Here is a 57,671-nt window from a genome sequence, read left to right as displayed (position 1 = left end):
CGCGAACGCCTCCTCGCTTCCGGAGGTGGCTCTGACCTCGGTGAACACGATGCCCTGCGCGGGGCCGCGCACGGTGAACGTCTCCTGCCACGCGCCGCCGGGTTCGACGGATCTGCTGAGCGTGCCGGTGCCGAGGACGGCGCCGCCGAAGTCGCGGGCCCACCAGGTGAGGGTGACCGGCTTGGCGGCCGGGCCGCCGTTGACCACCTGGGCGTTGACCGCCAGGGTCGCGAAGGGCTCGTAGAGGCCGAAGGGCTGCTCGCTCCACACGTCCACGCCGAGCGGGGCCGCGGTCGCCACGGCGTTGGCGGCGCCGGGCCGCATGTCGCCGAGCACCAGCTCCACCCGGGTCGTCCCGTCGGCGTCGGCCGGCGCGTGGATCCAGGTGGCGTTGGTGAACGACGGCCGGGAGGCCGCCAGCCGGAAGTGGGCGCTGGTGCCGTCCCACGTCTCCTGGTAGAGCGAGCCCGCGTTGATCTCGTACGGGACGCCGCCGCGCGGGTCCTTCGTCCAGACCGTGGCGGGCACGTACCGCTCCGGGGCGGTGTTGCCGATGAGGGCGCGGGAGAACATGTAGCCGCCGGGGGTCAGGGTGGTGCTGCCGGTCACCTCCCAGCGCAGGCTCGCCCGGCGGGCGGCGACGGTGAACGTGCCGCGCACGGTCACCGCCGAGGCGCCGGCCGACATCCTGTAGGCGACCTGGAGCGCGGGGCGGCCGTCCACGGTGGTCAGGCTGGGCGTGCCGCCGAACGTGCGTTGCTGGCCGAGCACGCTGTCCTTGATCATGAAGTGGCCGATCCTGAGACGATCGGTCCCGGAGCCGTCGCGGACCAGGATCGAGCCGTCGGCCTCGGCGACGAGCGTGATGCCGTCGGCGGTGATCGAGAGGCTGCCAGCATCGGCATCGGCGTGGGCGGGGGTGATGGTGAGCGCGGAGGCCGCGCCGGTGATCGCGGCGGCCTGGATGAGGGTGCGGCGGGAGACTTCAGGCATGGGGGGACTGCCTTTCGTGATCGGCGTTGCGGGTCAGCCTTTGACGCCGGTGAAGCCGAGTCCGGCGACGACGTACTTCTGGAAGACGAGGAAGAGCAGGACCGGCGGGGCCAGGGCCATCGCCATGCTGGCGATGAGGATGTCCTGCGGCGCCTGGTCGGCCAGCGTGGCCAGGGCGACGCTGATGGGCTGCTTGGCCGGGTCGGTGATGGCCACCAGCGGCCAGATGAAGTCCTTCCAGCTGTGCATGATCGCGATCAGGCTGATGACGGCCAGGATCGGCCGGCTCATCGGCAGCACGATCCTGGTCAGGAGCTGCCAGGAGTTGGCGCCGTCGACCCTGGCCGCGGCGAACAGCTCGGGCGGCAGCGCGTCGAAGAAGCGCTTGGCCAGCAGGACGTTGAAGGCGCTGGCTCCGGCGGGCAGCCAGATCGCCCAGTAGGAGTCGACCAGGCCCAGGTCGATGATGGTCAGGAAGAGGCTGGTCATGGAGACCGTGTAGGGGACGAACATGGTGGCGAGGATCGCGCCGTAGATCACGGTGCCGAGCCGGGGTCTCAGCACCGACAGGGCGTAGCCGGCGGTGACCGCGACGACGAGCTGCACGGCCCAGGAGCCGCCGACGACCTGGAGGGTGTTGAGCAGGTAGTGGCCGATGCCCAGGTCGTTCCACGCGGTGCCGAAGTTCTCCGGCCGGGGGTCGCCGGGCCACAGCTGGAGCGGTTCGGCGATCAGGTCGGTGGCCGGCGAGACCGCGCCCTTGACGGTCATGTAGAGCGGGCCGATGCCGATCACCGCCAGGACGGCCAGGGTGAGCCACTGGACCGTGCGCACCGCGGCCCTGACGGCCGGGCGGCGCTCCTCGACGTGGGAGATCAGGCTCATGCGGAACTCCAGCTGCGGGTGGCCCGCAGGTAGATCGTGGACAGCAGGCCGAGGAAGATCGCCAGGAGGAAGGCGAGCGCGGCGGCCTGGCCGTAGTCGCCGTCGCGGAAGGCGTACCTGAAGATCAGCAGGAGGACCGTGAGCGTGCTGTTCTCCGGGCCGCCGTCGGTGAACACGTACGGTTCGGTGAACACCTGGGTGGTGCTGACCAGCTGCAGGAGCAGCAGCAGGCCGATGGTGGGGCGGAGCTGGGGCAGGGTGATGTGCCACAGCCTGCGCGCGATCGACGCGCCGTCCATCTGCGCCGCCTCGTAGAGCTCGGCGGGGATGGTGACCAGCGCGGCCAGGTAGATGAGGACCGTGCTGCCCATCCAGGCCCAGGTGGACTGGATGACCAAACTGAGCATGGCGGTCCTGGGCGACTCCAGCCAGGGGAAGGGGCCCAGGCCGGCCAGGCCCAGCAGCTCGTTGAACAGCCCGTGGCCGGGGTCGTAGAACCACTTCCACAGCAGGATCGCCACCACCGGCGGGATCACCACCGGGAGGTAGACGAGGAAGCGGTAGATCCCCGCGCCCTTGCGCACCGTCGACATGACGGTGGCCAGGATCAGCGGCGCGGGGAACCCGATCAGCAGGCCGAGCCCGACGAACAGCAGGGTGTTGGCGATCGCCGTGGACAGCAGCGGGTCCCGCAGGAGCGCGGTGAAGTTGTCCAGTCCCACCCAGGTGGCGGGGTCGACCAGGTTCGTCTCCTGGAAGGAGATCAGCAGTCCCCTGATCATCGGCCAGTAGGAGAACGCCCCGAAGGCGACGAAGGCCGGGATGAGGAAGAGGAACGCCATGACGGGGTTCCCCCGCCTCCTGGCGTGTGGCGCCACGGTCACTGCCGGCTCGCGGCGAGCTTGGTGTTGACGTCGGTCTCCGCCTGGGCCAGGAGGGCGCTGACGTCGGCGTCCTTGTCGGTCAGGACGGCCTGCACCACGCTGTCGAGCACGGCGTAGACGGCCTGGGCCTGCACCGGGGGCTCGGCGCGGAGTTCGAGCTCGGGCGTGCCCTCGACCCACGGCCGGAAGTGCTCGAGCTTGACGTTCACGTACGGCTTGACGGCCTCGTCGATCTTGGCCTGCTGGGCCTCGTCGAACATCGGCAGCGTCGGCACGCCCACGGCGGCGTTCGGGTCGGCCGCCAGCGCCTTGGCCCGCTCGGCGGCGGCGCCGGTGTCGTACTGCGGCTGGGCGTAGGCGAACAGCAGCCACTTCACGGCAGCGGCCGTCTTCTCCGCGGAGGCCGATCTGGGCACCATGTAGACGTCGCCGCCGGTCATCGTGGCGTTCCCGCCCGCCTGGGGCATCGGGCCGACGCCGAACGCGTCGGTGTCCTTCATGCCGTAGGTCATCTTGGCCAGTCGGTAGGTGCCGGGCGTGCCCAGGTACATGCCGATCTCGCCGGCGGCGAACCGTTTGATCACGTCGTTCTGGTCGATGAGCTGGTTGTCGCCCATGGAGTCGTCGCTCCAGCGCATCTCCTTGAGCAGGGTCAGGGCCTGGCGTGCCGGCTCGGCGTTGAAGGCCGCCACCCACGAGCCGCCGTCCTGCTTCTCCATGTCGCCGCCGAAGGCGTAGGTGAGCTTCGTGAGCTGCCAGCCGCCCTGGTTGTTCTTGGACTCGTGCACGAACCCGGCCTTGCCGGTCTTCTCGGCGATCCGCCTGGCGTGGTCGCGGACCTCGTCCCAGGTCGCCGGCGGCCGGTCGGGGTCGAGGCCGGCCTTCTCGAACAGGTCGCGGTTGTAGACGAGTCCCATCGCGAACGGCGACTGGGGCACGCCGTACACCTGGCCGGCGCTGTCGCTCAGCGGCCGCAGCACCTGCGGGTTGAACTCCTTGTAGTGCGGCCACCTGGCCAGCTCCGCGGTGAGCGGCTTGACCTGCTTGCGGGCGATGAGCCCCTGCGGCTCGGTGAGCGGCACCTTGATCACGTCCTCGACCTTGCCGCCGGCCAGCTTGGCGGAGAACGTCAGCGGGTCGTAGTCGGCCGAGGAGCCTTCGACGGCGATGCCGGGGTTCTGCTTCTCGAAGTCGGCGGCCATCTTCTCGAACGCGGCCAGGCCCGGCTTGTCGGTCGCCGGCGGCATGCCCTGGACCCTGAGGGTGATGGTGCCGGACTCCTGACCGGAACCGGAGGACGAGCCGCACGCGGCGAGGGCCGTGGCCAGGGCGGCGACGCCGAGGGCAGCGGTGGTCTTCTTCATCTGAACTCCCGCATTCAGGTCATAGCAGGATGAATGGTGTTAAAGATGGCATGACGGGATGGCGGTACGGCACGCCGCACCGCGCGAGACCCTTCGGTCAGTGACGCACGGGCCCGGTCGAGGATCTGGGGATGAGCCGGGAGCCGATCTCCACCACGCGCCCGCCGCCCCGCTCGGCGATGGTGTCGAGCAGCAGGTCGGTGGCCTGGGTGGCGAGCTCCTCGGCCGAGATGCGGATGGTGGTCAGCGACGGGGTGGAGGTCTCGGCCAGCAGCGTGTCGTCTATGCCGATCACGCTGACGTCGCCCGGCACGCTGACGCCGAGCTTGGCGAGCTGGTGCAGCACGCCGAGCGCGACCAGGTCGTTGTGGGCGAGCACCGCGGTGGCCCCCGAGGAGGTGACCAGGGTGGCGGCGTGCACGCCGGTCTCGAAGCGCGGCTCGTACGGGCCGAACTCGACGAGGGACAGGCCGTGCGCCTCGAACGCCTCCTTTATCGACTTGCCCCGGCTGAGCTCGGGCCGCGAGCCGTTGACGAAGACGCAGCGGGAGTGGCCGTAGGCCTTCAGGTGCTCGGCCGCCTGGGAGATGCCGGCGGTCAGCGAGATGTGGACCTCCGGGATGCCGGGCACGTGCCGGTTCACCAGCACCACCGGCATGGTCGCGGCCAGCTCGGCGAGCCGGTCCTCGGCCAGGGTGGAGGCCCACAGGATCATGCCGTCCACCCGCTTGGAGACCGCGGCGATGGTCTCCAGCTCGTCGGACTCCCGCTCGTCGGTGTCGGCGGCGAGCACGGTGTAGCCGAGCCTCCTGGCGCGGGCCTGCATCGCCTTCATGATCGGCGGGAAGAACGGGTTGGCGATGTCGGGGATGATCAGCCCGAGCGACTCGGTCTTCCCGCCGCGCAGCGAGCGGGCCGCCGGGTTGGGCGTGTAGCCCAGTTGCGCGGCGGCGTCCCTGATGCGCCGCAGGGTCTGCGGCTGCACCTGGTCGGGGGCGGTGAACGCGCGGGAGACGGTCGAGACCGACACCCCCGCCGCCTGCGCCACCTGCCGGATCGTCACTGCCACGCCGCCCTCCTCGTCATCGGTACGGAGGATGCTCGCAAACGTTCCCGGGAACCGTCAAGAGTGTTCTTCACCTTTCTGACCGGCCCGAATCCGCCCCTGGTCAATCCAGTCGGGATGTTGCATGATTTGTTGCGAAAATCCCGGTAACGTTCTCATTGGAGTTCGCCTGTGAAGATCACTGGTTGGGAAGTGCTCACCCTCCCCGAGCACGGCGACAGCATGATGCTCGTCGTCATCGACACCGACGAGGGCGTGCACGGCATCGGCGAGGTGGGCATCCGATCACGGCAGAAGGCGGTCGCCGGGGCGATCGACCACCTGGGCGACCTGCTGCTCGGCGAGGACCCCGCCAGGATCGAGCACCTGTGGCAGGTGATGTTCCGCCGCGGCTTCTTCCCCGCCGACCGGATCCTGTCCTCCGCCATCGCCGCGATCGACGTCGCGCTGTGGGACATCCGGGGCAAGACGCTGGGCGTGCCGGTCTACGAGCTGTTCGGCGGGCGGGTGCGCGACCACGTCCCCGCCTACGCGCACCTGGGGGACGACTACCACGACCTCGACGCGTTCCTGGACCGGGCCAGGGTGCTCATCGCGGACGGCTGGCGGCACCTGCGCTTCGCCGTGCCCCACGACCGCGACGGCACGCTCGACCAGCGCGCCTCGATGCGCTGGGGCATCGAGCTGTTCCACGCCGTACGCCAGGCCGTCGGCGACGACGTGGAGCTGATCCTCGACGTGCACACGCGGCTCGACCTGCCCGAGGCCGTGACGCTGTGCCGCGAGATCGAGTCGGCCAAGCCGTACTTCGTGGAGGACCCGCTGCGCTGCGAGAGCCTCGAGGTGTACCGGTCGCTGCGATCGCGCACGGCGGTGCCGCTCGCGGCGGGCGAGCAGCTCGGGTCCAAATGGGAGTTCCAGCGCCTCGTCGAGCAGGACCTGGTCGACTACGCCCGGGTGGACGTCGCCGTGGCGGCCGGGCTCACCGAGGCCAGGAAGATCGCCGCGATGTGCGAGACGCACTACGTCAAGCTGGCCACCCACAACCCGCTCGGCCCGGTCACCGCCGCCTCCTCGCTGCACCTGAACCTGGCCTCGCCGTACGTCGGCGTGCAGGAGCACCAGGCGCTGCCCGAGCTGGCCGACGTCTTCACCGCCCGGCCCGTGGTGCGCGGCGGCCGTTTCGCCATCCCCGACCTGCCCGGTCTGGGCGTCGACCTCGATCGCGCCCGGGCCCGCGCCTACCAGGCCACGGCCGCCGAACGCCCCCACCTGCGCACCCCCGACGGCGCCTTCACCAACTGGTGATCGCGCCTCTACCCGGCCCTGCGGGCGCGGACGAGCACGAAGGTCCCGAGCCGGGCAGCCAGGAGGACCAGCGCCAGAACGGCGAGACCCTGCCGGCCGAGCACGCAGGCGGCCGGGGTGACGGGCTTCTGCGTGTCATGCCCCCATCATCCCCGGGCGGGGGCGGGGGCGGGACGGCAAAGAGACGGGAAGGAACGGGGCCGGGTGGGCTACGGCCCGAGCGGGGCGGGGTAGGCCCTCACAGGCCGGGCCGCCACCGAGGAGCGGGGGCGCGTGCCCGCTCAACGGGGAGTGCCTGTGAGAGTCGTCGTCGACCTGACGCGCTGCCAGGGATACGGGCAGTGCGCCTTTCTCGCGCCGGACGTCTTCAGCATGCGCGAAGAGGCGCTCCTGTACGACCTCGACCCCGGCGACGAGCAGCGCGGGCACGTGCTGCGGGCAGGCCGCGGCCTGCCCGGTCCAGGCCATCCATCTCGACTGGACCGAGACGTACGCCACCCAGGGACAGCCCCGGCCGTCCGGCCGGAAGATGACCGACGGCCGCATCGTCATCGTCGGCGCGTCGCTGGCGGGGGCCAGGGCCGCGGGGGTGCTCCGGCGGGAGGGGTTCGCCGGTTCGCTCACGGTGATCGGCGACGAGCGGCAGGAGCCGTACGACCGGCCGCCCCTGTCCAAGCAGGTGCTCACCGGCCAGGTCGCGCCCGGCCACACGATGCTGCCCCACCTGCGCGAGGTCGACGCCGAATGGCTGTGGGGCACCCCGGCGGCCGGGCTCGACATGGCCGGCAAGCAGGTGCGGCTGGCCGACGGCCGCGAGATCGGCTTCGACCGGGTGCTGCTCGCCACGGGCACCCGGGCCCGGCCGTGGCCGGACGAGGCGGAGGCCGCGCTGGAGGGCGTCCACACGCTGCGCACCACGGCCGACGCCGAGCGGCTGCGCGCCGCGCTGGCCGCCCGGCCCGGCCGGGTGCTCGTGCTCGGCGCCGGGTTCACCGGCAGCGAGATCGCCTCCGTCTGCCGCGAGCTGGACCTGCCGGTGACGGTCGTCGAACGCGGTCCCGCCCCGCTGGTCAACGCGCTCGGCGGCGTGATCGGCGACGTGGCGGCCGCGTTGCAGCGCGAGCACGGCGTGGACCTGCGGTGCGGCACGACGGTGACGGCGCTGGAAGGCGACGGGCAGGGCCGGTTGCGCGGGGCCCGCCTGTCCGACGGCAGCACCGTCGAGGCGGACGTGGCCGTCGTCGCGCTCGGCTCGATCCGCAACGTCGAGTGGCTGCGCGACTCCGGGCTGGCCGCCGGGGTGTGGGGCGTGGCCTGCGACGCGGGCTGCCGTGCCGTGGACACCAACGGCCTGGTCACCGACGACGTGTTCGTCGCCGGGGACATCGCCCGCTTCCCGCACCCGCTCTACGACTACCAGTTCATGACGCTGGAGCACTGGGGCAACGCGGTCGCCCAGGCGGAGATCGCCGCCCACAACATGGTCAGCGACCAGGCGCACCGGTGGCCGCACCTGTCGGTGCCTGTGTTCTGGTCCACCCAGTTCGGCGTCAACATCAAGTCGGTCGGCGTGCCGACGTTCGCCGACGAGGTCGTCATCACGCAGGGCTCTGTCGCCGAGCGCCGCTTCGCCGCCGTCTACGGCTACCGGGGCCGCATCACCGCGGCGGTGACGTTCGACCAGGGGCTGTGGCTGGAGTTCTACCAGCGGCTGATCGAGTCGGCGGCGCCGTTCCCGCCGGAGTTCCGCCACGTCGATCAGGACGGCGACGGCGGGCCGGTGCCCGCGCGGGTGCCCGAACGGCTGGTCGCCACGGCGGGGGCCACCGTCGTGGTGACCGGCCACGACCCGGCCGAGCGCCGCGCCTCGCTGCTGCACGCGCCGCAGAGCTGATCGCCCCGGCAGGAGAAGACATGACCACGACCTCGTCCAGCGCCTTCGAGCGGATCCTCGACCCCTCGGGCCGCGCCGACCCCTACCCGCTGTTCGGCGAGCTGCGCCGCACTCCGGTCGCGCGCCAGCCCGACGGCACGTACGTCGTCAGCACCTACCGCGAGATCGTCGCGCTGCTGCACGACCCGAGGGTCAGCTCCGACCGCCGCAACCTCGGCGGCCCGGACACGGACCCGGGCGCGAGCGGGAAGGAGGACGGCGCGATCTCGTTCATCGGGCTGGACCCGCCCGCGCACGACCGGCTGCGGCGGCTGGCCATGCGCCACTTCGGGCCGCCGCACTCCCCCGGCGTCGTGGACGGGCTGCGGCCGGCGATGCTGGCCATCACCACGGAGCTGATCGACGGCATCGCCGGCAAGCGGCGGGCCGACCTGGTGGACGAGGTCGCCTACCCGCTGCCCGTGGCGGTGATCTGCCGGCTGCTGGGCGTCCCGCAGGAGGACGAGCCGCAGTTCCACGCCTGGGCCGACCAGATCGTGGAAACGCTCGGACCGGGCGAGGAGGACCGCGCCGAGCGCGAGCGCGAACGCCTGGCCGTGGCGCGGGACCTGGAGCGCTATCTCGGCGGGCTGGCCGAGGAGCGCCGCCGGCAGCCGGGCGACGACATGCTGTCCGGGTTCGTCACGTACCGGGGGCCCGAGGGCGGCATGTCGCCCGAGGAGGTCGTCTCCACCGCCGTGCTGCTGCTCATCGCGGGCCACGAGACCACGATCAACCTCATCGCCAACGGCATGCTCACCTTCCTGCGCGATCCCGGCCTGCTCGACCGCCTGCGCGCCGATCCCGGCCTCATCGTCCCCGCCGTGGAGGAGCTCCTGCGGTACGAGCCGCCGGTGCAGCTGGTGTCCTCGCGGATCGCCCTGGACGACATCGTGATCGCCGGCACGACGATTCCCGCCGGATCGCCGATCGTGCTCGCCCTGGCGGCGGGCAGCCGCGACCCCGGCCACGTGGCCGACCCGGACCGCTTCGACCCGTGCCGTGCCCGCAACGAGCACCTGGGCTTCGGCGGCGGCGTCCACTACTGCTTCGGCGCGCCGCTGGCCAGGCTGGAGGCGCAGATCGTGCTGGCCGAGCTCGTCCGCAGGCTGCGCGGGCCGCGCCTGGTCGCCGACCCGCCGCCGTACCGCCCGAGCGCCGTGCTGCGCGGGCCGCGCCACCTGCTGGTCGACTACGAGGGCGTCGCCCCTGCCTGAACCGTTTTGGATTTCAGAGTCCATTACGTGTTAGGGTGTCCGTCATGGGCAGGCCACGGATGTTCGACGAGGTCAAGGTGCTCGACGCCGCGGCGGGCGAGTTCCGGGTGCGCGGGTTCGCCGGCACGTCGACCGAGCAGGTGTGCGAGGCGGCGGGCGTGCGGCGCAGCAGCCTCTACAACACCTTCGTCTCCAAGGACGAGCTCTACGTCCGCGCGCTGGAGCGCTACGTCGAGGTGACGGGCGCGCGGCAGGCGGCGATCCTCACCGACCAGGGCGTGCGCGGCGCCGAGCGGCTGCGCAGGCTCGTCGACGTGGTGGTCGCCGAGGAGCACGACGCCGCCGCCAGGGGCCACGCGGCCGGGTGCATGGTCGTGCACGGCTTCATGGACCCCGGCCTGCGCGAGCGGGACGAGCGCGTCGCCCGCCTCCTCGACCGCGACCTGCGCGAGCGGCGCGCCCTGGTGGGCGAGGCGATTCGCGCCGGGCAGCTCGACGGCAGCATCTCCCCCGGCGTCGACCCCGACGACGGCGCGCTGCTGGTCAGCACCGTCATCTCCGGCCTGCGGATCACCGCGCAGGCCGGCACGGACCCCGAGACCCTGCGGCGGATCGCGCTGGCGGGGCTGCACGCCCTCCTGGGCTGACCCGCCGCCCCGGCCCTCGAAGGGCTTCCGCATGCCCTCATTTTGGATTCTCAATCACAGAAAGCCGATGACATGACCCGAACGGTTCCCCTGGTCGTCTACGTCCTGGCCGCCGGCATCTTCGCGATGGTGACCAGCGAATTCGCCGTCGCCGGCCTCATGCCCCAGCTCGCCGAGGGACTCGGCACCGGCATCGAGCGGATCGGCTACCTGGTGACGATCTTCGCCGTGGCGATGGCGGTCGGCGGTCCGATCCTGACGATGGCGCTGCTGCGCGTACCGCCGAAGACCGCGCTGCTGGTCGTCATCGCCGTCTTCCTCGCCGGCAACGTCCTGGCCGCGCTCGCGGCCTCGTACCCGGTCATGGTGGTCGCGCGGGTCGTCAGCGGGGTGGCCTCGCAGGCGTTCTTCGGCATCGCCGTGTCGATGTGCGCCCGCGTGGTCGACGAGCGGATGCGCGGCCGGGCGGTCGGCGTGGCGATGAGCGGGCTCATGCTCGGCACGCTGCTCGGGCTGCCGCTGGCGACGTTCGTCGGCGGGCGGCTCGGCTGGCAGGCGGCCTTCTGGACCATCTCGGCGCTCACCGTGATCGCCGCGATCCTCACCGTCGCCTACGTCCGCGATCCCGCGCGGCCCGACGCCGCGGCGGCTCCGCCGGCGTCGCTGCGCGACGAGCTCGCCGTGCTGCGCCGGCCGCAGTTCCTGCTGGCGATCGTCTCCAGCACGCTGATCATCGGCGCGACGTTCTCCGCGTTCAGCTTCTTCACCCCCGTCCTGACCCGGGTCACCGGCTTCGGCGAGGGCACCGTCCCGCTGCTCCTGCTCGCCTACGGCGCCGCCACGCTGATCGGCAACGCGGTCGTCGGCCGGCTGGCCGACCGGCGCACCGTCGCCACGCTGCTGACCGGCACCGCGCTCAACGCGGTCTCCCTGGCGGGGCTGGCGCTCTTCACCGACGTCCCCGCCGCGGCGGTGGCGTTCATGCTCGGCATCGGCCTGACCGGCGTGACGATGAACCCCGCGATGGCCGTGCGCGTGCAGCGAGCCGGCAGCACCGCGCCGCTGGTCAACAGCGTGCACGCCTCGTTCATCACGCTCGGGGTCGTCCTCGGCTCCGCGATCGGCTCGGCGCTCATCCCCGGCTACGGGCTCCGCGCCCCGATCGTGCTGGGCGTCGTGCTGGCCGTCCTGGCGATCCTCACGATCCTGCCCGCGCTCGCCAGCCGCTACCTGCGCACCGGCGACCGCGACGAGGCCGCCGAACCGGCCCTCTCCCCCGTGTGACGGCCGGGCCGGGGGCGAGGAGGCCGGTACGTCATGGGCGGCCGTCCGGGCTGACGGGCTGGCGGGCTACGGCGTGCGGGAGGGCAGGGCGACGGCGGCGAAGAGGCCGAGCGCGGTGCCGGCGGCGGCGGCGTACACCGCGGCCGGCATCCCCCACGCGGCGGAGACCGCGACCAGGACCGCCAGGCCGGTGGCGATGCCCACCTGGAAGGCGGTCGACGCCATCCCGCTCGCCGTGCCCTGCTCGTGATCGGCCACCCCCGTGCCGGTGGCGGCGAACATGGCGGGGAAGACGATGCCCATCCCCAGCCCGTAGACGACCACGCCGGGAAGCAGCGCGACGAAGCCGGCCTGGGCGCCCATCGAGGCGGCGAGCAGGACGTTCCCGGCCACCCCGGCGAGCAGTCCGACGATCAGCGTCGTACGGGTGCCGAAGCGGTGCATGAGCCGCTCGGAGCAGAAGTCCCCGGCGGCGATGACCAGCGACATCACCAGGAACGCCAGCCCGGCCTGGAGCGCGGTGTAGGCGAGCACGTCCTGGAAGTACAGCGTGAGGAAGAACATGACGGTGTTCATGGCCGCCCCGAACGGGACGATCACCAGGATGCCCGCGCTGAGGTTGCGGTTGGCCAGCAGGCGCAGCGGCATCAGCGGCGAGCGGCTGCGCGCCTCGATCGCCACGAACCCGGCCAGCGACAGCACCGCGAGCACCCCCGCCACGGCCACCGTCGTGGTGAGCCCGGCCTCACCGGCCTGGGCGATGGTGAACACCAGCAGCGTGGCCCCGGCCGTCCCGGTGATCGCCCCGGGGATGTCGAACGCGCCGCGCGCCTGCGGACGGTCGGCGTCGAGCAGCGTGAACGCGCCGATCAGCGCCGCGCCCACCAGCGGGAGGTTCACCCAGAACACGGCCTGCCAGCCGAAGGCGTGGGTGAGCAGCCCGCCCAGCAGCGCGCCCAGGCTGAGCCCGCCCGCCCCGGCCAGCGCCCACCACATCAGCGCCCGGTTGCGCTGCCTGCCCTCGGCGAACACCGTGTTCACCAGCGACAGCGTGGCGGGGAACACGAGCGCCGCGCCGATCCCCTGCAACACCCGGGCGACGATCAGCGGCGCCGGGGAGGAGGCCAGGCCACCGAGGACCGAGGCCGCGCCGAACAGGATCAATCCGGCGTTCAGCGTCCTGCGCCGCCCCAGCAGGTCGGCCAGCCGGCCGCCCAGCAGCAGGAACCCGCCGTAGAAGACGGCATAGGCGCTGACCACCCACTGCAGGCCGTGCGCGGTGAAGCCCGCGTCCTGCCCGATGTGCGGGAGCGCGACATAGATGATGGTGAAGTCCAGCGACGTGATCAGATTGGCGAACGCCAGGAGGGCGAGGGTCAGCCCGGCCAACCGGCCCGGCCTGCTTTGCGTGACAGTCATGATCCCGACCGTAGGAACCACACCCCATCCCCCGAATCGGTAAAAATTACGGAATTGCGGTTGGCCGGGCAGGGTTACGTATGGGTACTGACACACCTACGGACGGAGGACCGGTGCTGTACGGGCGGGCAGCCGAGCAGGAAGCCGTCGAGGCGCTCCTGACCGCCGCCGCGAGCAGGCGCAGCGGCGCCGTGGTGATCCGCGGCGAGGCCGGCATCGGCAAGTCGGCGCTCGCCGACTGGACCGCCTCCACCGCCGCCGCGCGCGGCTTCCGCATCCTGCGCGTGACCGGCGTGGAGAGCGAGGCCGACCTGGCGTACGCGGGCCTGGTCCAGCTGCTCTGGCCCGTCCAGGAGCACATCGCCGCCCTCCCCCGGCCCCAGGCCGACGCCCTGCGGGCGGTGCTGGGCACCGGTGGCGCCACCGGCGTGGACCGCTTCCTCAACGCCCTGGCCGTGCTCACCCTCCTCACCGAGCTCGCCGACCGGCAGCCCGTGCTCTGCCTCGTCGACGACGCCCACTGGGTCGACCGCGCCACGACGGAGGCGCTGCTGTTCACCGCCCGGCGCCTGGCCGCGGAGGGCGTCGTCATGGTGTTCTCGGCCCGCACCGGCTCCTTCGACGCCGCCGGCCTCGCCGAACTCCACCTGTCACGCCTGAGCGACGCCGACGCGGCGCGGGTCCTCGCCGCGCGCAAGCTCCCGGCGGCCCTGGCGGAACGGATCATCGCCGAATCGGGCGGCAACCCCCTCGCGCTCGTCGAGTTCGCCGCCTCGCCCGCCCCCCAGCCGGACCCCGCGGCCCCGCTGCCGGTCCCCGACCGGCTCACCGGCCTGTTCCACGCGCAGATCGCCGGCCTCCCCCAGCGCACCCGCACCATGCTGTCCCTGGCCGCCGCCGAGGGCCGCGGCCACCTGCCCACCCTCGCCACGGCCGGGCGAGCGCTCGGCGCGACCCTGAGCGACCTCGACAAGGCCGACCGCGCCGGGCTGATCTGCATCACGACGGACCGGGTCGTCTTCCGCCACCCGATGATCCGCAACGCCGCCTACCACGCCCTCGCGCCCAGCCGCCGGCTCGCCGTCCACGCCGCCCTGGCCGCCGCGATCGACGACCCCGACCTGCGCGTACGCCACCTGTCCGCCGCCACCACCGAGCCGCACGAGCCGACCGCCGCCGACCTCGCCGCAGCCGCGAGCCGGGCGCACGCCCGGGGCGCGTACGCCTCGGCCGCCCACCTGTACGAGCGGGCCGCCCGGCTCACCCCCGACCCGCGCCGCCGGGCCGAACGCCGGGCGCGAGCCGCCGAGCAGGCCCTCGCCGCGGGGGACACCGACCACGCCGAGACCCTCGCGGCCGACGCCGCCACCACGACGGCCGACGGCCCCCACCGGGCCCGCGTCGCCCGGGTCCGCGCCGCGGTCGCCTTCGAACGCGAGAACCCCGGCCACGCGGCCCTCCTGCTCATCGACGGCGCCACCGGGGCCGAACCGGACGACGCGGCCGAGATGCTCCGGCTCGCCGCGGGCTACGGCTGGTTCTCCGGCGACCCCGCCACCGTCCACACCGCCGCCGCGCGCCTCGACGCCCTCGGCCTGCCCGACGACACGGCGACCGGCATGGCGCTGCTCATCGAGCAGGACTACCCGGCCGGCGTGCGCCGGCTCGAACGCCACGTACGGCGCACCCTCTCGGCAGGCGGCGACCCCGAGCGCATCCACGCCATCTACGCCGCCGCCCTGCTCGGCGACGACGACGCCGTCCTGGAGCTCACCGCCGCCGAGATCGAGAAGTACCGCAGGCAGGGGCTCATCGGCCGCCTGCCGAAGGTCCTGCAGAACCGGTGCACCGCCCTCTTCCGGGCCGGCCGCCCCCAGGACGCCGCCGCGGCCGCCGCCGAGGCCGTCACGATCGCCCGCGACACCGGCCTGCTCCGACGCATCGACGAGATCGAGGTGGCGCTCGCCTGGATCGCCGCCGCCGAAGGCGACGAAGCCCGCTGCCGCGAGCTCGTCGCCGACGCCACCGACACCAGCCGCGTGGCCGCGGCCTGCGCCCTCAGTCTCCTCGACCTCGGGCTCGGCCGCGACGAGGAGGCCCTGCGGCGGCTAGAAGCCGCCCACGCCGGGCCGGGCCACCACGTCACCGTGCTCACCACGTCCATGCCGGACCTCGTCGAAGCCGCCGTGCGGATCGGCGCTGCCGAACGGGCCGAGGAGCCGCTGCGCCGCTTCGAGGCATGGGCCCACGCGAGCCGCCGGCCCTGGGCCGAAGCCGTCGCGCTGCGCTGCCGCGCCCTGCTCACCGGCTCCCCCGACCTGTACGCCGACGCGCTGGCCCTGCACGCCAAGGGCGGCAGGCCGTTCGAGCGGGCCAGGACCGCCCTGCTGTACGGCGAGCGGCTCCGCCGCGACCGCCGCGCCGCCGAAGCGCGCGAGCACCTCACCACGGCGCTGCGGATCTTCGAGGAGCTGCGCGCCCGTCCCTGGGCCGAACGCAGCCGTGGCGAGCTGCGCGCCATCGGCGCCCCGGCCGGCCCCGCCCGGCCGGCCGCGCCCAACCCCCTGGACCGGCTGACCCCGCAGGAGCTGCAGGTCACCCGGCTGGCCGCGGAGGGCCACACCAGCAGGGAGATCGCCGCCCGGCTGTTCCTCAGCCGCCGGACCGTCGAACACCACCTCTACCGGGCCTACCCGAAGCTCGGCGTCACCTCCCGCCGCGAGCTGGCCCGGCTCAGCATCTTCGGCTGAACCCGCCGGCCTGGAAACCACCGGTCTGGAAACCACCGGCCTAGAAACCACCGCCGCCGAACGAGCCGAAGAACTCGGAGAAGACGGCGAAGAACGCCAGACCCGCGACGGCCGCCACGAGCCCGAGGACGATGCCCCCGTAGCCGCCGCCGACGGCGCCGGCGGGCGCGGCGTGCGTCGGGTCCTGCGGGTCGTACAGGACCTCGACCTCCCGGCCGACCCCCAGGTCCGACACCGCCCACGACTCGGTGGTCACCTCCCGCCCCTCCACGGTCGTGAACGTCAGCACCGGCCGCCGGCTCGCCCGCAGATGCTCACCCCGCCCGGCGAACGTCGTCCGCACGTCGGCGACCACGCCCGGCACCCGCCGCGCCCCGCGCACGAACCGCCTGCCGTTCACGATCCCCCTGACCGACCCCCACGCGATCACCGCGCCGAACGCCACGAACAGCAACGGAAAATACGCGAAGACCTGCTCCACCAAGGTTCCCCCTGAGCTCGACACACCCTGACAACGATCAACGGCCCCGCGAAGTTCGCACGGCGCGGCTCAGCCGGTCGCGCCGAGGGCGGGGCGCAGCTCGGCCCACGCCCACGCCCCGAGCGTCGTGTCGGTCGTCGTCACCGCGGTCCGCGGCTGCTCGGGCACGAAGCCGTCACGCAACCCGGTCGACATGCCCATCACCGCCTCCACCCGCGCCGGCGACAGCCCCGCGCCCGTCAGCGCCGCCCGCATGTCCTCGTCGGCCACCCGGCGGACCGTGACCGTACGCCCCACGACCTCCCCGACCACGGCCACCGCCTCCTCCCACGACAGGTCCCCCGGCCCGTGCACCGCCTGCACCCGCCGCCCCGACCAGTCACGGCTCAGCACCAGCGACGCGCCCACCGCCGCGATGTCCGCCGGAGCCACCCACGCGAACGGCATCCCGGTCGGCAGCAGCACGGACACCTCACCCGCCCGGATGCCGTCGAGCTCGTACAGCAGGTTGCTGTAGAAGAAGCCGCACCGCAGGTGGGTGACGGCCAGACCCGCCTCCCCGACGACGACGCGGTCCAGCGTCTGCTCCACCCGCGCCAGCCCGTCGATCTCCCCGGCGCCCTCCCGCAGCTCCGCCCCCACGCTGCTCTGCAGCACCGTTCGCGGCACGCCGTTGCGGGCCACCGCGGCGGCCACGACCTCCCCCACTTCGGCGTACGCGGCCACCGGATCGTCGCCGTCACCCGGCGGCACGACCAGGAACAGCGCGTCCACGCCCCGCGTAGCCTGCGACACGGCCCCGGCGTCCCGCAGATCGACCTCCCGCGCGTCGACGAGGTCACCCCAGGCCGCGCGCAGCCGCTCAGGATGACGGCTCAGCAGCCGGGGGCGGACCCCGGCACGGACCAGATGCCCGACCAGAAAACGACCGACGTTGCCGGCCGGTGCAGTGACAGCGATCTCCATACCGCCACCGTACGAACAGATGCGGCCGGATCCCGGCCGCAACTCACCCTCCGGCCCGGCCCGAGGGACGGCTTGACCCTGACGCTGGGTCAAGCTTTCAGCATGGTGGCATGACCGATGAAGAGCGGGCGGAGAGAGACGACACGACCATGCGGCACTTCACCATCCGGAACGACGGCGTCACGATCCCGGTGTCCCAAGGGGGCCGGGGACGGCCGCTGGTCCTGTGCCCCGGGCTGAACTCCACCCAGGCCGACCTGCGCGAGCTGGCCGAGCTGCTGCGACGCGACCACGAGGTGGTGACCTTCGACCTGCGCGGCCACGGCCTCGCCTCGGCCGCCGGCCGCTACTCCTTCGAGGCGTTCCTCGGCGATCTCGGCGCGGTGATGGCGGAGCTGGGGCGGCGCGGCCTGGCCGAGGCGCCCGTGCTGGCGGGCTATTCGCTGGGCGCCGACCTCGCCATGCACTACGCCTGCGAGCATCCCGGCGCCGTCGCCGGGCTCGTCCTCGTCGACGGGGCGAACCCGGTGCCGGAACCGTTCATCACCGAGGCCCTCCTGCCGCGGTTCCGCGCCATGTGGGAGGGCCTGGCGGCCCAGCAGGAGGCCCTGCGGGGCACCGCGCGCCAGGTGCTGCTCACCGCCCAGGAGATCGCCGAGCTGAACCTCGAGATCGACGCGATCCGGGCAGGGATCCTCGACCGGTACAAGAAGATCGACCGGCCCATCACCATGATCATGTCGACCTCGATGGCCGGCGGCGACGGCGAGGGACCCGCGGCGGGCTTCAACCTGAACTGGCGGGCGGGCGTCGAACGGCTCGTCCGCGCGCACCCGCACATCACCACCACCTGGCTCGACGCCGACCACCAGCTCGTCTTCACCCATGCCCACGAGATCGCCCAGATCATCGGCAGGGCGACGGCGAGCTTCTGAAGCGATTCCTGGAGAGTGCTCTGATGCTGACCATCGGCGAACTGGCGTCGTACGCGGGAGTGACGGTCCGCGCGGTGCGGCACTACCACGCCAAGGGGCTGCTGCCCGAGCCGGAACGGGACCAGTCCGGCTACCGCAGGTACGACGGCGGCGCCGTGGTCGAGCTGATCAGGATCCGGACCCTGGCCGAGGCCGGGGTCCCGCTGGCACGGGTGCGAGAGCTGCTGCGGGCCGGCGAGGAGGAGTTCGCCGCGGCGATCGCGGACATCGACCGGAGGCTGCGGGCGGAGATCCGCGAGCGGCAGCGGCATCGCGAGCGGATCGCCCGCCTGGCCGCCGGAGAACTGCTGGTGCTGCCCCCGGAGGTGGTCGCGTATCTGGACCGGCTGCGGGAGCTCGGGGTCGACGAGCGGATCGTCCAGGCCGAGCGCGAGGGCTGGATCCCCTTGGCGGCCCACTCCCCCGGGCGGGTGCCGGAGTGGATGGCGCGCAAACGGGAGCAGCTCGGCGACCCGCGGTTCGTCGACTTCCTCCTCACCCTGAGCCAGGCGCTGGACCGGGCCGACGACGACCCGCTGCTGGCCGGGCTGGCGGACAGGCTGGCCGCCTACCTCACGCGGCTGGCCGACGAGCGCGGCGAGGACTACGTCGACGACACCGGCATCGAGCTGCCGCTCGCCGCGCTGATGGACACGCTGGCGTTCGCGACGGTGCCGCCGGCGCGGCGGCTGATCGAGCTCCTGAGGCAGCGCGGCTGGACGGGCTGGACCAGGCTCGAACGCCTGCGTTGACGCGGCCGGTCCGCCATGCGCTATAAATGTAGCGATACAGATGTAGCGAATGGAGTCGAGCCATGCACGACGTCGTCATCGTGGGAGCCGGCCCCACCGGGCTGATGGCCGCCTGCGAGCTCGCGCTGGCGGGCGTGTCCTGCACGATCGTGGACAAGCGCGGCAGCGCGTCCAGCGTCACCCGCGCCTTCGGCCTGCACGCCCGGGCCCTGGAACTGCTCGACGCCCGCGGCCTGGGCGACGCCCTCGTCCAGGCGGGGAACCCGCTCAGGACGGTGCACCCCGCCTACGCCTCACGGGTCGACTTCGGACGGCTCGGCACGCGCTACCCAATGCTGCTGCTCGTCCCCCAGAACGGCACCGAGAAGCTCCTTCAGGGCCGGGCCGCCGAGCTCGGCGTACGGATCCGCCGCGACGCGCAGGTGACCGGCCTGACCCAGGACGCCGACTCGGTACGGCTGACGCTCAAGGACGGGGACGAGCTGGAGGCCCGGTACGTCATCGGCGCCGACGGCGCCCACAGCACGGTCCGCGACCTGGCCGGCGTGGGCTTCGCCGGCGCGGCCTACAGCCTGCCCATGCTGCTGGCCGACGTCCGCATCCCCGCCGCCGAGCCGCCACCCATCACGCAGGTCGGCACGCAGGGCGTGGTGGTGACCCTCCCCTTCGGCGACGGCTGGTACCGGGTCGGCGCCTGGCTGCGCGAAGAGGAGAAGGACGCCGGCTTCGCCCGGATCCGCGAAGCCTTCCACCACATCGCCGGCACCGACTACGGCATGAGCGAGCCGCGCTGGTTCTCCCGCTTCACCGCCGAACGCCGCCAGGCCCGCAGCTACCGATCAGGGCGCGTGTTCCTGGCCGGGGACGCCGCCCACGTCAACTCCCCCATCGGCGGCCAGGGCATGAACACCGGCATCCAGGACGCCGCCAACCTGGGCTGGAAGCTCGCCGCCACCCTGCACGGCTGGGCCCCGCCCTGGCTGCTCGACACCTACCACGCCGAGCGGCACCCCGTCGGCTCCGCCGTCCTGGCCATGACCGACCACCTCACCGGGCTGGTGCTCAGCGGCTCACGAGCGCGCCTGGAGATCAACCGCCGCGTCATGGCGACCCTGCTCCGCACCGCGCCCGGCCGCCGCCGCATCCTCGGCAGGCTGTCCGGCCTGGAGTTCGCCTACCCGCCCCGCGAGCCGGACGCCCACCCGCTGGCCGGCCGCCGCGCCGCCGACGGCCCGACCCACACGGGCCGCCTGTACGAGGTGCTGCGCGCCGGCGCCTTCGTCCTGCTCTCCGACCACGGCGTCCCAGCCCCGTGGCGCACCCGCGTCCGGCACGCCAGGCCCCTGATCAGCACCAGGCCCGAGGCGACGCTGATCCGCCCCGACGGGTACGTGGCCTGGGCCGGGGACCACACCGGCGTCGAAGCGGCTCTGGTGAAATGGTGCGGTCCGGCCGGCCACCCCACCAGGGAAGGAAACCATGCCACCGCCTAACCCCCAGCGCCGCGACCACCTGGCCGACGCGGCCATCACCGTGCTGGCCGAGCAGGGGTCACGCGGGCTGACCCACCGAGCCGTCGACACCGCCGCCGCCGTGCCGGCCGGCACCGCCTCGCGCTACTTCCGCACCCGCGACGCGCTGCTCGACGGGGTCATCGAGCGCATCACCCACCGGCTCGGCGAACGCGTGGACTCCTACACCGTCCGGCCGATCTCGCCGGCCGACCTGGAGGAGGCGCTGGTCGGCGTCCTGACCACGATGCTGAGCGACCGGCACGACCCGCTCGCCCTGTTCGAGCTGCACCTGGAGAGCACCAGGAACCCCCGGCTGCGGCGCGTGCTGACCGGCGCCCTGCACAGCCGGAGCGATCTCCTCGTCCGCCAGTGCCGCGCCGCCGGGATCGACATCGGCCAGGACGAGGCCATGCTCCTGGAGATGAGCGTGCTCGGCATCCTGTTCACCGCCCTCACCACCGGCGTGCCCGAGTCCCCGAGCGAGCCGATCCGCACCGCCGTGCGGGCTCTCCTGGCCCGGACCGGCTGATCGCTCCCGCCGACGGCCTTTACGTTGTAGATCACGTAAGGCCGAGCAGGCGGACGCTCTCCTCCCGCATCTCGACCTTGCGGATCTTGCCGGTGACCGTCATCGGGAAGCCGTCGACGACGTGGACGTAGCGCGGGATCTTGTAGTGGGCGAGCCTGCCCGCGCAGAACTCGCGCACGGCCGCCGCGGTCAGCGGCTCGCTCCCCTCCCGCATGACGATCCAGGCCATCAGCTCCTCCCCGTACTTCTCGTCAGGCACGCCGATCACCTGCACGTCGGCGATGCCGGGATGATGGTGAAGGAACTCCTCGATCTCGCGCGGGTAGACGTTCTCCCCGCCCCTGATGACCATGTCCTTGATCCGGCCGACCACGTTGACATAGCCGTCGGCGTCCATGGTGGCCAGGTCGCCGGTGTGCATCCAGCGGGCGGCGTCGATGGCCTGGGCGGTGAGCTCCGGCTCGTTCCAGTAGCCGAGCATCACCGAGTAGCCGCGCGTGCACAGCTCGCCCGGCTCGCCGCGCGGCACGGTCAGCCCGGTCTCCGGGTGCGTGATCTTGACCTCGACGTGCGGCATCACCTGCCCGACGGTCTCGGTGCGGCGTCGCAGGTCGTCGTCGGACCTGGTCATGGTGGAGACGGGCGAGGTCTCGGTCATGCCGTAGCAGATGGCGACCTCGGCCATGTTCATCTCGGTGACGACGCGCTTCATCACCTCGACGGGGCAGGGCGAGCCCGCCATGATGCCGGTGCGCAGGCTGGACAGGTCGAAGCGTCCCGCGAGGGCGAGCTCGGCGATGAACATGGTCGGCACCCCGTACAGGGAGGTGCACCGCTCCTGCTGGACGGCGCGCAGCGTCGCCTCCGGGTCGAAGCCGGGCGCCGGGATGACGACGCAGGCGCCGTGGGAGGTGGCGCCCAGGTTGCCCATCACCATGCCGAAGCAGTGGTAGAAGGGCACCGGCAGGCAGACCCGGTCGTGCTCGGTGTAGCCGATGCCCTCGCCGACGAAGTAGCCGTTGTTGAGGATGTTGTGGTGCGAGAGCGTGGCGCCCTTGGGGAAGCCCGTCGTGCCCGAGGTGTACTGGATGTTGATCGGGTCGTCGGGACTGAGTGCGGCCATGCGCTCGCGCAGCGCCTCCTCGGGGGCGAGCGCCTCCAGCGGGCCGGGCTCGCCGAGGTAGACGACGCCGGAGAAGCCGATCTCCTCGATCATCGCCCGGTAGTCGCTGCCCTTGTGCGTGCGCGCGCTGAACAGCAGGCGCATCCCCGACTGCCTGACGACGAAGTCGAGCTCGTGGGCGCGGTAGGCGGGGTTGACGTTGACCAGGATCGCGCCGATCTTCGCGGTGGCGTACTGGACGATCACCCACTCGGCGCAGTTGGGCGCCCAGATGCCGACCCGGTCGCCCTTGGCGATGCCGGCGGCCAGGAGCGCGCGGGCGAGCCGGTTCACGTCGGCGTCGAGCTCCGCGTACGTCCAGCGGCGGCCGGTGGGCACGTCGACGAGGGCCTCGCGGTCGCCGAAGCGCCGGACGGTCCGTTCGAAGTTGTCGCCGATGGTCTCGCCCAGCAGCGGGGCCGGCGCGACCGCGCTCGAATAGGACCACATGTCAAAACCTCCGATCGGTGCATTCATTGAAGACCACGGGGTGGCCGGGTGACCAGCTAGACGAGGTTCTTGAGGGCCTGGTTCTGCCAGGCGGCATTGGCCGTCAGCTCGGGGGCGGCTCCGGCGAACGCCCCTCGGGCCTGCGTGTCGCCCATGAGGCGATAGCGCAGCCAGGCGGTCACGTAGCCGAGGAAGGCGCCGCCGGTGTTCTGGATGTCGTTGTGTCCCGCGCCCTTGAGCAGCGCCATCCCCGCCCCGGCGGTGGCCTGGTCGTAGTAGCCGCGCACGGTCGCGGCCGAGGAGATCAGCCAGTCGTTCGCGCCGCTGAGGAAGAGCGCCGGGCAGGTCAGGTCGGCGACGGAGAACTCGTCCCCGGGGCTCGCCATCCACTGCGCGGGCACGGCGATCGGCACGACGGTCGTGATCAGCCCGGCGGAGTCGTTGGCCGCGTTGATCGAGCCGCCCGCGCCCTGGGAGTGGCCGACGGCGGCGATCCGGGTGGCGTCCAGCTTGCCGTGGAAGACGCTGGCGGGGTCGTCGCCGAGGGCGGCGAGGTGCTGGGCGGCGGCCAGGATCTCGGCGCCGGTGCCGGTGGTCGTGTCGGTGGAGGCGATCACCGCGAAGCCCCATGAGGCGAGGTGGTTGAGCAGTCCCGGGTAGTTGTCGGGGGTGGCCCACGAGCCGTTGCCCCAGGTGACGATCGGGTGGGTGACGCCGCCCGCGCCCAGGGTGGCGGGGTGGTACAGGCGGTGGCCGCCGGAGGTTCCGGTGGTGACCGGCCACGGGCCGGTCGCCTGGTAGGCCGACTCGATGGTGGCGGAGGCGGCGGCGGCGCTCTCGGCGGCCGACGCCAGGAACGCGGCCGGCAGGAGGCCGAGCGTCCCTGCGCGCAGGGCCTGGCGACGGGTGATGTTCTTCATGGGCACCTCACGGGTGGTCCGGAGACGCGGGCGTCTCCTGGGGTGGGGGGAAGCACCGGCACGGTGCGCGGGCTCCGCGCGGCCGTGCCGGTGGGCGTGCCGTTGGATAGACGGCGGTGGTCAGGCGCAGCCGGGGGTGCCGGAGGCGCGCTGCTGGCGCATGGCGGTCACGTCGCCCGCGACGGCGGACTGCGCCATCGGGCCGAGGTCGAGCACGACGTCGGTGAAGGCGAGCGACGCCTTGCGCATGACCGCCAGGTCGATCGCCTCGGCCCCGAACTTCGGCGAGAACAGCGTCTTCGGCGCCGCGATGGGCGCGATCACGGGCAGCAGGTGCTGGTTGTACGGGGTGCCCTCGCCGCCGAAGGAGCAGTGACGCGGCACCTTGGTGAGGTCGGCCGCCGACAGGCCCTTGAGGATCGCGGTGCGCCGTACGTCCCAGTGCTCGATGTGGCCCCTGACCAGCTCGCGCAGCGGGGTGCTCTCGCTGACGGGGACCAGCAGCAGCTCGGTGAGCGCGGGGTCGGCGACGAGCTGGCGGCCCGGCAGGCCGCCCGGCCTGGCGACCGCGTCGTAGCGCCGGGCGCCCAGGTGCTCCAGGACGACGACGGAGGAGACCCCGCCCTGGTCGTACTCGGCGTCGAGCTGGGCGGCGAGCCGGCCCGCGCCGCCCTCGCGCACGTCCGGGCCGGTCAGGTGCTGGTAGAGGTGACCGGTGACGAAGGCGAACTGCACCGTGCGCGGGCGGCACGCCACCGGCAGCGACGCCAGGTAGCGGGCCATCTCGATCATGGTGAGCGGGCCGTTGTCCCACACCGGGCTCATGCCGTCGGTGTGGCTCTCGACGACGATCTTCTGCGCGGCGCCGCCGGGGAGCGTCGCGAACAGGGTGCGGGTGGTCGTCGGCGTCCAGGCGGCGTTCACGGTGAGCGCGGCCTGGACCTGCTGCCCGGCGGCCAGCGCGTCCTTGATCTGCTTGCCCTGGTCGGCGCCGACGTACACGCCGGGCACGCCGTACGGCAGGCCCTCGTAGGGCGCGTACATGCCCTCGATCTGGGCGTGCGGGAGCGTGCTGATCTCGATCACGCCCAGCGCGCCCGCGGCGGCGGCGGCCTTCAGGTCGGCGTCGGCCGCGGCCGGGGCCTCCATCGACTCCGAGCCGAGCATGTTGATCGTGAGGCCGGGGTCGTACATGGAGTAGCCGAGCGTGGGCGGATAGAAGAGCAGGTTCGGCACGTTGGTCCACGGCAGGTCCCGGACGACGATCTTCCCGGCGGCGTTGGCCGCGGTGATGCCCGTGCCGGCGGGCAGGTGGACGAGCGGCGCCGTGACGCCGGCGGCGGCGGAGAACGGCACCGGGGCCGCCACCTGCACCGGCGTGCCGCCGACGGTCAGGGCGGCGCCGAGGCTGTCCCAGCGGTCGATGGCGTAGGGCAGGGAGGAGAGCTGGAGGCCGGGGACGGCCGCCAGCTCGTCCTCCAGCCAGTCGATGTAGCCGGCGTGCGCGGTGGAGCCGGTCGGCCTGGGGCCGAACGTCTCCTGCTGCTCGGCCAGCTCGCCCAGGCGGGCCTCGGTGGCGAACGCGGCGGGGTCGACGCGGACGGGGCAGGTCAGGGTGGCCGCCTGGGCGGCGGCCGGCAGGGCTGGTGTGATCAGGGGGAGGAGAAGGGCGAGCAGGGCGAGTCGTCTCACGGGGGTCCTTCCAACGAAACGTTTTAATACGTGGTCCGCGACAGTCCCCCGATGCGCGGCCGGGCGTTCTCAGTGGCGGGGCGGGCCTGTGGTGCCCCGGACGATCAGCGTCGGCGAGACCGACGAGGTCACCGACCGGGTCCGGCCCTCGATGCGTTCGACGAGCAGTTGCGCGGCGATCGCCCCGATGGCCTGCCCGTCCTGGTCGACGCTGGTGAGCGAGATGCGCTTGAGCGAGGCGATGCCGATGTTGTCGTAGCCGGCGACCGACAGGTCCTCCGGCACCGACAGGCCCGCCTCGTCGGCGGCGCGCAGCACGCCGAGCGCCGCGATGTCGGCCCCGGCGAAGATCGCGGTGGGCCGGTCGGCGCGGGCGAGCAGTTGCCGCGCGCCCTCGTAGCCGCCCTCCTCGGTGAAGGAGGTCGCCAGCACGTCGTCGGCCAGCCCGTGGGCGCGCATCGCCTGGCGGTAGCCCTCGGCGCGTACCGTGTGCGGGAGCCCCTGGGCACGGGCGCGCTCCAGGTGGGTGATGTGCGCGATCCGGGTGTGCCCGAGCCCGACCAGGTGGTCGACCACGAGCCTGGCCCCCATGACGTCGTCGTCGACGACCGCGCCGTAGGCGGCGGAGCCGCCGTGCCGCCCCACCACGACGACGGGGACGGCCGTAGCGATGGCGGTGAGCTCGGCGTCCGTCATGACCGGGGAGATCAGGATGAGCCCGTCCATGCTCCGGTCGATCATGGCGTCGGTCATCCGGGCCTGCGTCCTGGGCTCGATCCCGCCGGGGCCGAGCAGCACCTGGTACTGGGTGTCGCTCAGGTGCCCGGTGACGCCCTCGATGATGTCGGGGAAGAACGGGTTACGGGTGTCGGAGAGCATGACGCCGAGCGTGTAGGTGCGTCCGCGCAGGGCGCGGGCCGCGGCGTGCGGGCGGTAGCCCAGCTCGTCGATGGCCTGCGACACCCTGGCCTGCATCTCCGCGCTCACGCCGTAGGCGCCGCGCACCACCTTGGACACGGCCGCCGTGGACACTCCGGCCCGCCTGGCCACGTCGGCGATCGTCACCCGTCCGCTCGGCACACGCCGTCCTTTCTCTCGTAGAACGAACTACACGATCTTTCTGAGGGAGGAGGCTAACTCGGATCGATGCTCAGGTCTACCTCTTGACGGGCGATTATCTTGTGCCCTAACAATGGAGAACGTTCTACACAACCAACCCCCCTATGTGAACAGGAGCACGGGCGTGAGAGCACCATCCCGTCTGCTCGGCGCGGCGATCGGCGCCGTCCTCGCCCTGTCCGTCTCCGGCTGCGGGTCGTCCGCCCCGGAGGGGACCGGTCAGGTGAAGCTGACCCTCTGGCACAACAGCGCGGACCCGGCGGCGCTGCTGGAGATGTACGAGAAGTTCGAGAAGCAGTCCGGCCACACGATCGAGCTCGTGTCGATCCCGTCCGACGGCTTCGAGGACACCACCCAGACCAAGTGGGCCACCGGCGAGCGCCCGGACATCCTGGAGTATCACGCGACGGTGAGCGGCCTGCTGGCCCTCAACCCGGCCGAGAACCTGCGCGAGCTGACCGGCGAGGCGTACATCGCCAGGTCCGGGGACCTCTACCAGGCCGCCGGGGCCGTGAACGGCAAGGTCTACGCCGCCATCACCGGCTTCCCCCAGGTGTTCGGCCTCTACTACAACAAGAAGGTCTTCGCCGAGGCCGGGCTGACCCCGCCCACCACCTTCGCCGAGCTGTCCGCCGCCTGCACCGGGCTCAAGGCCGCCGGGGTCACGCCGGTCTTCGAGTCGGGCGGGTCGATCTGGCCGGTGCAGATCCTGCCCATCCTCTACCTGGCCGGCGCCAACCAGGGCAACGCGTACGGCAAGGCCATCGCGAGCCACACCAGCACGCTGGCCGACGCGGGCTCGCCCTTCGTCGCCGGGCTGAGCGCCTACGCCAAGCTGCAGGCCGACGGCTGCTTCAACAAGGACATCGTCACCGCCAAGTTCGAGGACTCGATGAAGGCCCTCGTCACGGGGAAGGCGGCCATGGTCGCCCAGCACTCCGACATGCTCCCGGCGCTCCTCGCGGCGGCGGGCGGCGACCAGAAGATCGTGGACGAGTCCGTCGGCTTCGCCGGGCTGTCGAGCGACAAGCCGCTCGTCACCTACGCGCCCGGCCCGATCGGCACGTTCTACCTGCCCAAGACCGGCGATCCGGCGCGTGAGAAGGCGGCGCTCGACTTCGTGCGCTTCATGACCGGCCCGGCCTACGCCGAGTACATCGCCGCGTCCAAGACCTTCCCCGTGCTCAAGGACGTGCCCGGCCCGCAGGGCGTCCCATCCGTGCTCCAGGACGTCAAGAAGGCGTACGACACCGGCGCGGTCATCGCCTTCAACTCCGACATCCCCGGCATGGGCGGGCTGGCGCAGCTCATGTCCGAGCTGATCGCCGGTCAGAAGGACCCGCAGAAGGCCGCCACCCAGCTCCAGGGCCAGGTCGAGCAGGCGGCCAAGGCGGCGGGGCTGCCCGGATGGTGATGCGGGACATGACGCGGGCCAGGGCGGCCTGGCTGCCGTGGGCGCTGCCCGCGATCGTGCTGGTCGCGGTCTTCTTCGTCGCCCCGTTCCTGCTCAACGTCCGGTTCGCGTTCTCCTCGTGGACGAGCTTCCGCGCCGAGATCACCTGGAACGGGCTGGACAACGTCCGCACGCTGATCGACCAGGACCTGCTGGCCAACGCGGTCACCGTGACCGTGCTGTACGCGATCCTGTGCATGGCCATCCAGAACGCCGTCAGCCTCTCGCTGGCGCTGGCCCTCCAGCGGACCGGCCGGGTCAACACCGTCTTCCGCTCGGCGTTCTTCCTGCCGACGCTCATCTCGCCGCTGGCCGCCGGCTACATCTGGCGCGGGCTGCTCGCCCCCGACGGGGCGGTCAACTCCTTCCTCGGCATCGAGTGGGCGTGGCTGGGCGAACCGGCCACCGCGCTGGTGGTGGTCGCGTTCATCGACGCGTGGAAGTGGAGCGGGCTGATCACGCTCGTCTACATCGCGGGGCTCAACTCGATCCCGAAGTCGCTGCTGGAGTCGGCGACCGTCGACGGGGCCGGGGCGTGGACGCGGTTCCGCCGGGTGGTGTTCCCGATGCTCGCCCCGGCGCTGACGTTCAACGTGGCGGTCACGCTGGTGGGCGCGCTGAGCGCGTACGACGTGATCGCCGCCACCACCGGCGGCGGGCCCGGCGACCACACGCGGGCGCTGAACGTGGTGATGCGCCAGCAGTGGGGTCAGGGCTTCTTCGGCACCGCGAGCGCGCTGGGCTTCACCGTGACGCTGCTGGTGATCGCGACCGCCGTGCCCCTCGTGTGGTGGCTGCGGCGCAGGGAGGTGACGGGATGAGGCCCGCCTTCAGGCAGGCGCTCAAGTACGCGGCGCTGACGCTGTTCGCGATCCCGTGGGTGATCGTGCCCGTGTGGCTCGTGGTCGTCAACTCGTTCAAGCCCGCGGGCGAGGCCGCCGAGCTGGGCCTCGGGCTGCCCCGCACGTGGGCGGTCGCCGAGAACTACGGCATCGTGCTCGACCGGGGCGCCTACCTGACGGGGCTGCTCAACAGCCTCAAGGTGAGCGTGCCGATCGTGGCGGCCGTGGTGCTGCTCGGCGCGGCGGCGGCCTGGGCGTTCGGGCGCAGCCGGTCGCGCTGGCTGCAGGCGGCCTACTTCGTCATGGGCCTGTCGATCCTGCTGCCGCCGTCGATCATCCCGACCGTCTACCTGCTGCGCGCCCTGTCGCTGGACGGCGGCTCGCTCGGCTACGTCCTGACGATGACCGGCTGCCGCGTGGGCATCGTGGTCTTCCTGGCGACCGGGTTCGTCCGGGCGTTCCCGCCCGACCTGGAGCACGCCGCCGCCATCGACGGCGCCTCCCGCCCGCAGGTCTTCGTCCGCATCCTGCTGCCCCTGCTGCGGCCGGTGCTGTTCGTCGGCGGCGTGATCCTCGTCATCAGCGTCTGGAACGACTTCTTCTTCGCCCTCTTCCTGCTCCAGGGCAGCGCGAACGCCACGCTGCCGCTCAGCCTGTTCCAGTTCGCCTCCGGCACCCTGCAGAGCCTGAACTGGAACCTCGTCTTCGCCCACGTCCTGCTCACCACGCTGCCCCTCGTGGCGGTGTACGTCGCCGCGCAGAAGCGCGTCCTGGCCGGTCTCACGGAAGGTGCTCTCAAGGGATGACCACGCACGACATCGCGCTCGACTGGGTCAGACGCGAGATCGACGGGGGGCGGCTGCCGTGCGCGGTGTTCGGCGCCGCCACCTCCGGCGGCATCCAGGTGCTGGAGGCGTTCGGCACGCACGACGGCCGCGCGACCAGGACCGACGACCACTTCGCGCTCTTCTCCGTGACCAAGCCGCTGGTGGGGCTGGCCGCGCTGCGCCAGGTCGAGCGCGGGCTGCTGTCGCTGCGCCGCCCGCTGCGGGACGTGCTGCCGGGCTTCGCGCGGCCCGACGTGACCCTGTGGCACCTGCTCACCCACACCGCCGGCATCGCCGAGCAGACGCTCACCCCCGACGACCTGGTGGAGCACCTGGTCACCGCGCCGGCGCTGTTCGAGGCGGGCACGCTCAGCCACTACTCCAACCTGGCCTTCGCCGGGATCGCGGAGATGATCCGCGACGTCACCGGCCGCGACGTGGCCGGCGTCGTCGACTCCGACCTGAACGCGCTGGTGCCGGGCGGCGGGCGCATCACGTTCGACCCGGCCTGCGACCCGGCCGAGGTCCACGGCGTCGAGCTGCTCGGGCCCGGCTTCGACCTCGACGCGTTCGTCCGGCTCCGCCACCCGGCCGGGGCGCTGTTCTCCCGCGCCGAGGACCTGCTGGCGCTCGGCGGGGCGCTGCTGCGCGGCGACCGCGCGCTGATCCACCCGACCACCCTGGCCGCGATGACGACCCCGCAGACGACGGGCCTGGTCAAGCTGCAGCCCGACCCGGTCAACGCCGGGCAGGACTGGGGCCTCACCTGGAACCTGCGCCACTCGGCTCCCGGCCTGCTCGAACGGCGGCTGTACGGGCACGGCGGCGCCTCGGGCTGCCAGTGGTGGATGTACCCGGAGCAGGACGCGTGCTTCGTGCTGCTGATCAACGTGATGGCGCCGAGCCTGTCCGGCGTCGACGTCGACGGCCTGCACAACGCCTTCACCACCGGGCTCGATGCGTGAACGGGGAATCGGGGGTGCTCGGCGCGCAGGTCTCGGGCGCGCAGGCGCCGCTCATCCGTCCGGTCCCGCCCGGCCCGCAGGCGGGCCTGACGTGCGGTCTGGCCGATCCCGTGGGCGTGGACGAGCCGTCGCCCCGGCTGTCGTGGAACGCCCGGCTCGCCGAGGAGGCCGCCGTGACGCTGCGCGCCGAAGGGCGCGAGGTGTGGCGGTCGTCCGTCCCGGCCGGGTCGCACCTGGTGGACGTGCCGGACGACCTGCTGGCGCCGCTGACGCCGTACACGTGGAGTGTGGACGGGCACGCAGCCGGCGCGTTCACGACGGGCCTGCGGGCGGGCGGCGGGTGGGACGCCCCGTGGCTGGCGGGCGATCCGCGGGCGGCGGTGAGCCTGCGCGGGTCGTTCACCTCGCGGCCCGGGCGCGTCTGGCTGGCCGCCACCGCGCTGGGCGTCTACCGGGCGCTGCTCAACGGGGTGCGGCTGGGCGAGGAGGAGCTGGCCCCCGGCTGGACCGACTACGGTCACCGGGTCCGCTACCGGCTGCTGGAGCTCACGCGGCTGCTCGTGCCGGGTGAGAACGAGCTGGAGCTGTGGCTGGCGCCCGGCTGGTACGCGGGTCACGTGGCCGGCGGCGGGCCGGGCCGCTACGGCGACCGGCCGGCCGTCAGCGCCCAGGTGCTCGTGCGGGACGGCGCCGGGGTCCGGCGGGTGTGCGCGACGGGCGCGGCCTGGACCCGGCACGACCTCGGCCGCCCGCGCGCCGACCTGATCATGGGCGAGACCGTGCAGACCCCGTTCCCCCAGGGCGGGGCGGCTGAGCCGGTGGGCGTCCCGGGGGTCCTCGTGGAGGCCGACCCCGCTCCCCCGGTGCGGGTGATCGGCACGGTGCCCGCCGTGTGCGTGACCGAGCCCGCGCCGGGCGTCCAGGTGGCCGACTTCGGGCGCAACGTCGTCGGGCGCGTCCGGCTGCGCGTCGACGCGCCGGGCCCGGTGCGGATCGTGGTGCGGCACGGGGAGGAGCTGACCGCGACCGGGCGGCTCTACACCGACAACCTGCGCACCGCGGACCAGTGCGACGAGTTCCTGCTCGGGCCCGGCCGGCACGAGGTGGAGCCCGCGTTCACGCTGCACGGGTTCCGCTACGCCGAGATCACCGGCTTTCCCGGCGCGCTGACGCCGGACGACCTGGAGGCGGTGCTGCTGTCGTCGGCGATGGCCGTCACCGGCTCGCTGACCGTGAGCGATCCGGCCGTCCGGCAGCTCGTCGCCAACATCGGCGCGTCGGCGGACGGCAACCTGGTGGGCGTGCCGACCGACTGCCCGCAGCGCGACGAGCGGACCGGCTGGACGGCCGACATCTCGGTGTTCGGCTCGACGCTCAGCTTCCTGCGGCACACGCAGGCGTTCCTGTCCGGGTGGGTGACGTCGCTGATCGACGGGCAGCGGGCCGACGGCGCGGTCCCGCACGTCGCGCCGGTCCTGCCGGAGTACGGCTACGACTCCCCCGTGTGGTCGGACGCGCTGGTCGAGGTGCCGTGGCTGCTGTGGCGGCGCTACGGCGACGACCGCACGCTGCGCCGCGCGTACGACCCGATGCGGCGCTGGGCCGCCTACTGCCTGGCCCAGGCCGAGGACGGCGTCCGGCCGGGCCGGGCGCTGGGCGACTGGCTGGCCCCCGGCACGGTCGAGACGCCCAGGAACCTCATCGCCACCGCCGCGCTCGCCCGCAGCCTCCGCCTGATCGCGCACGCGGCCGGCGTGCTCGGCGAGCCGCACGCGGCGGAGTACGCCGAGGCGTCCGCCCGCGTGTCCGGCGCGTTCCGGCGGGCCTTCCTCGACGGGCCGAGGCTGCGCACCGAGACGCAGACCGGCTACGCCGTCGCCCTCGCCTGGGACCTGGTCGCGCCGGAGGACCGGGCCGCGTCGGCGCGGGCGCTGGCCGAGCTGGTCCGCGCCGACGGGCACCGGCTGATGACGGGCTTCGTCGGCACCCCGCTGCTGCTGCCGGTGCTGTCGGAGACCGGACACCACGACCTGGCGTGCCGGATCTTCAACCAGGAGGGCTACCCGTCCTGGCGCTACCAGCTCCGCGCCGGGGCGACGACCATGTGGGAGCGCTGGGACGCCTGGCACCACCGCCACGGCCTGCAGACGCCGGCGATGAACTCCTTCAACCACTACGCCTACGGCTGCGTGGGCGACTGGATGTTCCGGCACGTGGCGGGCCTGGGCGACGACCCGCGCGGGACGGGCGGCGGCTTCGGCGAGCTGCTGCTGCGCCCCGGCCCGGTCCCGCTGCTGCGCCAGGCGCACGCCCGCTACGCGAGCGCCTCGGGAACCGTCGAGTCGGGCTGGCGGGCCGGGCCCGGCGGGGTCCAGTTCACCTTCGCCGTCCCGGAGGGCGTGAGCGCCCGCGCGGTGCTGCCCGTACGCGGCGCGTGGGACGGGATGACCGTGAACGGCACCTTCCTCATGGGCCTGAACGAGCAGCTGCCGGTCACCAGGCTGGCCGGCGGGGGGTGCGCGCTGAGCCTGCCGCCGGGCCGCTGGTCGTTCACGGCTCCCTCGGCGGCCACGGCCCACCTGCTCCAGGAGTGGGACGACCTGGGCTCGTGACGGCGTCAGGGCTTCCAGACGAGGTAGGACACGGTGACGCTGCCGTCGGGCCGGGAGACGTCCGTGACCCGCACCGCGGCGACGTTCCGCTCGGTGGTCTCCAGGCAGTACCAGGCGCCCTTCTCGGCGTCGACGCTGCCGTAGTGGCGGCGCTGGAGCCGCGCCGCGCACGCGGCCTTCGTGGGGGTCCCGTCGAAGGGGGTGATCCGCAGCTCGCCGCCCCCCTTGGTCCAGAGGTCGGTGTACGGGGCGTTGTAGACGATGTCGGCGGTGGCATTCGCCTCGCTGACGACGCCGCTCTCCAGGTCGAGGTAGTCGTTGTCGGCGAGCGTGACCTCGCCCTCGCCGGTCGCCGTCGTGGAGGGTGACGGGGTCGCCGGGACGGTGACGTCCTCGCCGCCGGCCGAGGACGCTGGGGTGACGGCGGGGATGGCGGCGGAGGCTTCGGGCGCTGTCAGGAGGCGGTCGAAGGCGGCGCCCGCCGTCCCGGCCCCGACGGCGATCAGCACGGCCACCAGCAGGTCGGCGACGCGCAGGGCGCTGCCGAGCCGCCGCAGCAGCAGGACGAACCCGAGCAGGGCGGCCAGCAGGCCGGTGACGAGGATGCCCGTCACCGAGCCGCTGACCGCCAGTTGCGCGACGGCGGCCGTGTCCGCGACGAGGCCGAGCCCGGTGAACAGCACGGCCTCACGGGTCCGGGCGGGCGGGCCGGCCGTTTCCGAACTGGTCAACACGCGTTCCTTCCGTCGCGGCGCGCGGCTGTGGGACGGGGCTCCCGGTCAGGGCGCCCTGAGGTAGGCGACGCCGAAGTGGGCGTCGGCCAGGGTGCCCGCCCCGGAGTGACAGTAGACGTCCATCAGGAGCGCGGGGGGCGCGCTGTGGGCGTTGACGTTCCCGAGATGGCAGTAGCGGCCCGCGCTCCGGGACGACACCTGGGCGCTGTCGCCCGGCTTGCCGATACCCGTGTACGCGATCCGGTACCAGCCTGCCGAGAGGCGGGTGACCGCCGGGGTCTCGGCGCTCGTGCTGTGGGAGCGGCGGGCGTCGATCCCGGGGTTCTCCGGGTCGCCCGTGGTCGTGACGTAGGCGGCGGGCGTCGAGGCGTCCCGGTGCAGCCCGGCGTCCTGCGTGTAGGACAGGACCCACGGGGAGTCGATCCGGCGGGGCGTGGCGTCCGCGCCGATCGCGTAGCAGCCGACGCTCACCTCCAGGCCGTCCCCGGCGGGCGCGGTGCCTTCCGCGTGGCAGCGCGCGGGCGTTCCCGTCCCGTACGCGCCCACCTGGAGGTATCCCTTGTCGGCGGCGTACGGCGCGCCCTTGAGCACCGCCGTGTAGCGGCCGGTCCCCTCGTGGCGCACGTGGTTGACCAGGCCGGCCGAGTTGAACGTGCCGTCGTTGCGCGCGGGGGCGAGGTCACCGGCGCCGCCGGGCGCGTCGTAGCGGACGGTGGCGTAGGGGGTGTCACCGGCGGCGGGCGCGGCGAAGAACACGGTGAACCACCAGTCCACCGGGGCTCCGGTCTGGTCGAAGCAGCGCACCCGGATCACCTCGTCGGGCCCGGCGGGCTGCTGACCGGCCACCGAGCAGACGCGGCCCCGGTAGTGCGTGCGGTAGGCGGTGGCGTGGGCGACGCCGGTCTGCGAGGCGACGTCCGGCAGGCGTACCTCGTAGTCCCCGGTCCCGGTGCGTCTCACGCTCGCCCGCCGGCCCGCGGTGGCGGGGTCGAGCCTGCCGGTGGTCCACTGGTAGGCGGGGTTCAGCGCCGTGTCCGCGCCCAGCGGCGCGCTCGCCTGGTCCATGTACGCGTAACCCCAGCGGGGCGTGGCCGACGGCGCCGGGGCGGCGGCGGCGACCATCGCGTCGACGAGGCGGGCGACAAGGCGCCTGCCCTCCTTCTCGGTCAGCTCGGGCTCCTGCGGCTGCGGGGAGGGAGCGCCGGCGTCGGGCGACACCCCGATGGGGAAGGTGATGGCGTCCCAGTCGTCGAAGCCGCTCAGCGTCTCGTCCTTGCCCGGGTAGCGGAAGCCCGGGTCGCGGACCTGCGTGTCGCCGGGCTCCGCCATGGTCGAGCACTCGTCGTCGTTCCCGGTGACGATCAGGTTGCCGTAGCGCCGGTCGAGGTCGTGCGGCGTGGTCTCCAGGCCGGGCCGCGTGCCGGCGGGGTCCTCCGGTGAGACGCACACCTGGCTCCAGCTCAGCAGGCTCACGCCGACCTCGTGCGACGGGTCGGGGTCGGCGGCGCCGCCGGAGCTCCAGTCCCAGTCGATCCCCCGGGAGGCGTCGGCGACCCGCTGGACCAGGCGGGGGTCGAGCCAGGTGACCAGCAGGTCGGTCGAGGCCCCGACTCCCCTGCTCTCAACCAGCTTCGACTGCTGGAGGTCCGTGAGCTTCTCCCGCGAGTAGTCGATCGAGCTCACCGCGCGGACGCGGTCGCTCCAGACGTCGGCGTCGGCGTCGCCCATGCCGCCGACGGCCGCCTGCCAGGCGCTGTAGTCGGGCACGCCGATGAGCCCGTAGGCGTAGTTCATGACGGACAGGTAGTTCGGCTTGTGGTTGACGCCGTCACCGCCGCCGTGGGCGAGCCCGAGCGCGTGCCCCAGCTCGTGGACGAACAGCGCGCTCCGCTCGCGGTCGGTGACGTCGCCCCACGATCCCAGCGTGACGATGAAGTCGGTACGTCTCCCGCCCGCGTGCGAGTGGCCGCCGCTGTGGTTGTCGCTGTACTGGTAGCCCCACAGGGAGTAGAAGAAGAACCCCTGGCGGGCGGCGGGGAAGTTGCCGTCGCGGTGGTGCTCGAAGACGGTGCGCCCGTCCGGCTCCTCGGCGAACAGGTAGCGCCTGCGCTCCTGCGGCGTCACCGCGATGGCGGTCGACTCGTCGATCAGCAGCTGGATGCCCGTCCTGGACACGGGACCGTACGGGCAGGCCCCGGCGGGGCTGACCGGCGCGCTGTCGAACATGTGCCGCGCCTCCGCCAGGGCGCCGGGCGTGGGCCGGTCGGAGTCCGTGCCGTCGTCGAGCCAGTCGATCTCCACGGCGATCGTCCTGCGGCAGGGGTCGGCGCCGTGCTCGGGCAGCCAGGTGTCGCGGGTGCCGTCGGGACGCGGGATGCCCCGCAGCTCGACGCGGTCGGTCAGGCCGTCGCCGTCGGTGTCCGCGTCCGGCAGGCCCTCCCTGGTGTTCCAGGTCTGGTCGGTGTTCTTGTAGAAGCGGTGGAGCAGCTCGGCCGAGGCGGGGCGGTCGGCGTAGACGGCGCCGCTGTCGCGGTCGACGATCCTGAGGGCCTTCAGGTCCCAGTTGTCCGCGTTCAGGTCGGGCGCCGTGGACAGGTGGTGGAAGGTGAAGCCGTCGAGCAGCGCGTCGGCGGGCACGCACGGCGACAGGTGGGCGTGCCAGGTGAACGTGGTGTGCGCGAGGTCGCCGGTGCCGCCCAGGTGGAACCGCTCGGGCGGGGTGTCCTCGGCGCCGTCGCCGTTCCAGTCCTCGAAGAGGAACGCCTGGCCGCCCAGGGTCACGGTCTCGGTGGAGTCGTCGCGCAGCCCGTCCCCGCCCGTGGTGACGGAGAACGTCACCCGGCACACCTGGCCGGCGTCGGCGTGCGCCGGAGCCGCGGGGGTGACGGGCGACAGGCCGGCCAGGGCGGCGGCCGCGAGCAGGACGGCCGCGAGCACGGCGGACGCCCGCGGGCGCCGGGTGCGGGTGGCTCCTGGAGGTGGTCGCATACGGCTGCTCCTAACGTGAGGTGGAGGCGCGTCCGCGCACGGGGGCGCCTCGGCGGACGCCGCCGAGTCGACGATCACGGAGTCCTGGGCGGTTGGGAAGCCGTGCGGAATTGTCCGTACAAGGCCGTACACGACGTATCGGACACCGGGCCTGTAACCCTCCGCCACCTCGCGGCGACGTACTGGTGTGCCGACCCGAGAAGGCCCCGACGCCGCCCGCGAAGCCGACACGCCCGAACCCGACACGCCTGCAGCCGACGCATCCGGAGCCGACGCGCCCGATCCCGGGCGGGTGCGCGACCGGCGGGACTTCGCGCGCGAGCTCTCCCTGCTCCGCGAGCAGGCGGGCCTGACGGTCCGGCAGGTCGCGGCGAAGGCGGGCGGGCACGGCGCGCACAGCACCGTCGGCGACTGGTTCGCCGGCCGGGGGCTGCCGTCGGCGGCGTCGCGGGACCTGCTCACGCGGGTGCTGCAGGCGTGCGGGGTCACCGACGCGCGGACGCTGGAGGAGTGGCTGGGCGCCTGGCGCAGGACGCGGCGTTCGCCGGGCCGCCGCCCCGCCGGGCCGGAACCGTACCGGGGGCTGGCGTCCTTCGGGGTCGAGGACGCCCGGTGGTTCTTCGGCCGCCGCGAGCTGACCCGCCGGCTGGTCGCCCGCGTGGGCCGGCTGCGGGAGCGGGGCGGCGGCGTGCAGGTCGTCGTGGGGCCGTCCGGGTCGGGCAAGTCGTCGCTGCTGCGCGCGGGCCTGATCGCGGCGCTGCGCGCGGGCGAGCTGCCCGGCTCCGGGGACTGGCCGGTGGTGCTGTGCGTGCCCGGCGCCCGTCCGGTCGACGAGCTGGCCGCGCGGCTGGCGGCGGTCACCGGGACGCCCGGGGGCGAGGTCGCGGCGGCGATCCGGGCGGACCCCGGGAGTTGCGCCGTGTACGGCGGGCCGCTCGTCCTGGTGGTCGACCAGTTCGAGGAGGTGTTCACGCTCTGCGCCGACGAGGAGGAGCGGCGGCGGTTCGTCGCCGCGCTGTGCGCCGCCGCCGCGGGCGGCGCGCTGGTGGTGCTCGGGCTGCGGGCCGACTTCTACGCCCCGCTGCTGCGCTTCCCCCAGCTGGTCACCGCGGTGCAGGACGGTCAGCTGGCCGTCGGCCCCATGACGGAGGCGGAGCTGCGTGAGGCGATCACCGAGCCCGCCAGCCTGGCCGGGATCGACGTCGAGGACGGGCTGGTCGAGCTCCTGGTCCGAGAGGTCGCCCCGAGAGGCGCGGACCGGGCGGCGCACGACGCCGGCGTCCTCCCGCTGCTCTCCCACGTCCTGCACGCCGCCTGGCGGCAGGGGAACGGCAGAAAGCTCACGGTCGCCGGATACCACGAGGTCGGCGGCCTCGACGGCGCCGTGGCGGCCAGCGCGGACCAGGTCTACGGCGCGCTGTCGCCGTCGAGGCGCGAGACGGCGCGCCGCCTGCTCCTCGACCTGGTGCACGTCGCCCCCGACACCGCCGACACCCGGCGCCGGGTCGCCACCGCCGAGCTGCTGGCCAGGCACGGCGGTGACCGGCCGGACGAGGCGGAGGACGTGCTCGACCGCTTCATCGCCCAGCGGCTCGTCACCGCGAGCGCCGACAGCGTCGAGATCAGCCACGAGGCCCTGCTCACGGCCTGGCCGTCGCTGCGGGAATGGCTCGGCACCGACCGGGCGGGGCTGGTAGCCGGGCGCGAGCTGGCCGCCACCGCCGCCGCGTGGCAGCGCGACCGGCGTGACCCCGACGCCCTCTACCGCGGGGCGCGCCTGCTGGCGGCCCAGGAGTGGGCCGCCGGGCGGGGTCTGCCGCCGCAGGTGCGGGCCTTCCTCGACGCCAGCACCCGGCACGCGCGCCGCCGCGCCCGGCGCATGCGCCAGGTGATCGTGGCGCTGGCCGTCCTGCTCGTCCTCGCGCTCGGCGCCTCCGGCCTCGCCTTCCAGGCGCAGCGCACGGCCACCCAGCAGCGGGACGAGGCGCTGTCGCTGAAGCTGAGCGCCGAGACCGGGGCGCTGCGGGCCACCGATCCGGCGCTGGCCGCCCAGCTCAGCCTGGCCGCCTACCGCCTCGTCCCCGGCCCGGAGGCGCGCGGCAGCCTGCTCAGCGCGCTGGCCGGCCCGTACGCGACCCGGCTGGCGGGCCACACGAACGCGGTCTACGCCACGGCGTTCAGCCCGGACGGGCGGCTGCTCGCCACCGGGAGCACCGACCGTACGCTGCGGCTGTGGGACCTGTCCGCCCCGCACCGCCCCGCGCTTCTGGCCACGGCCGGCTCCCGTGCCGAGGGGGTGCTGTCGGCGGCGTTCAGCCCGGACGGGCGGGTGCTGGCGACCGGCGGGGAGGACGATCTCGCCCGTCTGTGGGACGTCAGCGTCCCCGGGCGTCCGCGGCAGGTGGCCACGCTGGCCGGGCACACCGGCGACGTCCGGCGGGTGGTGTTCGGCTCGGGCGGGCGCACGCTCGTCACCGCCGGCCACGACCGGCTGGTGCGGCTGTGGGACGTGACCGATCCGGGCGCCCCGGAGCTCCTGACCGCGCTGGACGGCGAACAGGAGGCCTCACCCGCCGTGGCGCTCGCTCCCGGCGGGCGCACGCTGGCCACCGCCGGGTCGGACGGTCCGATACGCCTGTGGGACCTCGGCGACCCGCGCCGTCCCGTCCCGCTCGGCACGCTCCGCGGCCACACCGGTCCCGTCCTGACGGCGGCGTTCAGCCCGGACGGCCGCACGCTGGCCACCGGCAGCTTCGACGACACGCTGCGCCTGTGGGACGTCGCCGACCCGCGCCGCCCGAAGCCGCTCGCCACGCTGACCGAGGAGGGCGGCGGGATCGCCGCGGCGGCGTTCAGCCCGGACGGGCGCACGCTGGCCACCGGCGGCTACGACTTCGCCGTCCGGCTGTGGGACGTCGCGGACGCGCGCGACGCCGGTGACCCGATCACGCTGCGCGGGCACGCCGACACGGTCTTCGCGGTGGCCTTCAGCCCGGACGGCCGCACGCTCGCCTCCGCCGGAAGGGACGCCACGGCCCGGCTCTGGGACGTCCCCGGCCCGGCGCTCGGGGGCAACAGCGGGACGGTGTACGCGGTGGCGTTCGGCTCTGACGGCCTGCTGGCCGCGGCGAGCCATCGGACGGTGCGGCTGTGGGACACCGGCGGGCCCGTCCGGGTGGCCACGCTGCCGGGGCACGCGGACGGCGTCGTCGGGCTGGCGTTCGGGCCCGGCGGGCGGACCCTCGCCACGGCGAGCCTCGACAGGACCGTGCGGCTGTGGGACGTGTCCGGCCCGCGCCGGCCCGTCCACCTGGCCACGGTGGGCGGCCATACGGACAACGTCTACTCTGTCGCGTTCGCCCCGGGCGGCACGACGCTGGCCACCGCCGGGGCCGACCGCACCGTCCGCCTGTGGGACATCGCGGACCCGCGCCGGCCTGCCGCGCTCGCCACGCTGACCGCTCACGCGGACACGGTCTACTCGGTGGCGTTCGGCCCGGACGGGACGACGCTGGCCACCGCCGGGGCCGACCGCACCGTCCGCCTGTGGGACGTCGCCGACCCGCGCCGGCCTGCGGCCCTGGCCACGCTCGGCGGTCACGCCAACGCCGTCAACGACGTGACGTTCGGCGGCCGGAACCTGCTGGCGTCGGCCGGCTTCGACGGCACGGCCCGGCTGTGGGACGTCGCCGACCCGCGCCGGCCGAAGCCGCTCGCCACGCTGACCGGGCACTCCAACGCCGTCGCGGACGTCGCGTTCGCCCCGGCCGGCCGGACGCTCGCCACGGCGAGCTTCGACGGCACGGTGCGGCTGTGGCGGCTCGACGACCCGCGCCGCCCCGGCGTCCCGGTCGTGCTGAGCGGCCACACCGACCGGATCTACACGGTGGCGTACGGCCCGGACGGCCTGCTCGCCTCGGGCGGCGCCGACGCCGCGGCGCGGCTGTGGGACACCGACGCCGGGCGGGTGGCCGCCCGGGTGTGCGAGCGCGCCCACCCGGCGATCACCCGGGCGCAGTGGGAGCGGCACATCCCCGGCGTGCCCCACCGGCCGCCGTGCGGCTAGCGCTGGGCCGCGAGGGTGACGCCCAGGCCGATGAACAGGGTGCCGGTCGCCGCGTCGAGGCGGCGGCGCACCGCCTGCCGGGCGCGCAGCCAGCCGCCGATCCGCCCGGCCAGCACGCCGACGGTCGCGTCGGCCAGGAACTCCAGGATGATCAGGATCGCGCCGAGGATCGCGAACTGCAGCCAGACCGGCCCCGCCCCCGGGTCGATGAACTGCGGCAGGAAGGCCACCATGAACGTGAACGTCTGCGGGTTGGCCGCCGACGACACCACGCCGTTCAGGAAGGCGCTCCGGCCGGTCATCCCGGCGCCGGGCGCGTCGTCGGCGTAGCCCTTCCTGAGGTTGCGGAACATCTGGACGCCGAGGTAGATCAGGTACGCGGCCCCGGCCAGCCGCAGCACGGTGAACACGACGGGGAACGCCGTCAGCAGCACGGAGAGCCCGGCCGCCGCGGCGACGACGTACAAGGCGTCACCCGTGATCACGCCGAGCGTGGCGAGCAGCCCGGCGCGGGCGCCGCCCCGCACGCCGCAGCCCAGCACGAACAGCATGTCGGGACCCGGGGTGATCAGAGCGACGACGGTGGTCACCGTGAACACGGCGAGCAGGTGCGAATCGATCGGCATTCCGATCATCTTGCCACTCGCCGCCGCCCCGATCGAGCGCGGTCGCCGCCTCGCGTCAGGGCGCCGACGGCCGCGTCAGGCCCAGGTCGGCGCCCTTCGGTTCCTTGACCGCCGTGACGGCGACGAGGGAGACGACGCAGAGCGCCATGATGTACGCGCCGACGGACATCGTGGTGCCCGTGCTCTGCACCAGGGCCTGGGCGATGGTGGGCGCGAAGGCCCCGCCGAGGATCGCGCCGAGCGCGTAGCCGATCGCGACGCCGGAGTAGCGGACCGAGACGGGGAACATCTCGGCGTACATGGCCGACATGGGCCCGTACGACAGGCCGAGGCCGAGGGTCAGGACGAGGATCGCGGTGGCGAAGAGCCAGATGTTGCGGGTCTCCATGAGCAGGAAGAGCGGGATCATCCAGACGAAGACGAGCGCGTACCCGATCTGGAAGGTGCGCACGCGGCCGATCCTGTCGGACAGCGCCCCCGCGTACAGCGTGAAGCCGAGCCAGCCCACCGAACCGGCGACGGTGGCGAGCAGGACGGACGGCCGGGACAGGCCCAGCGTGGTGGTGCCGTAGCTGATGAAGTAGGCGATGAGGAGGTATCCGGCGGCGTTGTTCGCCACGAAGATCAGCGCGGTGAGGACCACGTTCTTGCTGTTGTGGCGGAACAGGTCGCGCAGCGGCGCGGAGGAGGTCCTGGTGCGCTGCTGGAGCTCCTGGAAGACGGGGCTCTCCTCGACGGCCCGCCGGACCAGGTACCCGATGACGATCAGCGTGAGGGAGAGCAGGAACGGCACCCGCCAGCCCCACGCCTGGAACTGCTCCGGCGTCGTCACCGTGCTCATGACCCACAGCACGCCGGTCGCGAGTATGAGCCCGATCGGCACGCCGACCTGCGGGAAGGCGCCCCACCAGCCGCGGCGCTCGCGCGGCGCGTGCTCCACCGACAGCAGGGCGGCGCCGCCCCACTCGCCGCCCGCGGAGAAGCCCTGGAGGATGCGCAGCAGGATGAGGGCGATGGGCGCGGCCACGCCGATGTCGGCGTAGGTGGGCAGCAGGCCGATGAGGGTGGTGGCCCCGCCCATGATGAGCAGCGTGAGCACGAGCATGCGCTTGCGGCCCAGCCGGTCGCCGTACCGGCCCGCGATGATCGCGCCGAGCGGCCGGAACAGGAAGCTGATGCCGATCGTGGCCAGCGAGATGAGCGTGGCCAGGCCGGGGGCCTGCTCGTTCACCGGGGCCAGGAACAGCGGGCCGAACACCAGGCCGGCGGCCTGGGCGTAGATGAAGAAGTCGTACCACTCGATGGTGGTGCCGGCCAGGGTGCTGGCGAGGACCTTGCGGTCCTCGCGTGTCATGGGGCGTGGCTCGCTCGTCACGTCGGGGCTCCGTTCCTTGCTTGGGGGGGTCTGGTGGCACGTTCCAACGGGCTGGGGAACGGCCACGGCGGGCGGCGCGAGGCGGCGCGAGGTTGCGCAGCGCGGCACTCGGCATGCGTTTCCCGACCGTAGCCGACGAACGGGCGGGCGGGCAGCCCCCAGGCCCGCGTCGGCGCGTCGTGCCCGGCCGGGTCAGCCCGCCGAGGAGACGACCGACTCCAGCGTCGCCACGATCTCCTCCGCGAACAGCAGCGCCGCCGGGCCGTGGCCGTGCTTCCCGCGCCGGACGAGGGAGAGGATGTTGTTGCTGAAGGCGCGGTCCCGGACCGGCCGGTAGGCCAGGCTGCCGTTGTGCTGCTCCTCGGCGATGTCGAACCGGCTGAGGAACGCGACGGCCGCCCCCGAGGCGGCGAGCCGTTTCATCGTCTCGATCGAGTTGGTGTGGAAGGCGGGCTCGACCCTGAGCCCGGCCTCGGCGAAGGTGTCGGCGATGATGCCGTGGATGAGCATCGACCGGTCCGCGAAGACGAGCGGGTAGGCCGCGCAGTCGGCCAGCGGGATCGACTCGCGGCGGGCCAGCGGGTGCTGCGGCGCGACGACCGCGCCGAGCCGGGTGTCGAGCTGCCAGCAGGTCTCCAGCTGCGGGGAGGCGGGGATGTTGAAGCCGAGCGCGAGATCGGCCTCGCTGTCCACCATGGCGCGCAGGATGTCGTGGGTGGACAGCGCCCGGATCGAGATGCGCACGGCGGGATGGCGGGCGTAGAAGCTGACGGTCGCGGCGGAGACGATGCCGCTGGCCAGGCCGGTCATCGTGGCGATCACCACGTCGCCGCTCGGAAGCGCGTGCAGGTCGCGGATCTCGGTCACGGCCTCGCGGTACTCCTGCATGGTCCGCCGCACGTGCGCCAGCAGGACCTCTCCGGCGGGGGTGAGCCGCATGCCGCGCGGCAGCCGCTCGAACAGCGGCTCGCCGAGCTCCTGTTCGAGGACCAGGATCTGCCGGTTGATCGCCGACGGGGCGATGTGGAGCCTCGCCGCGGCCGCCCGGATGGAGCCGTGCCGCGCGACCTCGTCGAGGTACTGCAGCAGGCGTGAATGGAGCATGGGGCCTCCTCGTCCCGACTGTACGCAAAAAGCGTACAGTCCGTGCGAAAACGGCTGCTTGTCAGCAACGGTGGCGTGCCCTTTCATGTCCTCAACGCGACAAGAGCGGCGATGAAGTGAGGAAACGCATGCCCCACGACAAGACGGCCGACCTGCCGGCCCACTACGACCACGTCCGGATGATCTTCGACATTCTGCGGGGCGAGCGGGAGGCGGATCTGCTGCTGCGCGACCTCAACGTCCTGGACGTGCACGGCGAGGCCGTCCACCAGGGCTCGATCCTCGTCCACGGCCAGCGCATCATCGCGCTGGACCCGGACGAGTCGGTGGTGCGGGTGCGGGAGGTCTTCGACGGCCAGGGCCTGTACGCGATCCCCGGCCTGATCGACGCTCACCTCCACTTCGACGCCCAGCTCGCCCACCCGGCGGCGTTCGGCGAGGCGATCGTGCCCAGCGGCACCACGACGATCTTCGCCGAGACGCTGGACTTCGCCAGCGCCGCCGGCGACGAGGCGATCGAGGCCGCCCAGGCCCTGTTCAAGGACCACGAGAAGCTGCCGTACCGGATCTACGCCTTCGCGCCGGGCAAGAAGACGTCGGTCGACGTCACCGCCGCCATGCTGCGGATGGACCCGGTGATCGGCCTCGGCGAGCTGGCCCACCTGTCGTACATGACGGGCAACGACGACGACTTCCGCAAGGCCGCGCTGGGCCGCGCCAACGGCGGCTTCGTCAACGCCCACTGGGGGGTGACGGCGCTGCCGGACATGCTGCTCAACTACCTGCCCGCGATCGGCGCCCACAACAACCACGACGTCTGGAACGAGGAGGACATCGACAAGAGCGTCCGGTACGGGTTCCACACGCAGATCAAGTTCGGCGTGGGCAGCCCCGAGGTGATCAGGACGATGCTGCGCGCCATCGTCAGGCGCCGCTGGCCCGCCGAGAACTTCCAGCTCTGCGCGGACAACATCTCCGTGGACCGCGTCCTGACCAAGGGCCACATCGACTGGGTGATCTCCCTGGCCGTCGAGATGGGCGTCCCGCCGATCCAGGCGATCAAGATGGGCACCCTGTACGCCGCCCGCTCCTTCGGGATGGACCACGAGTTCGGCTCGCTCGCCCCCGGCCGCTTCGCCGACATCGTGCTGACCGACAGCCTGTCGAAGATCAACCCGAGGTACGTGTTCAAGGGCGGCGAGCTGGTGGCCCAGGACCGCAAGCTCCTCAGGCGGGCCGGCCTCGACTACTCCGGCATGGTGAAGCAGCCCAGGCCCGGCCTCACCGGCCTGACCCCTGACCAGCTCGACCTCACGCCGATCGAGGTCTCCGCCGACGGGGAGCGGGCCAAGGTCCTGCTCTTCGACGTCTACGGGCGCGGCCACCTCAAGTTCGCCCAGGAGGTGTGGGTCCCGTTCCGGGACGGCGCGGTCGTCCCCGAGGTGGACGGCGTCCGGCTGAACCGGATCTCCGTCGTGCAGCGCTACGCCGACGGGACGCGCCACATCGTCAACGGCCTGTTCAAGGGCGTCTCGATCGACCGCGGCGCCGTCTCCACGTTCTGGCCGGCCCCCTTCCCGTACTTCGTGGTCGTCGGCGCCGACAGCGGCGAGATGTGCGCCAACCTCGAACGGCTCGACGCCTACGTCGGCGGCTGCGTCGTCACCGAGGACGGGCAGGTGCGGGCCTCGCTGCCGCTGGACATCTACGGCGTCATGGCCGACATGGACCTGCCCGAGCTGGTGGACGCCACCCGCTCGATCGACGCCGCCCTGGAGAAGCTGGGCCACCGCAACGAGGGCGAGCCGGTCGTCAACAAGCTCCTGACCCTGTTCATCTCGCTGGACCGCTTCGGCTTCATGGTCTGACGACAGCGTTTCCGTATCCGACCGAGTGTCAGCGGGTGCCGGTCACCTGACACGTAGCCGAGGAGAGACTGTGCTACAGAACGAACACGATGCCGGGGTCGCTGACACCGGAAGCCTGGTGCGGCGCTGGATCACCTACGCCGCCGGGATCTACGTGCTGACGCTCGGCGTCAGCCTGGCCATCAGGGCGGGCATCGGCATCTCGCCGCAGAGCAGCCTCACCCGCACGATGACCCTGGTGCTGCCGCCGATCAGCCAGGGCACGTTCAACTTCCTGCTCGAACTCGTCATGCTCGGGCTGACGTACCTGGTCATGCCGAAGGACTTCAAGGCCAGGAGCTTCCTGTCGCTGATCCCGGCCCTGGCCCTGGCCTCGTTCCTGGACCTGAACCTGATGCTGACGGACTGGATCGTGGTCGAGCCGTACGCCGGCCGGTTCGCGCTCCTGGTGTTCGCGGACGCGACGCTCGCGTTCGGCCTGTTCCTGATGATCCGCGCCAACCTGGTGCTCATGCCGATCGACATGTTCGTCAACACGATCTTCAAGCGGACGGGCTGGAAGTGGGGCAACATCAAGACGGCCTTCGACTGCACGCTGCTGGTCACCTCGGCGGCGATCGGGCTGATCTTCCTCGGGGCACCGCACTTCATCCGCGAGGGCACCATCATCAACGGCATCCTCGTCGGGCAGTACATCCGGCTCTACTTCTTCCTGTTCGCCCGGTTCTCCCGTAACAGGGAACGGTAGCGGTGCGCCACCTCGTGGAAGGCCGCCTTGGGCGTCCAGGCCGGGTCGTCGCCGTCCGCCACCTTCACGATGCCGAACCCGGCCTTGTCCAGGTCGAGCCTCGGGTCGTCGCGGTGCGGGAAGCCCCGCATGGCGAAGGTGAACACGAAGCACCCGTGCACGCCGGCGTCGTCGTAGAGGCCGATCAGCTCGCCGAGGTAGGCCGCCTGCGTGCGCTCGTCGCGTGGGTGGTCGCCCCGGATCTCGGGCTGCTCGGCGAACCAGCGGACGATGCGGAACGAGGCCGCCCCGCGCAGGTCGGCCCCGGTGAACGCGCCGCAGCCGAACTCGGTGACGACCACCGGCCGGGCCTGGTCGCGCACCAGTGACCGCAGGCGCCGTTCGTAGCCCGCGTGGTCGTCGCCCGAGCGGTAGAGGCTGACCCCGGCCACGTCGAAGCGGGACCAGTCGACCTGCTCCCAGCCGGCGGCCGCGTAGCTCAGCGGGCCGTGGAAGACCTGCCGCGCGCACCGCGCCGCCCGGTCCAGGAAGGCGTCCAGCTTCCGGGTGATGCGGCGGCGCAGCAGGCGGCGGGCCCGCAGGATCGCCAGCAGCCGCAGGTAGGACCAGGGCAGCGGCACGATCCCCGGGGCGGTGTGGGAGAACTCGCTGCCCACCAGCAGGGTCACCCGATCGGGATGCGCGGCGCGCAGGCGTTCGGCCGCCGTGGCCACCCGTTCCAGGTGCGCCAGCACCTCGGGCCGGGGACGGTCACGCAGATGCGGCCGGACCCAGATCTCCAGACCGGCGTCCAGGGCCTGCTCGGCGGCGCGGATCAGGCGCTCCTCGTCGGTGCCGATCAGCATCACCGCCGTGCAGTGCAGCTCCTCGCGAATCACCCGCAGGTCCCGCCCGACCTCGCCGGGTGGCGCGTCGTCCACTAGGTACGACACGCCGCGAACGGTCAGCATCGGATCCTCCTCACGCGGGGACGTCGTCCCGCCGGTCGCCGCCCTCGCGGTGGTGGCCGCGCTGGGCGTCACGGTCGAAGATGCCCAGGATCTCGCACGGTCCGCCTTCGGCGCCGATGGCGTGCGGCGTCATCGTGGGGAACTCGGCGGCCTGGTTGGCCTCCAGGCGCAGGCGGCGGTGGCCCAGCATGAGGACGGCCGTGCCGGACAGGACGACCAGCCATTCGCGGCCCGGGTGGGCGCGCATGCGGGCCGGGTTGGCGGGCGGCGGCTCGGTGATGCGCCGGCGCATCACGGTCATGCCGGGATCGGCCTTGACGGGCCAGCGCATCAGGCCGTGGGCGGCGTCGATCGTCGGGCTGGTGACGACGTCGTCGGCGGCGGTCTCGACGAGCTGGTCGAGGGAGGTGTCCAGGGCGCGGGCGAGGGTGACGAGCTGGTCCAGCGCGAGGCGGCGGCGGCCGTTCTCGATGCGGCTCAGCGAGGACTGGCTCATCCGGGCGCGGGTGGCCAGCTCCTCCAGGGACCAGCCCTGCGCGACCCGCAGCGCGCGGATGCGCGTGCGCACCAGGTGGTCGAGATCCTCGTCCTCTTGCGTCATGGGCAACAGCTTATGCCTGCGGTGCAAGACCGACGGGCCAGACGAGCCCTTGACTTCATGTTGACATTAACTTGCACACTTGCCTCACGCCAAGCGATCACTGCTAGGGAGGCAAGAGATGTTCGACGTCGTCATCGTCGGCGGGGGCCCGGCCGGGATGTCCGCAGCGCTGGCCCTGGGGCGGGTGCACCGATCGGCGCTGCTGCTCGACGCCGGGGAGGGCCGCAACGCCGCCGCCCAGAACGTGCACAACTTCCTGACCCGGGACGGCACGCCGCCCGGCGAGCTGCGCAAGCTCGGCCGCGAGGAGCTGGCCGCGTACCCGTCGGTGCGGGCCAGGACCGGGACGGTCGCCGAGGTCAGCGCGCGGGACGGCGAGGGGTTCCGGCTGGAGCTGTCCGGCGGCGACACGGCAGGCGACACGGTGGGCGGCACGGTGGGCGGCACGGTGGGCGGCACGGTGGAGGGGCGGCGGCTGCTGCTGGCGACCGGGCTGGCCGACGAGCTTCCCGGCCCGCCCGGCGTGCGGGAGCTGTGGGGGCGCTCCGCCTTCCACTGCCCCTACTGTCACGGCTACGAGTGCACCGGCAGGCGGGTCGCCGTGCTCGGCACCGACCCGTCCCGCGTCCGGCTGGCGCTGCAGCTCAGCCGCTTCGCCGCCGGCGTCGTCCTGTGCGCCGACGGCCGGCCGCTCGACCCGGAGGCGCGGGCCACGCTGGAAGGGCACGGCGTCGGCGTCCGCGAGGAGGCCGTCACCCGCCTGGAGGGCGACGGCGGGCGGCTGGAGCGGATCATGTTCGCGTCCGGGCCGCCGGTGGAGCGGGACGCGGTGTTCGTCGTCAACGTGCCGCGCCAGCGCTCCGGCCTGGCCGCCCGCCTGGGCTGCGCGGCCTTCGCCGACGGGTGCGTGGAGGTGAACGAGTTCGGGCAGACCAGCGTGCCCGGCGTGTACGCCGCGGGCGACATGGCGCGCCGGGCCAGCGTGCCGGTGCCGCTGGCCGCGGTGATCGCCGCCGCGGCGAGCGGCACCGTGGCCGCGGCGGTGCTCGACCAGGACCTGCTGAGCGCCGACTTCGGGCTGCCGAACCCGTTCGCAGGGGCCGGGCGATGACGCGCACGGACGTCGCCCCGGCGGTGACGCGCGGCGGCAACGTGCCGCTCGCCACTGCCGGGCTGCTCATCGGCATGCTGCTGTCGATCCTGGACCAGACCGTGGTGGCGGTCGCGCTGCCCGACATCGCGGCCGACCTGGGCGGCCTGGACGCGATCGGCTGGATCGTCACCGCGTACGTGCTGACCTCGACCGCGACGGGCGCGCTGTACGGGCGGCTCAGCGACCGGTTCGGCCGCCGCGCGGTGTTCGTGACGGGGGTCGCGATCTTCGTCACGGGCTCGGCGCTGTGCGGCTTGGCGCGGACGATGCCCGAGCTGATCGCCGCCAGGACGTTCCAGGGCGCCGGGGCGGGGGCGCTGTTCGTGCTGCCGACGATCGCGCTGTCGGAGCTGTACCCGGCCCGGCTGCGCAGCCGGGTTCAGGGGTTCACCGGCGGCGTCTTCGCGCTGGCCAGCGTGGGCGGGCCGCTCGCGGGCGGCGCGATCACGGACGCGTGGGGGTGGCGGTGGATCTTCTACGTCAACCTGCCGCTCGGCCTGCTCGCCGTCGCGCTGGCCGCGTTCGCGCTGCGGCTGCCCAGGACCGGCGGGAACGGCCGCGTCGACCTGGCCGGGGCCGTGCTGGTCGCCGGCGCGATGGTGAGCCTGCTGCTGGTGGCCGAGTGGGGCGGCCGCGCGTACGCGTGGGACTCCGGCGTGATCCTCACGCTGGCGGCGGCCGTGGTGGCGCTGGGCGCGCTGTTCGTGTGGCGGGAGCGTCGCGCGGCCGACCCGCTGCTGCCGCCCCGGCTGTTCGCCGATCCCGTGCTGCGGGTCGCGCTGCCCGCGACCGCGCTGCTCGGCGCGCTGCTCGGCGGCTCGACCGTCTACCTGCCGACGTACCTGCAGGCCGCGTACGGGATGGGCGCGACGCAGGCGGGGCTGGCGCTGAACCCGTACGTGCTGACGTTCATGGCGGTCTCCTCGCTGGCCGGGGCCCGGATCGGCGCGAGCGGCCGGTTCCGGCCGTACCTGCTCGCCGGCGCGCTGATCGCGGCGGCGGGGTTCGGGCTGCTGAGCCTGCTCCGGCCCGGCACTCCGTACGTGCTGCTGGCCGTGGTCCTCGGCGTGCTGGGCGTCGGCTTCGGGCTGCTGATGCAGAACCTCGTGGTCGTCGCGCAGAACGCGGCCTCTCCGGCGGACCTGGCCGCGACCACGTCGGCCGTGGTGTCGGTCCGCGGGCTGGGGCTGTCGCTGGGCGTGTCCGTCTTCGGCAGCGTCCTGGCCCGCGAGCTCCAGGGGCGGCCCCCGGGCCCGCGGGCGACCGCCGCCGCCGTCCCGGAGGTGCTGTTCTGGGGCGCGCCGGCCGCCCTCGTCCTCGTGGCGCTGCTCGCGCTGCTGCCGCGCACCGTGAACCGCGCGTGAAGCGGGCCTGCCTGAGGTACCCCCGCGTGGGCTAGCCTCACCCGCATGGCCCTCGCCTCGATCCCCAGCCCTCCCGAAGCGGTCTGGCATCTCGGATTCCTCCCGATCCGGGCGTACGCGCTGTGCTTCATCGTCGCGATCGCGTTCGGCATCTGGCTGAGCGAGCGGCGCTGGCGCGCCCGGGGCGGCGAGAAGGGCGTCATCGGCGACATCGCGTTCCCCGGGGTGATCTTCGGCCTGGTCGGCGCGCGCCTCTACCACGTCATCACCGACTGGCAGACGTACTTCGGCGAGCGCGCGATCAAGGAGCCCTACCAGGCGCTGTTCATCTGGGAGGGCGGGCTCAGCATCTGGGGCGCGGTCGCGCTGGGCGGCGTGGGCGTGTGGCTGGCCTGCCGCCGCCGGGGGCTGTCCCTCGGCGAGGTGGCCGACACGGTCGCGCCCGGCATCGCGTTCGGGCAGGCGATCGCGCGCTGGGGCAACTGGTTCAACCAGGAGCTGTACGGCTCGCCGACCACGCTGCCGTGGGGCCTGGAGATCGACCGGGCACACGGCGGCGAGCCGGGCGTCCTCTACCATCCGACGTTCCTGTACGAGTCGCTGTGGAGCCTGGCGCTCGGCTTCGCCCTCCTCTACGCCGGCAGGCGGTTCGCGCCGCGCCCGGGGCGGCTGTTCGCCCTCTACGTGGCCGGTTACACGCTGGGGCGGTTCTGGATCGAGGGGCTGCGCATCGACCCGGTGGGCGGGGTCGACCACGCGGTGACGCTCCTGGGGCTGCGGATCAACCAGTGGACCTCGATCGCGCTGTTCGCCGGCGCGCTCGTCTACCTCTGGGCGACCCGCGACAGGGCCGCCGCCAAGGCGGCCTGAGCCTCCGGCGGCCCGGGAGCGCCCCTCACCCCTTCAGCCCGGTGTGGGCCAGGCCCTCGACGAACTGCTTCTGCGCCAGGACGAACACCACCAGCACCGGCAGCGCCGTCATGGAGGCGGCGGCGAGCTGGACGTTCCACATGGGGCCGCCGTAGGCGTCGACGAACTGCGTCAGCGCCTGGGGCAGCGTGAACTTCTCCGGGCTGGAGAGGAACACGATCGGCTCCAGGTAGAGGTTCCAGCTGTGCAGGAAGGTGAAGATGGCCACGGCCCCGAGGGCGGGGCGGGCCAGCGGGAGCCCGATGCGCACGAACGTGACGAACCGCCCCAGGCCGTCGACGGCCGCGGCCTCCTCCAGCTCGCGGGGCAGCACCAGGAAGAACTGCCGCATGATGAAGGTGGCGAGCACGCTCGGTGCGCCCAGCATCGGCACCAGGACCAGCGGCCAGTGCGTGTCGGTCAGCCCCCAGCCGTGGAAGAGCTGGAACAGCGGCACGATCGTGACCTCGCTCGGGATGAGCAGGCCGGTCAGCACGATCACGAACAGCACGTTCGACCCGCGGAAGCGGATGCGGGCGAAGGCGTAGCCGGCCAGTGCGGAGACCACCAGCGTGCCGGCCGTGACGACCGCGGCGATGTAGAGGCTGTTCCAGTACTGCTGCGCGAACGGCTGCAGCTCGAAGACCTGCCGGTAGGCCTCCAGCGTCGGCCGCCCCGGCCACAGCGAGGGCGGGAAGGCGAAGATCTCGCTCACCGGCTTCAGCGACGAGGTGGCCATCCACCAGGTCGGGAAGACGAACGGCACGCACAGCACGCACAGCAGCCCGTACAGCAGGGTCTTACGCCTCATGGAACACCCACCTCCTGCGCATGCGCCACTGCAGCAGGGTGAGGGCGAGCACGATCACGAACAGCAGCACCGACAGCGTGGCCCCGTAGCCGAAGTGGTGGAACTGGAAGGCCTGCTGGTACAGGTAGTAGACGAGCACGGTGGTCGAGGTGCCGGGGCCGCCCTGGGTGAGCACCGCGATCTGGGCGAACACCTGCAGCGACCCGGCGACCGTGATGATCGAGGTGAGCAGCACGGTCGGGCTGATCATCGGCAGCGTGATCCGCCGGAACCGGGTCCACGCCGAGGCGCCGTCCAGCCGGGCCGCCTCGTACAGGTCCTTCGGCACGCCCTGCAGCGCCGCCAGGAAGAGCACCATGTTGAGCCCGACGTTCTTGAACACCTGGACCACGATCACCGAGACCGTCGCCCACGAGCCGGAGCGCAGCCAGTTGGGCCCCTCGATGCCGGCGGCGGCCAGGATCGCGTTGATGCCGCCGTTGTTCTGCAGCAGGAACCCCCACACGATCGTCCAGGCCACGAGCGAGACGACCACCGGGGAGAAGAACAGCGTCCTGAACACCGTGGTGCCGCGCAGCCGCTGGTTGAGCAGGACGGCCAGCAGCAGCGCCAGCGCGAGGTTGAGGACGACCAGCCCCACGGAGAAGAGCCCGGTGGCCGTCAGCACCGACGCCATGTTCGGGTCGTTCAGCAGCCGCCGGTAGTTGTCGGCGCCGACGAAGGTGAACGTGTCCGCCAACACGTTCCACTCGTTGAGGCTGTAGGTGAGGACGAGCCCGAGCGGCAGGAAGACGAAGAGCAGGCTGCCCGCGAGCTGCGGCCCGATGAAGAGGTAGCCGAGCAGGTGGTCGCGCCGCCGGGCGGTCCACCAGCCCGCCCGGCGGGTCACGGACAGCGCCATCACTTGGCCAGCATCGGCTGGATGGCGGCGCAGACGCCCTTCATCACGGTCGCCACGTCGGCGTCCGGCTGCCACAGCTGGTCCAGCCCGGCGCGTACGGCCTGGCTCAGCTCGGCCTGCCCGGTGTGGCTGGGCTTGACGCGGCCGGCGGCGATGCCGTCGACCACGACGTCCTGGAGCTGTTCCGGCTTGAGCAGCGGGTTGCTCTTCGCGAGCGAGTCCGCGGTCAGCAGCGGCTGCCGGGGCGGAGGGAAGTACTGGGCGAGCTTGGCGGAGTTCTCCGGGTTGGTGAAGAAGGCCAGGAAGTCGGCGGCGGCCTCGGCGTTCCTGGACTTCTTGAGCACGCCGATGCCGGCCTGGCCGATCACGCTGTACGCGCCCTTCGGCCCGGTGGGCAGCGTCACCAGGTCCCAGCCGAAGGCGCCGTCCTGGAGCAGGGAGGCGCGGGAGATCTGGGTGATCGTCATCCCGGCCTCGCCGGCGAAGAAGTCGGCGGTGGTGCCGGGGGCGGGCATGGCCTTGCCGGTGAAGATCGCCTTGTGCAGGAAGCCCATCGCCTCGATCATCTCGGGCTTGTCGAAACCGCAGGTCCTGCCGTCCTCGCTCCACGCCTCGGCGCCCCAGCCGCCCCAGACGGCGGCCAGGTTGTCCCAGCCCTTGTAGTCGAAGTCGCGCACGACCAGGCCGGCCTTGCCGGTCTTCTCCTGCACGGCCGAGGCGATCTTGACGGCCTCCTCCCACGTCCAGCCCTTGGCCGGCACGCTCTGCCCGGCCTTCTTGAGCAGGTCGGTGTTGACGAAGACGCCGAAGGGCGAGGTGGAGAACGGGTAGGCGTACAGGGCGCCGTCCTTCTGCCACAGCCTGGTGGTGCTGGGCGCGAGCTCCTCGGGCTTGACCAGGGTGTCCAGCGGGACCAGCGCGCCGGAGCCGACGAAGTCGGGGGCCGAGTTCTCGAAGATCCACGCCAGGTCCGGGGTGTTGCCGCCGGCGATCTGGGTGGTGAGCGTGGTCGTGTAGGTCTCCACCGGAAGGGTGTCGTACTTCACCGTGACGTCCGGGTGGGTCTTCCGGTACGCGGCCGCGATGTCGCCGAACAGCTTGAGGTGGGCCTCGTTGCCGGTCCAGATCGTCATTCGCAGCGTGACGGGGCCGCCCTGCGGCTCGGCGGAGGATCCGCAGGCCGCGAGGGCCAGCGTGCCCGCCAGCCCGAGCGCGGTCACCTTTGTGCGCATGTCGTTACTCCTTGCGGGGGGTTAATAACCGGAAATATCCGGCCAGTGCAGTTCGATCCCCTGGGCCTCCAGGCGGTCCTGGAAGCGGGCCAGCAGGTCTGGATCGTTCCGGACGGCGCGCGGCGGCACCGAGCTGTCCAGGCAGAAGGCGGCCAGCGCGCCCGCGGCCTCGCCGATGTTCCACTCGACGGGGTGCAGCCGGTAGCAGCCGTTGGTGATGTGCGTGGTGCCGAGGTTCTTGCCGGCGGGCAGGAGGTTGTCCACCCGGCGCGGGACGAGCGCGCCCAGCGGGATCTCGAACGGCGCGCTCGGCACGTCGATGTAGTTGTCGCCGCCGGTCGAGGGGTGCAGGTCGATGCGGTACATCCCGATCCCGGCCGAATCACCGTAGCGTGCGCCCTTGACCACGTCCTGCTCGACCACGGTGTGCTCGGCCAGGATGCGGCGCGACTCCCGGATGTAGGGAGCCTGGGCCAGGCCGTCGGCCGAGCCGGTCACGTCGCCGCGCAGCCGCAGCCCCGGCCAGCCGGTGCCGCCGTCGGGCCGCGGGGCCTCGGTCTGCAGCCAGTACAGGACCGAACGGGACAGCTCGCGGGCGGCGGCCACGTGCTGCGCGGCGTCGGGCACGTCGAAGGCCGGGCCGAGCACGTAGTCGATCATCGGCCAGTTGACCAGGCAGATGTCGCTGGCGTACGCGCCCGGGGTGAACAGGCGGCGGGCGGCGATCCTGCGGAAGGTCCACAGGTTGCCGTCGCCGGGGTTGCGCCGCTGGTCGGCACGGACCAGCAGCGGATCGTCGTCCGGGTTGGGGGTGAAGCTCCGCTCGCCGATCTCCAGCGTGCGCGGGTTCGGGCTGCGCCAGCCGAGCAGCTTGCCGCCCCAGAAGGGCAGCTCGAAGTCGCGCCAGAAGTCGTACGAGGCGGGCCGGTCGACGGTGTGGTCACCGTCCATGTGGTCGACCGCGAAGCAGACGGAGATCGCCTGCATGTTGAGCGGCTGCGCCTCGGCGGGGGCGCTCGGCTCGCCCGTGTCGTCGCGCGACTCGAAGCCGGTGACGTACTCCGTGCCGGTCAGCGGCAGCAGCTCGCCGGTCTCGGTGGCGTCCAGGACGTAGGGCGCGGTCACCACGACCTCGTCCCCCTCGTGGCGCAGCCGTACGGAAAGGACGCGGTCCCCGTCGGTCTCCGCCGCCAGCGGCGTGCACGGCTGGAGCACGGTGAGCCGCCCGCTGCCCCGGTAGGGGGCGAGCATGGCCTCGATGACGGCCAGCGCCACCCGGGGCTCGTGGCAGATCGGGCTCACCCAGCCGGCGCCGGGGTTGAGCTCACGCCAGGCCCGCGCGGGCTCGGTGAGGGGGAAGTGGCGGCGGTAGTAGTCGCGGATGCCGTCGCGCAGCGCGCGGTAGCTCGCCGTGACGCCGAACTGCTCGACCCAGGTGTGCTCGTCCGGCGGCACCGCCTGGCTGGTCAGCTGCCCGCCCAGCCAGGCGTGCTCCTCGGTGAGGATCACCCGCCGTCCGGCTCGGAGCGCCGCGAGCGCCGCCGCCACTCCCCCGAGGCCGCCTCCGACGACCAGCACCTCGGTGCTCAGCTCACGCAACGTTGTTCCTTCCCAGGGTCAGACCCTTGACGGGTTCGCACGGGAGCAGCCGCTGGACCGGGCTGCCGCCCTCGATGAGTTCGGTGAGGACCTCCACCGCCTGCCGTCCCATCTCGGCACGGGGGATGCGGAAGCCGGTGAAGTCGATGTCGGTCGGCGCGGGCCTGGTGGGGTCGCCGAGCGTGACGATCGACAGGTCCCCGGGCACGGCCAGGCCGCGCGCCCTGGCCGCCTGGAGGATGACCGCGCCGTCGGCATACTCCTCCACGAAGATCGCGGTGGCGTCGGTGCCGAGCGCGTCCTCGGCGTCCGCCGGAGGGAGGGTGACGGCCTGGAGCCCGGCCGTCCCCTCCTGGAATCCGCGGTGGCGGTCGGCGAACGACTCGGCCCCGGCGCCGTGCCCGACGTACGCGAATTTCTCATGACCCAGGCCGCGGGCCCCCTCCACCAGCTCGCGCACCACGCTGCCGTAGTCGGCGCCGACGTAGGAGACGGGGCCGCCCGCGTCGTCGCGGCGGCCCACCGAGACGAACGGGTAGCCCTCGGCGACCAGCCTGGCCAGCTCCTCCCGGTCGAGCTCGCGGCCGAGCAGGACGCAGCCGTCGGCCAGGCGCAGGCGGTGGTCCTGGTGGTAGATGCGCTTGCGGCCGTCGACCAGCGGGGCGCTGGTCAGCAGCAGCAGGTCGCAGCCCACCTGCTCGGCCGACTCCTCGATCCCGATGAGGAACGGGTGGTAGAAGTCGCCCGTCGCGCTCGGGAAGACCGGCTCGTAGGTGAAGACGCCGAGGATCCGGTTCCGGCCCGCCGCCAGCCGCCTGGCCAGCGGGTCGGCCACGTAGCCGGTCTCCCTGATGACGCGCAGCACCCGGTCCCGGGTCTCGGCCGGGATCCTCGTCTCGGCCCCCGGCCGGTTGTTGAGCACCAGCGAGACCGTGGTCTGGCTGACGCCGGCGAGCCGGGCGATGTCGCGCTGCGTGATGCGTCCCATCTCACCTTCCTTCAGGTAATGCGCATTAGCAGTGGAAGAGAGTGTCCGGTACGCGTCTCGTCACCGTCAAGGGGCGGGGCGGGAGTAATACGGATTAGCAGGCGGCCAGCAGTCGAACGTGATCGCGGCATCGAACGTGCCGTCGTGCGGCGCCCGCAGCACGTGCAGCCGCCGCCTGCCGTCCCGCAGGCAGGCCACCGAGGTCACGGCGAACGCGGCCGGCCGTGCCGCGCCCCAGCTGAAGCGGACCACTCCCCCGGCGCGGCGCGGCTCCAGCCCGCCCGCGGTCGCGGCCGCCGAGACCGCGCGGACCGAGCGGCGGACCTGGCCGCCGGTGATCCGCACGTCGGCGACCACCGAGGCGTCCGGTGTGCGGTGGCGCGGCCGGTAGGGGTTGCCGCCGAGGAACTCCACGGGCATGGCGCCGTCGGCGTCCGGCCGCCGGCCGGGGAGGGCCGTCGCCCAGCAGCCGTGGTCGTCGTCGTTCGGCGACTGGATGACCGTCCCGGCGACCGGGTGCCACACGCTCGCCCGGCGGGGTGGCGGCCGTCAATCGAGCTGATACGAATCAGCGGGCCCGGGGGGTGCCGCGCGGAGGCGGGGGGACGCCTCCGCCTCCGCGCGGTCTACGTCAGCTCGTGGTGCA

46 protein-coding genes (1 of these 46 running past the window's edge) are annotated in these 57,671 nt (G+C 73.1%); 21 read left to right on the top strand and 25 right to left on the bottom strand.

All coding sequences use genetic code 11. The features are described from left to right. The 5 genes from KME80_RS27145 to KME80_RS27125 all read right to left on the bottom strand — a co-directional run. On the bottom strand, positions 1-993 hold the beginning of the coding sequence (locus KME80_RS27145) for a hypothetical protein (RefSeq protein WP_219509109.1). The gene continues 1,260 nt to the left of window position 1, outside the view; the window shows 993 of its 2,253 coding nt (coding positions 1-993); its start codon is at positions 991-993; the stop codon falls past the left edge of the window. A 33-nt stretch (positions 994-1,026) separates the two neighbouring features. After that, positions 1,027-1,878 (bottom strand): carbohydrate ABC transporter permease, encoded by an 852-nt coding sequence (locus KME80_RS27140; RefSeq protein ID WP_219509107.1) that lies wholly within the window; start codon positions 1,876-1,878, stop codon positions 1,027-1,029. Beyond that, entirely contained in the window at positions 1,875-2,720 is an 846-nt protein-coding gene (locus KME80_RS27135; protein ID WP_219509105.1) for a carbohydrate ABC transporter permease, read from the bottom strand. The genes KME80_RS27140 and KME80_RS27135 overlap by 4 nt, the downstream gene beginning before the upstream one ends. 38 nt (positions 2,721-2,758) lie before the next feature. Next, positions 2,759-4,126, bottom strand: a complete 1,368-nt coding sequence (locus KME80_RS27130) for an ABC transporter substrate-binding protein (protein WP_219509103.1) — start codon at positions 4,124-4,126, stop codon at positions 2,759-2,761. A gap of 97 nt (positions 4,127-4,223) precedes the next feature. Next, positions 4,224-5,195 (bottom strand): LacI family DNA-binding transcriptional regulator, encoded by a 972-nt coding sequence (locus KME80_RS27125; RefSeq protein WP_219509101.1) that lies wholly within the window; start codon positions 5,193-5,195, stop codon positions 4,224-4,226. Positions 5,196-5,363: 168 nt separating this feature from the next. On the opposite strand from KME80_RS27125, the gene KME80_RS27120 reads away from it, so the two are divergent. From KME80_RS27120 to KME80_RS27100, 5 genes are all read left to right on the top strand, one after another. Further along, positions 5,364-6,500 (top strand): mandelate racemase/muconate lactonizing enzyme family protein, encoded by a 1,137-nt coding sequence (locus KME80_RS27120; RefSeq protein ID WP_219509099.1) that lies wholly within the window; start codon positions 5,364-5,366, stop codon positions 6,498-6,500. A 529-nt stretch (positions 6,501-7,029) separates the two neighbouring features. Next, entirely contained in the window at positions 7,030-8,394 is a 1,365-nt protein-coding gene (locus KME80_RS27115) for an NAD(P)/FAD-dependent oxidoreductase (protein WP_219509097.1), read from the top strand. A gap of 20 nt (positions 8,395-8,414) precedes the next feature. Beyond that, on the top strand, positions 8,415-9,650 hold the full coding sequence (locus KME80_RS27110) for a cytochrome P450 (protein ID WP_219509095.1): 1,236 nt from the start codon (positions 8,415-8,417) through the stop codon (positions 9,648-9,650). Positions 9,651-9,694: 44 nt separating this feature from the next. Continuing rightward, the gene (locus KME80_RS27105; protein WP_219509092.1) at positions 9,695-10,297 is read left to right on the top strand and encodes a TetR/AcrR family transcriptional regulator; all 603 of its coding nucleotides are present in this window, start codon (positions 9,695-9,697) and stop codon (positions 10,295-10,297) included. A 72-nt stretch (positions 10,298-10,369) separates the two neighbouring features. Then, on the top strand, positions 10,370-11,581 hold the full coding sequence (locus tag KME80_RS27100; protein WP_219509090.1) for an MFS transporter: 1,212 nt from the start codon (positions 10,370-10,372) through the stop codon (positions 11,579-11,581). Positions 11,582-11,647: 66 nt separating this feature from the next. Here KME80_RS27100 and KME80_RS27095 read toward each other — a convergent pair whose 3' ends face one another. After that, positions 11,648-13,000: an MFS transporter gene (locus KME80_RS27095; protein WP_219509088.1), complete on the bottom strand. Its 1,353-nt coding sequence runs from the start codon at positions 12,998-13,000 to the stop codon at positions 11,648-11,650. Between the two features lie 113 nt (positions 13,001-13,113). Between KME80_RS27095 and KME80_RS27090 the strand changes: the two genes are divergently transcribed. Continuing rightward, positions 13,114-15,750 (top strand): ATP-binding protein, encoded by a 2,637-nt coding sequence (locus KME80_RS27090; RefSeq protein ID WP_219509086.1) that lies wholly within the window; start codon positions 13,114-13,116, stop codon positions 15,748-15,750. Between the two features lie 40 nt (positions 15,751-15,790). Here the strand turns inward: KME80_RS27090 and KME80_RS27085 are convergent, their stop codons facing one another. Then, positions 15,791-16,231, bottom strand: a complete 441-nt coding sequence (locus KME80_RS27085; protein WP_308125945.1) for a DUF3592 domain-containing protein — start codon at positions 16,229-16,231, stop codon at positions 15,791-15,793. Positions 16,232-16,300: 69 nt separating this feature from the next. After that, a complete protein-coding gene (locus KME80_RS27080; protein WP_219509082.1) occupies positions 16,301-17,197 on the bottom strand; it encodes an NAD(P)H-binding protein in 897 nt (298 codons plus the stop codon). Positions 17,198-17,307: 110 nt separating this feature from the next. On the opposite strand from KME80_RS27080, the gene KME80_RS27075 reads away from it, so the two are divergent. From KME80_RS27075 to KME80_RS27060, 4 genes are all read left to right on the top strand, one after another. Beyond that, positions 17,308-18,132, top strand: coding sequence for an alpha/beta fold hydrolase (locus KME80_RS27075; RefSeq protein ID WP_219509080.1), 825 nt, complete (start codon positions 17,308-17,310; stop codon positions 18,130-18,132). Between the two features lie 23 nt (positions 18,133-18,155). Then, positions 18,156-18,923 carry a MerR family transcriptional regulator gene (locus KME80_RS27070; RefSeq protein WP_219509079.1) on the top strand — a complete coding sequence of 256 codons (768 nt, stop codon included), beginning with the start codon at positions 18,156-18,158 and terminating at the stop codon, positions 18,921-18,923. 62 nt (positions 18,924-18,985) lie between these two features. Continuing rightward, entirely contained in the window at positions 18,986-20,416 is a 1,431-nt protein-coding gene (locus tag KME80_RS27065; RefSeq protein WP_219509078.1) for an FAD-dependent monooxygenase, read from the top strand. Next, on the top strand, positions 20,403-20,966 hold the full coding sequence (locus KME80_RS27060; protein ID WP_219509077.1) for a TetR/AcrR family transcriptional regulator: 564 nt from the start codon (positions 20,403-20,405) through the stop codon (positions 20,964-20,966). Before KME80_RS27065 ends, KME80_RS27060 begins: the two co-directional genes overlap by 14 nt. Before the next feature lie 31 nt (positions 20,967-20,997). Here the strand turns inward: KME80_RS27060 and KME80_RS27055 are convergent, their stop codons facing one another. The 4 genes from KME80_RS27055 to KME80_RS27040 all read right to left on the bottom strand — a co-directional run bounded on the left by KME80_RS27055 (position 20,998) and on the right by KME80_RS27040 (position 26,270). Beyond that, positions 20,998-22,578 carry an AMP-binding protein gene (locus KME80_RS27055; protein ID WP_219509076.1) on the bottom strand — a complete coding sequence of 527 codons (1,581 nt, stop codon included), beginning with the start codon at positions 22,576-22,578 and terminating at the stop codon, positions 20,998-21,000. Positions 22,579-22,634: 56 nt separating this feature from the next. Next, a complete protein-coding gene (locus KME80_RS27050; protein WP_219509075.1) occupies positions 22,635-23,498 on the bottom strand; it encodes a poly(ethylene terephthalate) hydrolase family protein in 864 nt (287 codons plus the stop codon). A 120-nt stretch (positions 23,499-23,618) separates the two neighbouring features. Next, positions 23,619-25,190 carry a hypothetical protein gene (locus KME80_RS27045; RefSeq protein WP_219509074.1) on the bottom strand — a complete coding sequence of 524 codons (1,572 nt, stop codon included), beginning with the start codon at positions 25,188-25,190 and terminating at the stop codon, positions 23,619-23,621. A gap of 69 nt (positions 25,191-25,259) precedes the next feature. Continuing rightward, positions 25,260-26,270, bottom strand: coding sequence for a LacI family DNA-binding transcriptional regulator (locus tag KME80_RS27040; protein WP_219509073.1), 1,011 nt, complete (start codon positions 26,268-26,270; stop codon positions 25,260-25,262). Between the two features lie 163 nt (positions 26,271-26,433). Here KME80_RS27040 and KME80_RS27035 point away from each other — a divergent pair, with 163 nt between their 5' ends. From KME80_RS27035 to KME80_RS27015, 5 genes are read left to right on the top strand one after another with little or no spacing between them, the layout of a single operon-like run. Beyond that, positions 26,434-27,723 carry an ABC transporter substrate-binding protein gene (locus KME80_RS27035; RefSeq protein WP_219509072.1) on the top strand — a complete coding sequence of 430 codons (1,290 nt, stop codon included), beginning with the start codon at positions 26,434-26,436 and terminating at the stop codon, positions 27,721-27,723. An 8-nt stretch (positions 27,724-27,731) separates the two neighbouring features. Continuing rightward, on the top strand, positions 27,732-28,583 hold the full coding sequence (locus tag KME80_RS27030) for a carbohydrate ABC transporter permease (protein WP_246645848.1): 852 nt from the start codon (positions 27,732-27,734) through the stop codon (positions 28,581-28,583). Beyond that, positions 28,580-29,410, top strand: a complete 831-nt coding sequence (locus KME80_RS27025) for a carbohydrate ABC transporter permease (RefSeq protein WP_219509070.1) — start codon at positions 28,580-28,582, stop codon at positions 29,408-29,410. Before KME80_RS27030 ends, KME80_RS27025 begins: the two co-directional genes overlap by 4 nt. Then, positions 29,407-30,396, top strand: a complete 990-nt coding sequence (locus KME80_RS27020) for a serine hydrolase domain-containing protein (protein WP_219509069.1) — start codon at positions 29,407-29,409, stop codon at positions 30,394-30,396. Before KME80_RS27025 ends, KME80_RS27020 begins: the two co-directional genes overlap by 4 nt. Next, entirely contained in the window at positions 30,393-33,008 is a 2,616-nt protein-coding gene (locus KME80_RS27015) for a family 78 glycoside hydrolase catalytic domain (protein ID WP_219509068.1), read from the top strand. Before KME80_RS27020 ends, KME80_RS27015 begins: the two co-directional genes overlap by 4 nt. A gap of 5 nt (positions 33,009-33,013) precedes the next feature. On the opposite strand, the gene KME80_RS27010 is transcribed toward KME80_RS27015, so the two are convergent. Next, positions 33,014-33,739, bottom strand: a complete 726-nt coding sequence (locus KME80_RS27010; protein WP_219509067.1) for a hypothetical protein — start codon at positions 33,737-33,739, stop codon at positions 33,014-33,016. A gap of 48 nt (positions 33,740-33,787) precedes the next feature. After that, positions 33,788-36,730: a zinc metalloprotease gene (locus KME80_RS27005; RefSeq protein WP_219509066.1), complete on the bottom strand. Its 2,943-nt coding sequence runs from the start codon at positions 36,728-36,730 to the stop codon at positions 33,788-33,790. Between the two features lie 187 nt (positions 36,731-36,917). Here KME80_RS27005 and KME80_RS52845 point away from each other — a divergent pair, with 187 nt between their 5' ends. Beyond that, complete coding sequence (locus tag KME80_RS52845; protein ID WP_219509065.1) at positions 36,918-40,796, top strand: nSTAND1 domain-containing NTPase; 3,879 nt, start codon at positions 36,918-36,920, stop codon at positions 40,794-40,796. Here the strand turns inward: KME80_RS52845 and KME80_RS26995 are convergent. From KME80_RS26995 to KME80_RS26985, 3 genes are all read right to left on the bottom strand, one after another. Beyond that, the gene (locus KME80_RS26995) at positions 40,793-41,422 is read right to left on the bottom strand and encodes a LysE family translocator (RefSeq protein ID WP_219509063.1); all 630 of its coding nucleotides are present in this window, start codon (positions 41,420-41,422) and stop codon (positions 40,793-40,795) included. The genes KME80_RS52845 and KME80_RS26995 overlap by 4 nt on opposite strands. 55 nt (positions 41,423-41,477) lie before the next feature. Continuing rightward, the gene (locus tag KME80_RS26990) at positions 41,478-42,776 is read right to left on the bottom strand and encodes an MFS transporter (protein ID WP_219509061.1); all 1,299 of its coding nucleotides are present in this window, start codon (positions 42,774-42,776) and stop codon (positions 41,478-41,480) included. 213 nt (positions 42,777-42,989) lie between these two features. Further along, complete coding sequence (locus KME80_RS26985) at positions 42,990-43,901, bottom strand: LysR family transcriptional regulator (RefSeq protein WP_219509059.1); 912 nt, start codon at positions 43,899-43,901, stop codon at positions 42,990-42,992. A gap of 128 nt (positions 43,902-44,029) precedes the next feature. On the opposite strand from KME80_RS26985, the gene KME80_RS26980 reads away from it, so the two are divergent. After that, on the top strand, positions 44,030-45,769 hold the full coding sequence (locus KME80_RS26980) for an adenine deaminase C-terminal domain-containing protein (protein WP_219509057.1): 1,740 nt from the start codon (positions 44,030-44,032) through the stop codon (positions 45,767-45,769). A gap of 70 nt (positions 45,770-45,839) precedes the next feature. Then, positions 45,840-46,517 (top strand): YczE/YyaS/YitT family protein, encoded by a 678-nt coding sequence (locus KME80_RS26975; RefSeq protein WP_219509055.1) that lies wholly within the window; start codon positions 45,840-45,842, stop codon positions 46,515-46,517. Here the strand turns inward: KME80_RS26975 and KME80_RS26970 are convergent. Next, the gene (locus tag KME80_RS26970; RefSeq protein ID WP_219509053.1) at positions 46,472-47,467 is read right to left on the bottom strand and encodes a glycoside hydrolase family 113 protein; all 996 of its coding nucleotides are present in this window, start codon (positions 47,465-47,467) and stop codon (positions 46,472-46,474) included. The two genes, KME80_RS26975 and KME80_RS26970, sit on opposite strands and share 46 nt — an antisense overlap. A gap of 10 nt (positions 47,468-47,477) precedes the next feature. Then, positions 47,478-48,068, bottom strand: a complete 591-nt coding sequence (locus KME80_RS26965) for a helix-turn-helix domain-containing protein (protein ID WP_219509050.1) — start codon at positions 48,066-48,068, stop codon at positions 47,478-47,480. Between the two features lie 118 nt (positions 48,069-48,186). Here KME80_RS26965 and KME80_RS26960 point away from each other — a divergent pair, with 118 nt between their 5' ends. The 3 genes from KME80_RS26960 to lgt are packed head-to-tail and all read left to right on the top strand — an operon-like array spanning position 48,187 to position 51,455. Next, a complete protein-coding gene (locus tag KME80_RS26960; RefSeq protein WP_219509048.1) occupies positions 48,187-49,179 on the top strand; it encodes an NAD(P)/FAD-dependent oxidoreductase in 993 nt (330 codons plus the stop codon). Then, positions 49,176-50,585, top strand: a complete 1,410-nt coding sequence (locus KME80_RS26955) for a DHA2 family efflux MFS transporter permease subunit (protein ID WP_219509046.1) — start codon at positions 49,176-49,178, stop codon at positions 50,583-50,585. The genes KME80_RS26960 and KME80_RS26955 overlap by 4 nt, the downstream gene beginning before the upstream one ends. A gap of 45 nt (positions 50,586-50,630) precedes the next feature. After that, positions 50,631-51,455, top strand: a complete 825-nt coding sequence (gene lgt / locus KME80_RS26950; protein WP_219509044.1) for a prolipoprotein diacylglyceryl transferase — start codon at positions 50,631-50,633, stop codon at positions 51,453-51,455. A gap of 25 nt (positions 51,456-51,480) precedes the next feature. Here the strand turns inward: lgt and KME80_RS26945 are convergent, their stop codons facing one another. The 6 genes from KME80_RS26945 to KME80_RS26920 all read right to left on the bottom strand — a co-directional run bounded on the left by KME80_RS26945 (position 51,481) and on the right by KME80_RS26920 (position 57,550). Beyond that, positions 51,481-52,305: a carbohydrate ABC transporter permease gene (locus KME80_RS26945; RefSeq protein WP_219509042.1), complete on the bottom strand. Its 825-nt coding sequence runs from the start codon at positions 52,303-52,305 to the stop codon at positions 51,481-51,483. After that, positions 52,295-53,206, bottom strand: a complete 912-nt coding sequence (locus KME80_RS26940) for a carbohydrate ABC transporter permease (protein ID WP_246645849.1) — start codon at positions 53,204-53,206, stop codon at positions 52,295-52,297. The genes KME80_RS26945 and KME80_RS26940 overlap by 11 nt, the downstream gene beginning before the upstream one ends. After that, positions 53,206-54,438, bottom strand: coding sequence for an ABC transporter substrate-binding protein (locus tag KME80_RS26935; protein ID WP_219509040.1), 1,233 nt, complete (start codon positions 54,436-54,438; stop codon positions 53,206-53,208). The genes KME80_RS26940 and KME80_RS26935 overlap by 1 nt, the downstream gene beginning before the upstream one ends. Before the next feature lie 21 nt (positions 54,439-54,459). Next, entirely contained in the window at positions 54,460-56,037 is a 1,578-nt protein-coding gene (locus KME80_RS26930; protein ID WP_219509039.1) for an FAD-dependent oxidoreductase, read from the bottom strand. Next, positions 56,030-57,025 carry a LacI family DNA-binding transcriptional regulator gene (locus KME80_RS26925; protein WP_219509038.1) on the bottom strand — a complete coding sequence of 332 codons (996 nt, stop codon included), beginning with the start codon at positions 57,023-57,025 and terminating at the stop codon, positions 56,030-56,032. Before KME80_RS26925 ends, KME80_RS26930 begins: the two co-directional genes overlap by 8 nt. A 66-nt stretch (positions 57,026-57,091) precedes the next feature. After that, positions 57,092-57,550 carry a hypothetical protein gene (locus KME80_RS26920; protein ID WP_219509037.1) on the bottom strand — a complete coding sequence of 153 codons (459 nt, stop codon included), beginning with the start codon at positions 57,548-57,550 and terminating at the stop codon, positions 57,092-57,094. Positions 57,551-57,671 lie beyond the last annotated feature (121 nt).

The sequence above is a fragment of the Nonomuraea ceibae genome (genome assembly GCF_019396325.1).
In the GTDB taxonomy this organism is placed as follows: domain Bacteria; phylum Actinomycetota; class Actinomycetes; order Streptosporangiales; family Streptosporangiaceae; genus Nonomuraea; species Nonomuraea ceibae.
The sequence above is the reverse complement of the archived record's forward strand: the minus strand, read 5'-3'. Positions and strand labels throughout refer to the sequence as shown.

Excerpts from the sequence above, each read along its gene's own strand:
- KME80_RS27140 (WP_219509107.1), bottom strand. The coding sequence starts at position 1,878 with ATGAGCCTGATCTCCCACGTCGAGGAGCGCCGCCCGGCCGTCAGGGCC.
- KME80_RS27135 (WP_219509105.1), bottom strand. The coding sequence starts at position 2,720 with ATGGCGTTCCTCTTCCTCATCCCGGCCTTCGTCGCCTTCGGGGCGTTC.
- KME80_RS27130 (WP_219509103.1), bottom strand. The coding sequence starts at position 4,126 with ATGAAGAAGACCACCGCTGCCCTCGGCGTCGCCGCCCTGGCCACGGCC.
- KME80_RS27115 (WP_219509097.1), top strand. The coding sequence starts at position 7,030 with ATGACCGACGGCCGCATCGTCATCGTCGGCGCGTCGCTGGCGGGGGCC.
- KME80_RS27110 (WP_219509095.1), top strand. The coding sequence starts at position 8,415 with ATGACCACGACCTCGTCCAGCGCCTTCGAGCGGATCCTCGACCCCTCG.
- KME80_RS27105 (WP_219509092.1), top strand. The coding sequence starts at position 9,695 with ATGGGCAGGCCACGGATGTTCGACGAGGTCAAGGTGCTCGACGCCGCG.
- KME80_RS27100 (WP_219509090.1), top strand. The coding sequence starts at position 10,370 with ATGACCCGAACGGTTCCCCTGGTCGTCTACGTCCTGGCCGCCGGCATC.
- KME80_RS27095 (WP_219509088.1), bottom strand. The coding sequence starts at position 13,000 with ATGACTGTCACGCAAAGCAGGCCGGGCCGGTTGGCCGGGCTGACCCTC.
- KME80_RS27080 (WP_219509082.1), bottom strand. The coding sequence starts at position 17,197 with ATGGAGATCGCTGTCACTGCACCGGCCGGCAACGTCGGTCGTTTTCTG.
- KME80_RS27075 (WP_219509080.1), top strand. The coding sequence starts at position 17,308 with ATGACCGATGAAGAGCGGGCGGAGAGAGACGACACGACCATGCGGCAC.
- KME80_RS27070 (WP_219509079.1), top strand. The coding sequence starts at position 18,156 with ATGCTGACCATCGGCGAACTGGCGTCGTACGCGGGAGTGACGGTCCGC.
- KME80_RS27065 (WP_219509078.1), top strand. The coding sequence starts at position 18,986 with ATGCACGACGTCGTCATCGTGGGAGCCGGCCCCACCGGGCTGATGGCC.
- KME80_RS27060 (WP_219509077.1), top strand. The coding sequence starts at position 20,403 with ATGCCACCGCCTAACCCCCAGCGCCGCGACCACCTGGCCGACGCGGCC.
- KME80_RS27055 (WP_219509076.1), bottom strand. The coding sequence starts at position 22,578 with ATGTGGTCCTATTCGAGCGCGGTCGCGCCGGCCCCGCTGCTGGGCGAG.
- KME80_RS27050 (WP_219509075.1), bottom strand. The coding sequence starts at position 23,498 with ATGAAGAACATCACCCGTCGCCAGGCCCTGCGCGCAGGGACGCTCGGC.
- KME80_RS27030 (WP_246645848.1), top strand. The coding sequence starts at position 27,732 with ATGACGCGGGCCAGGGCGGCCTGGCTGCCGTGGGCGCTGCCCGCGATC.
- KME80_RS27025 (WP_219509070.1), top strand. The coding sequence starts at position 28,580 with ATGAGGCCCGCCTTCAGGCAGGCGCTCAAGTACGCGGCGCTGACGCTG.
- KME80_RS27020 (WP_219509069.1), top strand. The coding sequence starts at position 29,407 with ATGACCACGCACGACATCGCGCTCGACTGGGTCAGACGCGAGATCGAC.
- KME80_RS27005 (WP_219509066.1), bottom strand. The coding sequence starts at position 36,730 with ATGCGACCACCTCCAGGAGCCACCCGCACCCGGCGCCCGCGGGCGTCC.
- KME80_RS26995 (WP_219509063.1), bottom strand. The coding sequence starts at position 41,422 with ATGCCGATCGATTCGCACCTGCTCGCCGTGTTCACGGTGACCACCGTC.
- KME80_RS26990 (WP_219509061.1), bottom strand. The coding sequence starts at position 42,776 with ATGACACGCGAGGACCGCAAGGTCCTCGCCAGCACCCTGGCCGGCACC.
- KME80_RS26985 (WP_219509059.1), bottom strand. The coding sequence starts at position 43,901 with ATGCTCCATTCACGCCTGCTGCAGTACCTCGACGAGGTCGCGCGGCAC.
- KME80_RS26980 (WP_219509057.1), top strand. The coding sequence starts at position 44,030 with ATGCCCCACGACAAGACGGCCGACCTGCCGGCCCACTACGACCACGTC.
- KME80_RS26970 (WP_219509053.1), bottom strand. The coding sequence starts at position 47,467 with ATGCTGACCGTTCGCGGCGTGTCGTACCTAGTGGACGACGCGCCACCC.
- KME80_RS26965 (WP_219509050.1), bottom strand. The coding sequence starts at position 48,068 with ATGACGCAAGAGGACGAGGATCTCGACCACCTGGTGCGCACGCGCATC.
- KME80_RS26960 (WP_219509048.1), top strand. The coding sequence starts at position 48,187 with ATGTTCGACGTCGTCATCGTCGGCGGGGGCCCGGCCGGGATGTCCGCA.
- KME80_RS26955 (WP_219509046.1), top strand. The coding sequence starts at position 49,176 with ATGACGCGCACGGACGTCGCCCCGGCGGTGACGCGCGGCGGCAACGTG.
- lgt (WP_219509044.1), top strand. The coding sequence starts at position 50,631 with ATGGCCCTCGCCTCGATCCCCAGCCCTCCCGAAGCGGTCTGGCATCTC.
- KME80_RS26945 (WP_219509042.1), bottom strand. The coding sequence starts at position 52,305 with ATGAGGCGTAAGACCCTGCTGTACGGGCTGCTGTGCGTGCTGTGCGTG.
- KME80_RS26940 (WP_246645849.1), bottom strand. The coding sequence starts at position 53,206 with ATGGCGCTGTCCGTGACCCGCCGGGCGGGCTGGTGGACCGCCCGGCGG.
- KME80_RS26935 (WP_219509040.1), bottom strand. The coding sequence starts at position 54,438 with ATGCGCACAAAGGTGACCGCGCTCGGGCTGGCGGGCACGCTGGCCCTC.
- KME80_RS26925 (WP_219509038.1), bottom strand. The coding sequence starts at position 57,025 with ATGGGACGCATCACGCAGCGCGACATCGCCCGGCTCGCCGGCGTCAGC.